Source organism: Pseudomonas sp. CROZ-RG-20F-R04-15 (assembly GCF_022662375.1).
Lineage (GTDB): Bacteria > Pseudomonadota > Gammaproteobacteria > Pseudomonadales > Pseudomonadaceae > Aquipseudomonas.
In genome coordinates, this window is the sequence record NZ_JAKNQL010000012.1 from 172,249 (window position 1) to 224,079 (window position 51,831).

Genomic DNA, 51,831 nt, shown 5'->3' on the forward strand with positions numbered 1-51,831 from the left:
GGATCATGCCCGCGCCTTTGCTGATGCCGGTGACGGTGATGGTCACGCCGTCATGCGCGAACTGGCGGCTGGCGCCCTTCGGCAGGGTGTCGGTGGTCATGATGCCGGTGGCGGCAGCTTCCCAGTTGTTTTCCGACAGGTCATCGAGTGCGGCTTGCAGCGCGCCTTCGATCTTCTCGACCGGCAGTGGCTCGCCAATCACACCGGTGGAGTACGGCAGGATCTGCTCGGCAGCAACGCCGGTCAGCTCGGCCAGTCTGGCGGTGGTGCGCTCAGCGGCGGCCAGGCCTGGCTCGCCGGTGCCGGCATTGGCGTTACCGGTGTTGGTCAGCAGGTAACGCACAGCGTTCTGCACGCGCTTCTTCGCCAGGATTACCGGCGCGGCACAAAAGGCGTTCAACGTGAACACACCGGCCACGGTCGAACCTTCGGCGCAGCGCATCACAACGACATCCTTGCGCCCGGGGCGCTTGATGCCGGCCGAGGCGATACCGAGTTCAAAACCGGCAACCGGGTGCAACGTTGGCAAAGGACCAAGACCAACAGCCATGAATGCGCTCCTTACTCAATGATGTCAGCACCGCCACGCGCAGTGACGGTGGTTTAAATGGCAAAACGCCGCGACGGCAGGAGCCGGTCGCGGCGCGGGTATTTCAGCGATTGAAACGGGTTTTACTGGATCTGCCCGTGGCAATGCTTGAATTTCTTGCCCGAACCGCAGTAGCACAGCTCGTTGCGGCCCAGCTTCTGCTCGTTGCGCACCGGCGCGGTGGCGAGGGCTACATCGACCTCTTCACCCAGTACTTCCGGTTGCTCCAGACCTGGCGCTTCGGCGTGTTCGAACTGCATGCGGGCGGCCAGTGCTTCGGCTTCCTGACGCAGACGTTGCTCTTCGGCTTCCGGATCTTCGCGACGCACCTGAACGTGCGACAGCACACGGATCGAGTCGCGCTTGATCGAATCGAGCAGCTCGGAGAACAGCGTGAACGACTCGCGCTTGTATTCCTGCTTCGGATTCTTCTGGGCGTAGCCACGCAGGTGGATGCCGTGACGCAGGTGATCCATGGTCGACAGGTGGTCTTTCCACAGGTCATCCAGCACGCGCAGTACGATTTGCTTCTCGAACGAGCGCAGTGCGTCGGCACCGGCCTGGTCTTCTTTCTCGTTGTACGCCGCCATCAGCTCGGTCATGAGCTTCTCGCGCAGGGTTTCTTCGTACAGGTGATCGTCTTCGTCGAGCCACTGCTGGATCGGCAGTGTCACGCCGAAGTCGCTGGCAATCGTAGCTTCCAGACCGGCCACGTCCCACTGCTCTGGCAGCGACTGCGGCGGAATGTGCGCGCTGACGGTGGCGTTGAGCACGTCCTGACGGAAGTCGGCGATGGTCTCACCGATGTTGTCAGCGGCCAGCAACGTGTTACGCATGTGATAGATCACTTTACGCTGTTCGTTGTTGACGTCGTCGAACTCGAGCAGTTGCTTGCGAATATCGAAGTTACGGCCTTCAACCTTGCGCTGTGCCTTCTCGATCGCGTTGGTCACCATGCGGTGCTCGATCGCTTCGCCCGGCTGCATGCCCAGGGCTTTCATGAAGTTCTTCACCCGGTCAGAGGCAAAAATGCGCATCAGGCTGTCTTCCAGCGACAGGTAGAAGCGGCTGGAACCAGCGTCACCCTGACGGCCGGCACGGCCACGTAACTGGTTGTCGATACGACGCGATTCGTGACGCTCAGAAGCGATCACCTGCAAACCGCCCGATTCCAGCACTTGCTGGTGACGCTTCTGCCAGTCGGCCTTGATCTGAGCGATCTGCTCAGGGGTCGGGTCTTCCAGCGAGGCGACTTCAACCTCCCAGTTACCGCCCAACAGGATGTCGGTACCACGACCGGCCATGTTGGTGGCGATTGTCAGTGCGCCCGGGCGACCGGCCTGCGCAATGATCTCGGCTTCTTTTTCGTGGAACTTGGCGTTGAGAACCTTGTGCTCGATGCCTTCCTTCACCAGCAATGCGGACATGTGCTCGGAAGTTTCGATGGTGGCAGTACCCACCAGCACCGGACGACCGGCCGCCATGCTTTCCTTGATGTCCGTAACGATCGCCGCGTATTTCTCTTCGGCGGTGAGGAACACCAGGTCGTTGAAGTCTTTACGCGCCAACGGTTTGTTCGGCGGAATGACCATGACTTCCAGACCATAGATCTGGTGGAATTCGAACGCTTCGGTGTCAGCGGTACCGGTCATGCCGGACAGCTTGGTGTAAAGACGGAAGTAGTTCTGGAACGTGGTAGAGGCCAGGGTCTGGCTCTCGGCCTGAATGTTCAGACCTTCCTTGGCTTCGATGGCCTGGTGCAGGCCTTCGGACAGGCGGCGACCCGGCATGGTCCGGCCGGTGTGTTCGTCGACCAGTACGACCTGACCGTCCTGCACGATGTATTCGATGTTGCGGTTGAACAGCTTGTGCGCACGCAGACCGGCATATACGTGGGTCAGCAGGCCCAGGTTATGCGCCGAATACAGGCTCTCGCCTTCAGCCAGCAGGCCGACGCGGGTAAGCATGTCTTCGATGAACTGGTGACCGGCTTCGTTGAGTTCGACCTGACGGGTCTTCTCGTCAACGGTGTAGTGACCAGCCTTGGTGACTTCGCCTTCAACTTCTTCAACGTGCAGTTCCATCTGCGGGATCAGTTTATTGATCTCCATGTACAGCTTGGAGCTGTCCTCGGCCTGACCGGAGATGATCAGCGGGGTGCGCGCTTCGTCGATGAGAATGGAGTCGACTTCGTCGATCACGGCAAAGTTGAGTTCGCGCTGGAATTTTTCTTCCATGCTGAACGCCATGTTGTCGCGCAGGTAGTCGAAACCGAATTCGTTGTTGGTGCCGTAGGTGATGTCGGCGGCGTAGGCCAGACGTTTCTCTTCCGGCGGCTGGAACGGCGTCACGACGCCGACGGTCAGGCCGAGGAATTCATACAGCGGACGCATCCAGTTGGCGTCGCGGCGGGCCAGGTAGTCGTTCACCGTCACAACGTGCACGCCCTTGCCGGACAGTGCGTTGAGGTAAACGCCCAGGGTTGCCACGAGGGTTTTACCCTCACCGGTGCGCATTTCGGCGATCTTGCCTTCGTGCAAGGTCATGCCACCGACGAGTTGCACGTCGAAGTGGCGCATACCCATGATGCGCTTGCCGGCTTCGCGGGCGACCGCAAAGGCTTCTGGCAACAGCTTGTCGAGGGTTTCCCCTTTGGCGATGCGGGCCTTGAACTCATCGGTCTTGGCGCGCAATTGATCGTCCGAAAGGGCCACCATTTGCTCTTCGAAGGCATTGACGAGCTGCACCGTCTTGAGCATGCGTTTGACTTCACGCTCGTTCTTGCTTCCAAAAAGTTTCTTTAACAAAGGCGCAAACATATCGGCAGGATCTTCCACACTAAAGGGATGGAGGGCGGCCCCGTGAGCGTCGCCCGTGCAGCCCTCATGGCCGCATGCGAACGAGCATTCTACCCGGAAACGTAAGTGAGGAAAGTGGCGATGTTCCACGATGCTGGCACTGCGCTTTGACGGGGCTCACTTAAAATAGGGGCGTTTTGCTCAACTTCAAGTCATACAAGGCAGAAGTTAGTCGTTGATTTAATGGGTAAAGCGGGGGCAAAAGCAATGGGCGAGTGATTTCGGCCTTTCTGCTACCATGGCGTTTCTGTTACTTCAGGTGTTCGATCATGGCATTTCGCCCTCTTACGGCCAGAGCACCCGCCGTTCTCCTGCGCGAAGCCAAGCCGCTCAAAGCCATCCTCGGCCATGCCCAACGACTGGGTCATTTGCAGCGCCTGCTCGAAAGCCAACTGCAACCTGCCGCCCGCGAACACTGCCATGTCGCCTCGTGGCGCGAAGGCAGTTTGCTGCTGATCGTCACCGATGGTCACTGGGCCACACGCCTGCGCTACCAGCAAAAACGCCTGCAGCGGCAATTGCAGATGTTCGACGAGTTCGCCAGTTTGACGCGGATTCTGTTCAAAGTGCAGCCGCCGACGGTTCAACGCGGGGCAGCCGGGCACACGATGGATTTGTCCACGGAAGCTGCGGCGACGATTCAGGCCACGGCGGACGGGATCACTGATCCGGGTTTGCGCGCGGCGCTGGAACGTTTAGCGGCACACGCCAAAGACAAGTCCTGACTTCTATTCTGAATCTTCATGCAATACCAATGTGGGAGCGAGCTTGCTCGCGAAGAGGCCGTGTCAGACGACATCTATGTTGAATGACAGGCCGCCTTCGCGAGCAAGCTCGCTCCCACAGGTTTTAACGGCGTTTGCTGCCACCGAGCAATGAGCCCATCAAACCGCGCACCAATTGCTTGCCGAGGTTATTGGCGGCCTGACGCATCGCCGACTTCAGCGCCTGACCCGCGGCGGTACCCAGGAACTCCCCAGCCCTGTCGGCGAGGCTTGGTTCTTCAACCGCAGGCTTGCCGGCGGGTGCCTCGGCTTCAGGCGCCAGGCCTTTACGTCCCATGAGAATTTCATACGCCGACTCACGATCGATCGGCTTGTCATAGCGGCCCTTGAACGGCGATCCGGCAATCAGCACGGTTCGTTCGGTCTCGGTTAGCGGCCCGATTCGCGATTGCGGTGGCGCCACTAGTACGCGCTGAACCATTTCCGGCGTGCCTTTCTCGGTCAGCGTGCCGACCAGCGCCTCACCAATCCCCAACTCGGTCAGCACCGACAGGCTGTCAAATGCCGGATTCGGCCGGAAGCCGTCCGCTACCGCGCGCAGGGATTTCTGCTCTTTGGCGGTAAAGGCGCGCAAGCCATGCTGAATGCGCAGGCCAAGCTGCGCCAGCACGTCATCGGGCAAGTCCGCCGGCGACTGGGTGACGAAATACACGCCCACACCTTTGGATCGAATCAAGCGTACTACTTGCTCCAGCCGCTCCTGCAAGGCCTTGGGCGTATCGCCAAAGAGTAAATGCGCCTCATCGAAAAACAGCGCCAGCAGCGGTTTATCGGCATCGCCGCGCTCGGGCAATTGCTCGAACAGTTCAGCCAGCAGCCACAACAGGAACGTTGCGTAGACCTTCGGCGCCTCGTGCACCAGTCGGCTGGCGTCGAGTAAATGGATGCGCCCACGGCCATCCGCCGCCGGTTGCAGAATGTCTTCGAGTTGCAGTGCCGGTTCGCCAAACAAGGCTTCGGCGCCCTGCTGTTCCAGCGTCGCCAGGCGGCGCAACAACGCCTGACTGGAACCGGTGGTCATCAACGCCGCGTCTTCGCCCAATAGCTGCGGGTTTTCCTTGAGGTGATTGAGCAGCGCTTTCAGATCCTTCAAGTCCAGCAGCAACAGGCCTTCGCGATCGGCGACCTTGAACGCTGCGTAGAGCGCTGACTGCTGGCTGTCGGTCAGCTCCAGCAGACTGCCGATCAGCAGCGGCCCCATTTCGCTCAACGTGGTGCGCAGCGGATGACCGGACTCGCCGTGGATATCCCACAGTGTCACCGGATAAGCCTGCGCTTTGTAGTTGAGCCACGGCATCCCGGCAATGCGCTCGGCTACTTTGCCCTGCGGGTTGCCGGCCGCACCGAGGCCGCACAGATCGCCCTTGATGTCAGCGGCAAATACCGCCACGCCAGCGTCGCTGAACGCCTCGGCCAGACGCTGCAAGGTGACGGTTTTACCAGTACCGGTAGCGCCGGCAACCAGCCCGTGGCGGTTCGCCAGGCGCATGGCCTGAGCAATCTGTTGCCCCGCGAGGTCGGCGCCGATTACGAGTTGCGATGAGTCAGGCATTTTGTCACCCAATGGTTAATCTTTGATTGCGCATGGCCGATACACAAAGGTGAGAGCCCGACCACAAGTCAGGCCGGACATTTCCCTAAGGAGAGACGGAAATATCAGCTTGTTTTCACCGTTGCCCATTTCGCGCGCCTCTATAAAAGCACGCCCTGGACATTAAGACCTTAGCGGAACCCCAAGCCATGAACAAAAATCTGCGCTTCAGCCATAAAATTTTGCTTGCCGCCGCCCTCATCGTCATCGCTGCCTTCGCCTCGTTTACCTTGTACAACGACTGGCTACAGCGCAATGCGATCCGCGATGACCTGAACAACTATCTCAACGAGATGGGCGAAGTCACCGCCGGCAATATTCAGACCTGGCTTAGCGGCCGTATTCTGCTGGTCGAGAACGCTGCCCAGAACATTGCCATCAATCCCGAACCTGCCAACGTCGCGAGCCTGCTGGAACAGAAAACCCTGACCTCGACGTTCATGGCCACCTATCTGGGCGATGCCACCGGGCACTTCACCATCCGCCCGGACACGAAGATGCCGGACGGTTTCGATCCGCGCGTGCGCCCTTGGTATAAAGGTGCCGAGAGCAGCAGCACCTCGACCCTGACCGAACCGTACATCGACGCCGCCACCGGCCAGTTGATCATCTCCATCGCCACCGCGTCGAAAAAGGCCGGCCAGAGCGTCGGTGTGGTGGGCGGTGACCTGAGTCTGCAATCGCTGGTCGACACCCTCGCCGCTCGGGATTTCGACGGCATGGGTTATGTGTTCCTGGTCAGCGCCGACGGCAAGATCCTCGTCCACCCGGACAAGGCTCTGGTGATGAAATCCCTGAAAGAAGCCTATCCGCAGGACACCCCGCGCATCAGCAGCGACTTCAGCGAAGTCACCGTCGACGGCAAGACCCGCATCGTCACCTTCGCGCCGATCAAAGGCCTGCCGTCGGTGAACTGGTACATCGGTCTGTCGGTGGACAAGGACAAGGCCTTTGCGATGCTCAGCCAGTTCCGCACTTCGGCGGTCATCGCCACAGTCATCGCGGTCGCGATCATCCTCGCGCTGCTCGGCATGCTGATCCGCATTCTGATCCAGCCGCTGCACGTCATGACTCGCGCCATGGAAGACATTGCCGACGGCGAAGGCGACCTGACCAAACGCCTGACCATCGTTAACAACGATGAATTCGGCGTGCTGGGCACCGCATTCAACCGCTTCGTCGAGCGTATTCACGGCTCGATCCGCGAAGTGTCGTCGGCCACCGGGCAAGTCAACGAAGTCGCCCTGCGGGTGGTCGCTGCGTCGAACTCGTCGATGTACAACTCCGATCAACAAGCCTCGCGCACCAGCAGCGTTGCCGCCGCGATCAATCAGCTCGGCGCCACCGCGCAGGAAATCGCCCGCAACGCCGCACAGGCCTCGAATCAGGCCAGCGATGCGCGTGGTCTGGCTGAAGACGGCCAGCAAGTGGTGGATCGCAGCATTAAAGCGATGAATCAACTGTCGAGCATGCTCAGCGCATCGAGCAGCAACATCGAGTCGCTGAACAGCAAGACCGTGAACATCGGCCAGATTCTTGAGGTGATCACCAGCATTTCCCAGCAGACCAACCTGCTGGCGCTCAACGCCGCGATTGAAGCGGCACGTGCCGGTGAGGCCGGCCGTGGTTTCGCCGTGGTGGCGGATGAAGTGCGCAACCTGGCGCACCGCACCCAGGAGTCGGCGCAGCAAGTGCAAACCATGATCGAGGAGCTGCAGGTCGGCGCCCGTGAATCGGTGAGCACCATGAGCGACAGCCAGCGCCACAGTCAGGACAGTGTCGAAATTGCCAACCTGGCCGGGGAGCGCTTGAACAGCGTAACGCAGCGCATTGGCGAGATCGACGGGATGAACCAGTCGGTGGCCACGGCGACGGAGGAGCAGACCGCTGTTGTGGAGTCGATCAACGTCGACATCACCGAGATCAATACGCTGAACCAGGAAGGTGTGGAGAACTTGCAGGCGACGCTGCGGGCGTGTTCGGATCTGGAGCAGCAGGCTTCGCGTCTGAAACAGCTTGTGGGTAGTTTCCGGATTTAAGATCAAAAGCCTACCCCCTCACCCCAGCCCTCTCCCCCAGGGGGGCGAGGGGAAAAGGGAGCCGATCTTCATGCTGTTCAAAACCTGAGTTCGACTGAAGACGTTCAGGTCGATGAATCAAGCCCAGACACCTCGGTCAGTCCCCTCTCCCTACGGGCGGTCCGACGTTTCGGGAGGGTTAGGGTGAGGGGCTCTTCCGCTCTGAAGCTCTTCAGCCCCACCGCGCAATCCCGACCGAACATCTATTCCTGATAAAGGTCAACCAAGGGAGAACCACGCAGCGGAGGCTTGATCACCGTGCATATCGCCGACATCACCATGTTCTACGCCCCGGCCAGCGGTGGCGTGCGCACTTATCTGGATGCCAAACATCGCCGGCTGGGAGTCAAACCCGGCATTCGTCACAGCCTGCTGATTCCCGGCGCGCACTTCGGTGAGCACGACGGCGTTTACACGGTCCCCGCCCCCGCCCTGCCCTTCGGCAAAGGTTATCGCTTCCCGCTGCGCCTCGCGCCTTGGCGAAATGTCCTGCAGAATTTGCAGCCCGATCTGATCGAAGTCGGCGACCCTTACCTGACAGCCTGGGCCGCGCTGGATGCGCGGCGACAACTGGATGTGCCGGTGATCGGTTTTTATCATTCGGACCTGCCGCTGCTGGTCGGCAATCGTATGGGCCATTGGGTTACGCCGAATATCGAGGCGTATGTCACCCGGCTCTACGGCAACTTCGACCGAGTCCTGGCGCCAAGCCAGGTGATGGCTGACAAACTCAGCGGACTGGGCGTGCGCAATGTCTTCGTGCAGCCCTTGGGCGTGGACCTGCAAACCTTTCACCCCGATGCCCACGACCGCAATCTGCGTGCTGAACTGGGCATCGCCGAAGACACACGCCTGCTGATTTTCGCTGGACGCGGCTCGAAAGAAAAAAACCTGCCAGTGCTGCTCAAGTGCATGAAACGCCTCGGCCCGCGTTATCACCTGCTGCTGGTCGGCTCATCGATGCCCGCCGTGGTGCCGGATAACGTCAGTGTGATCGATGAATTCTGTCCGGCCGCGCGAGTCGCGCAGTTGATGGCCAGTGCCGATGCGCTGGTGCATGCCGGCGATCAGGAAACCTTCGGACTGGTGATTCTTGAGGCCATGGCCTGCGGCATTCCCGTTGTCGCCGTGGCGGCGGGGGCCTTTGAAGAAATCGTCACGGAGTCCTGCGGCCTGCTCTGTGCGCCGAACAACCCGCAGGCGATGGCCAATGCCGTGCGCGAGCTGTTCAGTCGTGGTTGCGTGAGACTCGGCCAACAGGCGCGCAGGCATGTTGAGCAACATTACGCCTGGGATACGGTGGTCGACAGCCTGCTCAGTCACTATCACGCCGTCCTCGGCCACGCACTGCCACGGGTGGCCAATGGCTGAGTCGGTGAATCACCCTGCCGTGTTGCTGGTGCTGCACGATGTGGCGCCCTCGACATGGGCGGATTACCAGCCGTTTGTCGAGGCCGTCGACGCAATGGGCCATGTGCCGATGACTTGGCTGGTGGTGCCGGACTTCCATCGACGCAACGCCCTGCAGTCTCACCCGACGTTTCGGCGAATGCTCGATGAGCGCATCGCCCGTGGCGATGAACTGGCTCTGCACGGCTATTTTCATGACGACCAGGAGCCCGGCCCGACGACCCCGCGTGACTGGTTCATGCGCCGGATCTACACCCATGAAGGCGAGTTCTACGGTTTGCCCCATGAAACTGCCCTCGCCCGCCTGCGCGCTGGCATCGAGTTGTTTCAGCGCTGCGACTGGCCATTGCACGGCTTCGTCGCTCCGGCGTGGCTGATGAGCGACGGCACCCGGCAAGCCCTGCGCGAGCTTCCACTGAGCTACACCAGCGATCCAAAGCATCTTTATCGCTTACCGGACTTCACCGCCATCGACGCCCCCGGTCTGGTCTGGAGTGCCCGCAGCGCCTGGCGCCGTGGCTTGTCAAAAATAGTCAGTGAACAGCGCGAGCAGCGCTGGCGCCAGGCGCCGGTGATTCGGCTAGGCTTGCATCCGGTGGACATGCGCCATCGTTTCTCCCGTGATTACTGGTTGCACACCCTTGAACGATTGCTGGCGGAAGGACGCGTACCGATGACCAAAATGCACTGGCTCGCTCAACAGCGCGGTCTATTGGAACGCGCCGCATGAGTCGATGCATCCTGCTATTGATCGGCCTGCTCGCGGCCGTGCTGATTCCGGTTGTGCTCGGTGGCAGCGAAACCTGGGTGCGCCTGCAAAGCTTCCCGTTGCAATGTTTACTGGTGATGTTCGGCATGATCCTGCTGTGCTGGGGCATCAATACCCTGCGTTTGCGTTTGTTGCTCGGCGATCAACGTGACCGCGTCACGCCGCTGAAAAGTCTGGGCGTGGTCATGGCCGCCGAATTCGCCTACTGCGCGACACCCGGTGGCAGTGGCGGGCCGCTGACAATCATGGCCCTGCTGGCCCGATCAGGTGTGCGCCCGGCGCGGGGCAGCGCGGTGTTTGCCATGGATCAGCTGAGCGACTTGCTGTTCTTTCTCTGCGCCCTGAGCGGGATTCTGATTTATGCGCTGTTTCAGCATCTGAGCGATCGACTGGAGTGGCTGCTGACCGTCAGCGCCGTGTCGTTGTTTGGCGGTCTGTTCAGTTGCGTGCTGGTCGCGCGCTACCACCGCTCATTGATTCGACTGAGTGGGCGCCTGTTGGCAAGGGCCAGCGTCAAGGTCAGCACCCGGCGGCGCTGGGCGCGCAAGTTGCTGCACTTTCTCGCGGCTTTTACCGACACGCTGAAGTTGCCCTGGCAGACACTGGTCAAGGTTTTCGCCCTGACATGCGTGCATTGGCTGCTGCGCTACAGCGTGTTGTATCTGGCGGTACGCGGTCTGGGCGCAGACTTGCAGTGGGCCTGGAGTTTTCTGGTGCAGATGCTGTCACTGGGTGCCGGGCAATTCAGTCTGCTGCCGGGTGGCGCGGGGGCGGCGGAACTGACATCGGCGGCACTGTTGGCGCCGATGATCGGGAAATCCACCGCAGCGGCGGCGATTCTGATCTGGCGGGTGGTGACTTACTATTTCTATCTATTGGTGGGTGGCCCGGTGTTTCTATTGATGCTCGGGCGACCGTTGCTGAAGAAACTGATGAATGTCAGGCAGGCTTCTTAGGTTCGTCCCGATCCTCTTTGAGTTGTTCCCACAACTCGGCGGCGCCGGGAAACTCAGTGCCATCTTCCGGGCTCATGTCCTCCGGGTCATAACGGCTCAGGCAACCTTCACCGAGGGTTTCTGGGGCTTTGGATGTGGCTTTGTCCAGTGGATCGCTCATGAACTTTTCCTCGGACTTGAATAAAAAAGGCCTGAGCGATTGAACGCCCAGGCCCTGGTTTTTTCAAGCCTGCGTAGTTTGAATCAGAACACCACAGTCTTGTTGCCATGCACCAGCACGCGGTCTTCGAGGTGGTAGCGCAGGCCACGAGCCAGCACCATCTTCTCGACGTCACGGCCGAAACGCACCATGTCTTCGATGCTGTCACTGTGGCTGACGCGGACCACGTCCTGCTCGATGATCGGGCCGGCGTCCAGCTCTTCGGTCACGTAGTGGCAGGTTGCGCCGATCAGCTTCACGCCACGCATGGAAGCCTGGTGATACGGCTTGGCGCCGACGAACGACGGCAGGAAGCTGTGGTGAATATTGATGACTTTGTGTGCGTATTCACGGCACATGTCCGGCGGCAGGATTTGCATGTAGCGCGCCAGCACCACCACTTCAGCATCGTGCTGTTTGACCAGACGCGACACTTCGTCGAAGGCCGGTTGCTTGTCCTGTGGATTGACCGGGACGTGGTAATAAGGAATGCCGTGCCATTCGACCATGCTGCGCAGGTCGTCGTGGTTGGAAATCACGCAGGAAATTTCGCAGTCCAGCTCGTCGCTGTGCCAGCGGTGCAGCAAGTCAGCGAGGCAGTGGGATTCGCGGCTGGCCATCAGCACAACGCGCTTTTTCTGCTCGGTGTCGGTGATGCGCCAGTCCATCGAAAACTCTTCGGCGATCGGCGCAAACTTCTCGCGCAACACTTCGATACCGAAAGGCAGCGAATCGGCACGAATTTCGTGACGCATGAAGAACCAGCCCACTTGATTGTCCGAGTGGTGGCTCGCTTCGGTGATCCAGCCGTTGTGGGCTGCCAGAAAATTACTGACTTTGGCAACAATGCCAACGCGGTCCGGGCAAGAAATCACCAGCCGAAAAGTGCGCATGAGGGGGAAACTCCAGAACTTCGCAAAGGCCGCCATTCTAGCGGCTGCGGGGGAAAACTGCAGTATTGATCAACACGGTTGCACGACAGGCCCGGCGCTACAGGTGCTTGATGGAGTAACCGTCAACCTGGCGCTGATCCTGCGGCATCGCTTGATCAGACAACTGTGAATATCTGTGATGACTGGATCACACTATTTAACTGAATATTCAATAGAACGCAGTTTCTCGTAACTAATTTAAATAAAAACCCCGGTTAAATGTTTACTTGATGAAACAGCCTGACTATTATTGCGGCACTGTCCCCCTGCCATCCCGCACTCTACTAAGGTAGTAATCATGTCCTTGATCAACGAATACCGCGCCACCGAAGAAGCTATCAAAGAGCTGCAAGCCCGTTTGAAGAACCTGTCCCAAGACGACAAACTGCAAACCGAGCTGGAATTCGAAGGCAAACTGCGCACCCTGATGGGCGAATACTCCAAGTCCCTGCGTGACATCATCGCGCTGCTGGACCCAGAGTCGAAAACCAAAGCACCACGCGGCGGCGCAGTAAAAACTACCGGTACCAAGCGTGCCCGCAAAGTTAAACAATACAAAAACCCGCACAACGGCGAAGTCATCGAAACCAAAGGTGGCAACCACAAAACTCTGAAAGAGTGGAAAGCCAAGTGGGGCGGTGACGTGGTGGAAGGCTGGGCTACCCTGCTGGGCTAAGCCGCAACGCCTTCGCAGAGCGATCCGCGAAAAAACAAACGCCAGCGAATGCTGGCGTTTTTTTATGCCCGGCATTTAAGCCCGGTCATGTTCGATTTCAAAGATTCAAACGTTTGCGCAATGCCTGGACATAATTCTGCCATTCATTGAGCACCTCACTCTGCATCGGCGTGGCATTAATCGACCATTGCTCGGCCGCCTCGGTAAAAGATTTCAAGGTATTCGGTGCGCCGAACTCAGGCGTGGACAAACGCTGCTGACAAAATATTCTCCAGCGCTCTTGCTCTTCGAAATTCAACGTCTCGGGAAAGTTACGTGCGCGATATCGAAAGAGTAATTCTGGCAAACGTTCGTCATCGAAAGGCCATTGCTCTTGCGCTAGTTGTGCCGGGTCGGCGCTCCTGACTTGCTCACATAGGCGCCGGTCGCGGTCGCCGATAAATCCGTCGTACAACTGTTGTTCGGGATCCTCGCTCGGCGTGAAATCTTCACTGGCATAAATTGTCGCAACTTTATCTTTCCAGACTTGTTGTGCGTCAGTTAGCCGCAGTGCTCGCTGCTGATACAGCGCCATGTCCAGACCCAGACGCTGCTGATCCTGCTCACGCAAAACTGCAAGCGGCGCCACCACCGGGCAACGGTTGATGTGAATCAGCTTGAGCGGTACCGGCAACTCGCCTTCCAGCAAATCATCACGACGCGTGTACAAACGCTGGCGCAGGGTCTGCGCGTCGAGATCCAGCAAACCCTGCGGGTCGAGGTGCAGGTCACAGACGATCAGCGCATTGCGGTTTTTCGGGTGCCATGCCAGTGGCAGCACCACGCCGACATAACTGCGCGCCGCCGAGAAACGCCCGGAAATATGCACCAGGGGCTGCAACAGGCGAATCTGGTCCATGACTTTCTGCTTGCTGCGCAACTGAAACAGCCAGTCATACAGTTTCGGCTGTTTTTCGCGAATCAACCGCGCCAGCGCAATGGTGGCGCGCACGTCTGACAAGGCTTCGTGGGCGTGGCCATGATCGATATTGTTCGCCGCTGTGAGGCGTTCGAGCTTGAGCGTCACCCGGCCTTCGTCATCGGTCGGCCAGACCAGACCGTCAGGACGCAATGCATAGGCAGCGCGCACCACATCGATCAGATCCCAGCGACTGTTGCCGCCCTGCCACTCCCGGGCGTAAGGGTCGAAGAAGTTGCGATACAGGCTGTAACGGGTCATCTCGTCGTCGAAACGCAGGGTGTTGTAACCCGCGCCGCAGGTGCCGGGGGCGGCCAGCTGAGCGTGAACCCGGGTCATGAAATCCGCCTCGCTCAAGCCCTTTTCGGCGAGCTGGCTTGGAGTAATGCCGGTAATCGCGCAAGCTGCCGGATGCGGCAGGATGTCTTCGCTGGGCTGACAGTAGAGATTCACCGGCTCGTCGATTTCATTGAGCGCATGGTCGGTGCGAATCCCGGCCACCTGCAACGGGCGGTCGTTGCGCGGATTGATGCCAGTGGTTTCGTAGTCGTACCAGAAGATTGAAGTCACGGGCGGTTCCTGAACTGAAGATCGGCGAAGTCTAGGCGCTCGACCGCCGTCGCGGCCAGCCTTGAAACATTCAAACACCTTGCGGCGATCGCTGTGCAATACATAGTTATGTCGTTTTCCCCCGAGAGGCTGCTAGCATCGACCTCACTTGCACCCCGAACAGGCGAACATCAGGTAGCCCATGCTCGAGCCCACAGCACCGCCAAGGAAAGCACCGCTGGCCCCACCGCTGGATACGCGGCATCAGGTTGAAACGCCGGAAGGCATCGATCTGCCGTTGCGGCCGGCCGGGTTGATGGTTCGTGCCGTGGCTTTTGCCATCGATCTGGGTATTCGCGGCCTGATCATGGGCGTGCTGTTCATCGCCCTGGCGTTTCTCGGCAAGCTCGGCATCGGTCTCGGGTCGCTGCTGCTGTTCGCGATCAGTTGGTGGTACATGGTGCTGTTCGAAGTACTGCGTCAGGGCCGCTCGCCGGGCAAACAATGGATGGGGCTGCGCGTGGTGCACGACGACGGCACACCGGTCGGCTGGTCGGCCTCGCTGCTGCGCAACTTGCTGCGCTTTGTCGATCTGCTGCCCTTCGGCTACTTCCTCGGCGCGCTCAGTTGCCTGCAACACCCGACCTTCAAACGCCTCGGCGACATCGCGGCCGGCACCCTGGTGGTCTACAGCGAACGCCCGTTGACCCGACCGCAACTGCCTGATGCACAACCCCGGCGCTCGCCGGTCACCCTGACGCTCGCAGAACAACGCGCCGTGCTTGGCTTTGCCGAGCGCCAAGGTGAATTATCGCCAGCACGGGTCAATGAGCTGGCTGCCTTGCTCGCCCAGCCATTGCATATTTCCGCACCCAAAGCAGTCGTTGAGCTCAACGGCATCGCTCGCGGTTTGTTGGGCCCGACATGAAACAAAGCCTTTTCGAAACGAGCCACAAGGCCGAATGGGAGCGTTTTGCGCTAGCCCTCGAACGCCTTGAGCGCGGCAAGGATACCTCGCAAGTCGCTGGTTTCCCCAAGGCCTATCGCAGGCTTTGCCAGCATCTGGCGTTGGCCCAGGAACGTGGCTATAGCAGTTTCCTCATTGATTCGTTGCAACAACACGTGCTGCGCGGGCATCAGCAGTTGTACCGCCATCGCAGCCGCCTCGGCGCCAACCTGTTGAGTTTCATCCTTGCCGACTTTCCGCGTCTGGTACGCGCCGAATGGCCGTTTGTGCTGGTGGCGAGCTTGCTGTTCTTCGGCAGCCTGATCAGCGTCGGCGTGTTGGTGTTTGTGTTTCCCGAGCTGGTCTACAACCTGATCCCCGCCGATCAGGTTCGTGAGATGCAAGGCATGTACGACCCGGTCGCCGGCCACCTCGGGCGCCCCGCCGAACGCGCGGCCAGCGAAGACTGGGTGATGTTCGGCTATTACGTGATGCACAACATCGGCATCGCTTTTCAGACCTTTGCCAGCGGCTTGCTGATGGGCGTGGGCAGCGCGTTCTTTCTGTTCTACAACGGCATGGTCATCGGCGCAGTGGCCGGGCACCTGAGCGAGATCGGTTTTGGCCAGACCTTCTGGTCATTCGTCATCGCCCACGGTGCCTTTGAACTGACCGCCATCGCCCTCGCCGGGGCGGCCGGTCTGGAGCTCGGCTGGGCGCTGGTTGCCCCCGGACGGCTGACCCGCAGCGAAGCGCTGCAACGGGCGGCGCGCAAAAGCGTGTTGCTGGTGTGCGGCGTGATGTTGTTTCTGTTAATTGCCGCGTTCATCGAAGCCTATTGGTCATCGAAAACCAGTGTCACGCCACTCACCAAATACCTGGTTGGCGCCGGGCTGTGGGCATTGGTCGCGCTCTATCTGCTGTTCGCCGGAAGGACACGCCATGCGCCTGAGTGATGCCACCGTGGTGATCCGCCCGCGCACGACCTGGGAAGCCATGGACCTCGGCGTGCTGATGAGCCAGCAACATCGCCGTCTGCTGATGACCAGTTGGGCGATCGTCACTCTGCCGCTGTTCGCCTTGCTCAGCCTGTTGTTCCGGGATTCACCGTCACTGGCGGTGTTTATATTCTGGTGGCTGAAACCGGCGTACGAACGACTGCCGTTGTACATCCTGTCGAAAGCGCTGTTTGGCGAAACGCCAACACTCAAGCAAGCCCTGCGCGAATGGCCGCGCCTGCTCAAACCGCAACTGCTGGCCAGCCTGACCTGGCGCCGCCTGAGTTTGAGCCGCAGCTTCTTGCTGCCGGTGGTGCAACTCGAAGGCCTCGACGGCAATGCCCGGCAACAACGCCTGCAGGTGCTGCTGCAGCGCAACGCCGGCGCCGCGCAATGGCTGACTATCATCGGCGTGCATCTGGAGACCGCGCTGTGGATTGGCCTGATGGTGCTGTTCTACCTGTTGCTGCCAGAGCAGATCGAGACGGATTGGGACTGGCAATCGCTGATAATCGCCGCGGATCACGATTGGCGCTGGCTCGAACACCTGACCAATGCCTTCTATGCGCTGGTGCTGGTGGTGTGGGAGCCGATTTATGTCGCCTGTGGCTTCAGTCTTTATCTGAACCGCCGCACACAACTGGAAGCGTGGGACATCGAGCTGGTGTTCCGGCGCTTGCGTCAACGTCTCAACAGCGGTGTATTGGCGGTGCTGCTGGCGGTCTTTCTGTTGCTGCCGAATGTACCTTCGGTGTGGGCAGCCGAGCCGGATGACAGTCCACAGGCAGCGCGTTTGTTGAATCAGCCGCTCACCAGTCAGGCATCTCGGGACAGCATCAAGGCGTTGCTCGAACAACCGCCGTTCAAGAACAAGGAATCGGTCACCCGCTATCGCTTTGGCGAAGACCCCGCAGCACCCGCCAAAGCGCAGCAACCCGGCGAAGCACCGCAATGGCTGAAAACCCTGCTGGGCTGGCTCGACGGGCAACACCTCAACCTGCTGGCGAAGATCATTGAAGTGTTGTTGTGGGGCACACTTTTGGCGGCAATCGGCTGGGTGATCTGGCGTTATCGCGAGTTCCTGCAAACCTTCGTCAGCCGCCGCCCGAGACTGCCTGCCAAGCCGCAACGCGCGTTGCCACAGCAGGCGTTCGGTCTGGACTTGAACCGCGACACCTTGCCTGACGACATCGCCAGCAGCGCCGAACAACTCTGGCAAAGCCAGCCCCGTGCAGCGCTGGGCTTGCTGTATCGAGGATTGCTCAGCCATCTGCTCCACGATTTCGATCTGACCCTGAAACCCGCCGACACCGAACTTCAGGTGCTGGCGCACATCGAGAAATTACAGCGTCCCGAACTGCTCGCTTTCAGCCGCAGCCTGACCGCACACTGGCAAAACATGGCTTACGGTCATCGCGTGCCGGCACCGGCTCTGCAACAAGAGTTGTGCGATGGCTGGCGCGGTTTGTTCGGCCAGGGAGCCGCCCGTTGAGTCGCCGCACATTGTCCTGGCTCGCGGCGTTGATCGCCCTGCTGCTGGGCGCGTTAAGCGTTTTCCTCTACCTCAAGGCCGAGCCTTATCAGGAAGAAATCGATCACGGCCCCTCGCCCGCCGCGCAAGCCAATCCTTATCTGGCGGCCGAGCTGTTTTTGCGCGAACGTGGCTTGAATGTCGGTCATGCCGAAAGCCTCGCGGTGCTCCCGGACACTGATCCACGCCGTCATACATTGCTGTTGTTTAACGACCGCTCGCAAATGCCCCCGCGTCAGGTCGATCAGGTGTTGAACTGGGCACGCGCCGGCGGGCGCCTGGTGTTTGTCGCCGAATCACTGTGGGATGAGCAGACCCGACAGAGCAACGACCTGTTGCTCGACAGGGTGCAACTGCATCAATCCCTGAGCAAGGATCTGAAAGACTTACCCACAGACGCTGAACCAGAGCGCTTCCCGCAACTGACCAAACTCTATCTGGAAGACGAAGACGCACCGGCCTACGCCGGCTTCGACACCGACTTCCACCTCGACGACCCGAAGAATCTCGCGCAAGCCTGGGCCAACAGCGCCAAGGCCACGCACATGATGCAACTGCCCTACAGCCTGGGCACGATCACCGTGGTCACCGATGCCGAGTTGTGGAAGAACAAAAGCATCAGCCAATACGACAACGCCTGGCTGCTCTGGTATTTGAGCGCCGACACCGACGTCACCTTGATCTACAACACCGCGCACGATGGCCTGTTGACCTTGCTCTGGCGCTACTTCCCGCAAGCCATCGTTGCCCTGCTCGCGTTGCTCGGTCTGTGGCTGTGGCATGTCGGTGTGCGCCACGGCCCGCTTCAGATGCCGACCCCGAACGGGCGGCGACAGTTGCAGGAACACCTGCGCGCCAGCGCCGATTTCCTGTTGCGCCACAACGGCCAGCAAGCGCTGCTGCAAGCACTGCAACAGGATGTGCTGCGTCGCGCCCGCCGCCGCCATCCCGGCTTTGACCAATTGAACGTTGCCGAACAATGGCTGGCGTTGGCGCGCCTGACCCGGCAACCCACCCGCGCTATCAGCCAGGCCCTGAGCCCGGTGCCGAACCGGCGGCTATCCAGCGCCGATTTCTGCCGCCAGGTCGCCCACCTGCAAACCCTGAGGAACACGCTATGACCGAACAGATCGAGCCCGGCAGCGCCAGCCACGCCGCCCAGCAACGCCAGCGTGCCAGCCAGTTGGCGCAAGCGGTGCGCGGTGAATTGCAGAAGGCCTTGATCGGCCAGAATCAGGTGATCGACGACGTGCTGACAGCGCTTATCGCGGGTGGCCACGTACTGCTCGAAGGCGTCCCGGGGCTGGGCAAGACCCTGCTGGTACGTGCCCTGGCCCGCTGCTTCGGTGGCGAATTCGCGCGGATTCAATTCACTCCGGATCTGATGCCCAGCGACGTCACCGGCCACGCCGTTTACGACTTGCAAACCGAGCAGTTCAAACTGCGCAAAGGTCCGCTGTTCACCAACCTGTTGCTAGCCGACGAGATCAACCGCGCACCGGCGAAAACCCAGGCTGCCCTGCTCGAAGCGATGCAGGAGCGTCAGGTCACGCTCGAAGGTCGCGCCCTGCCGATCGCACAACCGTTCATGGTGCTGGCCACGCAAAACCCGATTGAGCAGGAAGGCACCTATCCCCTGCCGGAAGCCGAACTCGATCGCTTCATGCTCAAGGTGCGCATGGACTATCCCGATGCCGATCAGGAGCTGAACATGGTGCGTCAGGTGTGTCGCTCGACCCGTGCCGACATGCTCGATGTGCAACCGCTGCGCACCGTATTGCAAGCCAAGGATGTGCAAGCCTTGCAACGCATCGCCAGTGATTTGCCGCTGGACGACCAGGTCCTCGACTACGCTGTGCGCCTGGCGCGCAGCACCCGCACCTGGCCGGGTCTGACCCTTGGTGCCGGGCCGCGCGCCTCGATTGCGTTGGTGCGTTGCGCCCGCGCCCGTGCGTTGTTGCGCGGCGGTGAGTTCGTGATTCCCGACGACGTCAAGGGTTGCGCGCTGGCCGTGCTGCGCCATCGCGTACGCATCGCCGCGGAGCTGGACATCGAAGGTTTGCAGGTCGATCAGGTATTGCAGCAATTACTTGATCAGATCCCGGCGCCGCGTCTGTGAAACCCTCGCGCCTGCTGTTGATCTGGCTGGCCGTGCTGCTGGTCATCGGCATTGTGCTGGGGACATTGCGGGCACTGCAGATCGATATCCCGGCCAGTCTGATTTCGATCAACTGGGGGTTGCTGCTGGCACTGTTGGCCTTGGCGGTGCTGGATGCGCTGCGCCTCAAACGTCTGCCGACGCCGCGCATCACACGTCAGATGCCCGGCAGTCTCGCCCTCGGACGTTGGGGCGAGGTGCGCCTGGAAGTCGAACATGACTTTACTGCGCCGATGCACATCGAACTGTTCGACCACCCACCGGAAGGCTTGAGCTTCGAACACCTGCCGCTCTCGATTGAATTGCAACCGGGCCAGCGCAGCCTGCTCGGCTATCGCCTGCGCCCGCTCAAACGCGGTCATTTCAGTTTCGTCCACTGCGAAATCAACCTGCCCAGCCCCTTGGGATTATGGTCAGGCAAACGCCTGCTCAGCGTCAGCGACCAGACCCGCGTCTATCCCGACTTCGCCCGGCTCTACGGTGGTGAACTGTTAGCGGTGGACAACTGGCTCAGCCAGCTCGGCGTACGCCAACGGCAACGTCGCGGTCAGGGTCTGGAATTCCATCAACTGCGCGAATTCCGCGAAGGCGACAGCCTGCGCCAGATCGACTGGAAAGCCACCGCGCGCCAACGCACGCCGATTGCCCGCGAGTATCAGGACGAGCGCGATCAGCAGATCATTTTCATGCTCGACTGCGGCCGGCGCATGCGCAGCCAGGACGATGAACTGTCGCACTTCGATCACGCACTCAATGCCTGCCTGCTGCTCAGTTATGTCGCCCTGCGTCAGGGGGATGCGGTGGGGTTGAGTACGTTTGCCGGCGACTTACCCCGCCATCTCGCACCCGTCAAAGGCACGCAGCAATTGAACGTGCTGCTCAACGCGGTTTATGACCTGGACAGTACGCAACGCCCTGCCGACTACCAGGCCGCCGTCAACCAACTATTGGCCCGGCAAAAACGCCGGGCGCTGGTGGTGCTGGTGACCAATTTGCGTGATGAGGATGATGAAGAATTGCTGAATGCGGTTAAACGCCTGAGCGCGCAACACCGGGTGCTGGTGGCGAGCCTGCGCGAAGACATGCTCGAAAGACTACGTATCGCACCGGTGCAAACACTGCCCGAAGCCCTGGATTATTGCGGGACGGTGAATTACTTGAATGAGCGGGCAGAACTCCATGAGCGCTTGAGTGCTCATGGGGTTCCGGTGCTGGATGTTCAACCTATTGAGTTGGGGGCTGGATTGGTAGCGCAATATTTAAGCTGGAAAAAGGCCGGTAGCTTTTGATAGAAATACGCCCTTTTCGTTTAAAAGGGCGCTAATTCCTGTAAGTGGCGGAGCTTATGGAACAACGCTTCCATCATAAGGATTTTGGATTGTCAGAACGAGCGACGCGCCGGAGTTAAAAATAACGAACTCCCCCGCTTCATTCGTTTTAGCAGGGTAAGGCGTTTCCCCCACTTCGCTGACCATAACCACAACATTTGGAGCGGGGGTTTTCGAGAACGGAGAGGTTGCGCGAATTCCCCACTCAAACCTTGTCTCACCGTGCCTCGTCATCCACCTCTCAGCTGTTACCAAGTTGTGTCCCAGTGACATCGCGAATGGCAAGGATACCCAATCGCCGCGTGTAGTTTTAAGCTTCAACGAAATTGTTCCGCTCTCCGTGATGCCACGACAGATCAGCGTCCAAGACAACCATTCGAGATCAACTTGTTGCTCCTCATCAAGCGCGGGCATTACTTGAACACCAAGACTTTCTCCTTCCCACTCCAACTTGACAAAGCCACCCAACAAAGAACTGTCAGGTTTGGCCCGCAGTTTGAAGACGTGTAACGCTCCAAGGCAGGGGTACGAAGTGCCGTGACCAAAAAATTTCGGGAAGCTGTCGAACTGTACGTCGAATTCATCAAACAACTGACCGGGCAACAATCGATCAGGTATATCGGGGCTGCACAATTTCAACGTAAATTCGCCATTCGGCCCGCTAGTGGCAGCAGATACGGACCAATGAACAGGTTTGCCATCCACCGGATACAGGGTTTCCAGTTCAGGATCAAACTTCAACCCCAGCGCCTCTGCTCCGGTGAATTCTTCCAGAGCCACACTCGCCCAACCAATCAACCAGCTATGCTTCCTGACCCTTAATTCCAGGTCATAGGCCAAGGCGCGTGACAGAACCAACTTTCCATCAACAAGATCCACCTCTTCGTCATTGAGCCAAAGGGTGAACTCCTGCAACCAGGTATCCGAGTTTGGAATCGCGGTGAACATCATCGATTTGACCTCCCATCCGGTATAACCACCTTTAACAGTGGCGAGCAACCAACCCTCCCTGATCGGGGGAAGCTTGAAGGTGACCTCGGATTTGCCGGTAGCATCCGTTTTCGTCGGAGCAATCTTGATGCCGGGATACTCCCATTCCACCTCGACATCAGCCAACGCTTCACCCGTCTGCGCGGAAATCACAATTACCTGTGCTGAAACCTCCTGGCCCGGATGCCCGCTGGGTTCCTCACTTTGCAGCGACTGGAGTTCCCGTGGCTGATGCAGGAAATAAGGCAACGCAATCGACTCTGAATACAGGCTGTCACCCACTGTGGCCGTCAGTTGCACTGCCCCGGGCGTCGTCGGTACAAACCGCACGCGCGCCACACCGTAGTGATTGGTGATGGCTTTCAACTCGCCAAGATCGGTGCTGAACCATGTCACGGGCACCCCGGCCATCGGTCTGCCGCTGATCACCGAGATCACTTCGACCTGCTCCGACACCTCGGCGCCCCAAAGCAATGTCTGGTTGACACGCTGGCGTTCAGCGATTTTCAGCACACGTTCACCCGGCCCCAGCGACATCGCAATGATGGGAGACAAGCAGGCCAGCCGAGTGGATGAAAAGCGCAATCCAAAACTTCCATCCGTGGAGCCATTCGCCTTGAACTCATAGGTCATTCCAACATCTGAAAGCAATCGGGGCTCACCCAACAGAGGCTCCTCAAACTTTATGCCCAGTGCTGCCGGTCCGGTGCCCGTCATACCCAACGTCAGGTGCCTGTTCACCAAAGCACTGTCGCGCGGTGCTTTCACGTACAACTTATGTTGGAGATTGCGCCGGGGAAAGAACGTTTGCTCACCCACTGGCTGGCAATCCTGAAGGTCAGGAGGGTCGAGACCCGCCACCAGCTCAGCCCAGGGATTGCTATCCAGCGATAGCACCGTCATTGGACGGCGATCTTCAAAGCCGTCGAAGCGACTGAGCACGGTCGCAATCACCGACTGCTCGCCGGCTTTATGCGGCTTGAATTCGAAGCCGCTCCAGCCATCCACCGTGGTGTGGATTTCTCGCGGTACGGCATCGACTGTCCAGTTCACTGGCGCCTGATCCACGGGCTTTTCAGTGTAGCGGGAGTAAACCTGCACCCACATCCACGCCGCGTCCTGGTTGATGACCGGATCCACCGCCGACTCACGCCACGCTTCAATCCTGAGTTTGTTGTGATCCAGCACCATCGGTTTGGCGACCGCTTCGAATTGCAACTGCGGCAAGACCAGCGCGAGGGCAAATTCGCCCGGCTTCGCGCTCTGTTCAAAATCCAGCACCCAGGTCGCACCGCCGTCGCCCAGTGTCTGAGGCTCATCCAGGCTCGGCTGAACCTTTGCCCCTAACGATTCAGCGGATGCGCCCGTCCAGATCAACGATGCCTCGAGCCCGACCAAAGGACTCAGCGCATGGGGTAAAACCTTGAAGCGGTGAACCGCCTCGATACAGGGATACAGACTGCATTCATCCAGCGAGGACTGCACCTGATCGAGCATCAGCGCTACTTCCGTCCTTACATCTTCGGCGAGCAGACGTCCCGGCAATTCACGTACGTCCGGCAGACCCTGAAGGCGCAGTTCAAGCTCAAACAAACTGCTTTGGCTGTCGGTTTCATCTGAAACAAGTTCCCACTGCACCCCGCCCTCTATCAACTCTCTGGGCACATTCAGGTCTGCAGGTGTCAATCCGATTCCAGGGTCCTTGTCACCGCGCCAGTGCAGGCTGATGTTTCGGCCGACCCACGTACTGTCGTCAGCGGGCACGACTTTCAGTGTGTGGGTCTTTCCGCGCAGACAGCGCACGCCAAGCGGATTGCCTGGAACATCAATCTCGTCAAGCCAGATGCTGACCTCGCGTTTCCAAGGGCTCGTGGCGATGGCTTTGACGCTGAAGTCGTGTTCACTCGACACCGCATCTTTATGCGCCCTGAGAACAGCTTTGACAGTCAGTTCTCCGACGGTCTCTGGTGTATACAGCAGACTCGCCCAACCTCCGGATCCGGTGACACTGTGTACAGGTTCACCCTCCGGAATGATCCACTCGACCAACGCGTTGCTGACCGGATCACCGTCACCGCTGACCGTCTCATGCACGGCCTGCAACCGCAGCAACACGCTTTCGGCTTCATCCACGATCGGGGATTTATTGGCTTCACGCACCTCGCCGACCCTGACCCGATTACGCGCCAGCGACATCGGTTTGGCGGGCGACGGCAACAACAGTTTCGTACAGACCAGCGATAGCTCGAAGGCGCCGTCGCGTCTGTCTTCACTGCTCAGTGTCCAGACTATATCGGCCTCGATGCCTTCTACCGGGACCTCAAGCGCAGGACTGACCTCAACCCCCAGCTGCTCAGGGCTTTCGCCACTCCAGCGCAAAGAAAACCCGGCGTCCAATAATGGACTGCCAGGCGGTAGCGGCAGGCGTACCTGCAGATCATGGGTGCTTCCACGATTCGGATAACCTTGCGCGTCCCAGGCTGTCTCGCCACCGTCGACCACGGCCCGCAGGTCTTTCCAGGGGTCGTCGTCCAATACCGGCACTTCGAATTCTTCAGCCCATATTCCACTGGCGTAATAAAGGCTTTCGACCGAGGCTTCGATAACAGCTTTCCCCGCCTTCTTCGGCACGAAGGTGTAGTAAGCCCAGCCGAATTCATCGGCATCGGATGAATCTATCATCTCCTCGTCGGCCACCGACCATTTCACCGTGCAACCTGCTATGGACTGGGAGGTGTAGGCAGAAATAACTTGCACGCCCAGTTTCACCGTTTGTTTGCCCAGCACCGGGTAATACGCCGCTTCAAGTCTCTCCCTGAATCTCAGACGGTGATGCCCCAGTGATATGCAGATCGGGAAGGCATCGGCGCGGTACTGGTTTTGCAAACTCAGCGAAAACTCGTAGGGCAGTGACTCATTGATCATCGGAACATCGAACGACCAAGCGGAAGTCAAAAGTTGATCGACGCCCCAATCGGGTTTGATCACGACCGCATCCTGCGGATTGCCTGTGCTGATCAAGGCAGCCTTGGTGCCGAGCCATGCGTTGCCTGACTCGGGCTCGAATGACAACTGGTGAGGCATGTACATCGGCGATTGGTTTTGGTCCCCGCCCAGCGACGATGCTCCCACACACAGATACACCTTCTGCTCTGACGTCAGGCGCTCCTGATCCAGATGCACCGCTTGCAGCTTCAAATCATCCAGTTGCAGTTGGATGTCGAGGCGGGTAATGCAGATTTTTGAATAACGATCACCCGGGTTATTCAGCGGGCTGTGAATCTCGATACGCAGCGTGTCATCGCGAGCGAACGATCCCCCCAAAGGCAAATTGTATTCTTTCAGGTCCAGCGCCAATGGTTGACCGGCTTCGCGATGGGCCTGGTCTTGTGCGAGAGCAAGCGGGCTGTGCGGTTTGAGCTCGATCTCGTGCAATTGCTCCTCACCCTTGAAGATGAACACCCAGCCCGATTTTTCGTGTCTCGTTTCGCACAAGAAACTCAACGTATAACGCGCGTCTTCACCGGGAGTCTGCGGTATCCAAAAGTCCTGACTTGCCCGGCCACCATTCTGGATGGCCAAATAGGGCGTCTGGAACCCTTGCCACTGGTCTGCCTCTTTCCCGACCGCCCCCGATTTATCCCAATGCTCCAGTCCTTGAAGAAACTCACCATTGCGAATCAGACTTTCGTTGGCGTAAACCCCTGGTTTACTCATGGCGGCTCGCTCCTTGACGTTGACGCTTTGCGCCTGCTTTTTTAGCGGTGGTGACCAAGTCTTCAACGTGTCGCCCGAACGCTGGATCACCCGCCCTGGCCACGTAGTAGACGCGCATCACGACATCCGACAGAGAGCACAGCATTGCCGCCTGCGAAGCTTGCGCGGCCCAAGGGAAATCCAATCTCCAGCTGGAGACCGCACCGGTATTTTCGAACGGATTGAGAAAGCCCTCATCAGGTTTCATTGCCGTCAGACCATTGTCGGCAATGCCCTTGGAAAGGACGATCTGTTGACCACTGCGCAGGTTGAATTGGACCTCGACTGGAGCCCCCCCACCCACAACGTCATGCAAGTACTTCACCGACTGCGACGTTGCCTTGGTGGCCGTCATGCTACCGAGCTGAACCAGAGAGGCGCGCACATCCTCGTGAGGCCCGGTGAGAACCGGCAGATCAATCTCCACCGCGCTGATCTGTCGGCAGTAATGCCCAGGATGATCGCGGTCGAACAGCAACTGTGTGAGTTTGAATTCCAGCGAGCCATTGCCTTGCAGATCGGTCAACGCTTCCGTCCAGCTACCCATACCCGGCTGAGGGTCAAACTCATCATCGAACAATTGGCGCAACGAAACGGTCTTGACAAGTTCGAGTCGCCGCTCGTTGCGTTGCAGGTACTCCCTTTCCATACGCAGGAGGTGCGCACGCAAATGCTCGCCGGCCGTTAAACCATGACGCTGATCCAGCCAGAACTGCTGCAACGGCCACTGAGCGTCGTAATCGCCGGTTTCGGCACTCAGCGACGCCTGGGCACTGAAACACAAACTGAGCACTGCATCGTAGGCCTGGTAATGCAACGCTTTGAGCTGACCGATCATCCAGCCGTAGAGCTCAGCATTGGTTGCACGCTTTTGCAGATAGTTGTACACCGCCAATGCCTGGCCGTTGGCCCGCAGTGTTTGCGCCAGGTTGGAACGAGCAGCGGTCACCGCATGCCGTTGCGCCTCGATTTGTGCATTGATCGCACCGACCTCCGCCAGCGCCTGATCACGTTGCAGCCCCCATTCATTGCGGCGGCGGCGATAACCTTCGGTGGTGGACTGTTTATCGGCATCGATTTGCAACAGCGACGAGGCGACTTCCAGCCCGAAACACACGGCGTCGGTCACCTTTTCAACACGATGGCCGCCGTTGGCCAGGCCAAAAACGTTTGGAAACGACGCCAGAATTGCCCCGACGGGCTTGATGACCTTGGCGGTCAACGCGAATACCTTCGACTGATTCAGGCTGTCTATGACCTGATATTCGACTGCCGATACGTTTTCGTCATAGCGCTGTGCATAGGCATCAGCGCGCTGCTGTGCCACCGTACGACTCTGCTCGAGAGCCGTAACACTCGCCTCCAGCTGGGCGATGGATTGCTCCTGGACTGTCTGTGCGTAGCTGCCCAGTTCCACCAGATGGTTTTGCTGCAGTTCTTCCTGCTCGGCGCGGTCGCGACGCTCAAGCAGATTGAGCACCTGACTGCCGTAATCCTGCAGCGCTTGTACGGCCCGCAGTGCGACCTCGAATGTCACGCGCCAACGGAAGGCGTTGACCACCAGCCGCCCACCCAAAGGCCTCGGCCCGGCGGCACCGGCCGCCGCGAGATCGCGCAGCAATTGATTCGGATCCGTCGGAGGGCTGAACAAGGGAATGTCCAGAGGTTTGCCGTCCAGCGTGAGGTTGTTACGCAGGTTGTAAATGCGCTGCTGCGGCGCGGCAAACAGGTCGAGCAACGCTTGATTGATAGGAACCCTGAATGGCCCGCAGGCCAATAGCCCAAGCATGGGCGCCGTATCGGAGCCGGACGGGACATCGGCCAGACTGAAATCGAATGTCTGTTCGAATGCTTCCAGCGCCGGGCGCGTGCCACACTGCGACAGCAGATCGTCGACCGTAGCAGTTTGCCAATGGCTCACCGTCTGGGCAGTAGGCGCCTTGCCCATCAGAAAGCCTGCCTGCACGTAACACAGTTTGGCCGCCACCAGACTGTCTCGTGTCAGTTGGCGGTAATACCAATCCCCCCACGCCATCAGGTTTTTCACGTATTCGGTGAACATCAGCTTTTTGAAGTGCACTGGCTTCGAATAGCCGATTGCATCCGGGTCGGCCGGAGCCAGCGCTTCACAGCCGGCATTGCCTTCGTTCATTCCCAGGGGCCGGCTGCGCCAATAAAGCGGTTTGGGATGCAGCGAGGCGGGTTCTTCAATAGCCTGCGGGTCAAAAATGTAATGCAGCCACTGTTGCGCCTCGAGATAACGTTCCTCATCGCGCAGGCGTACCGCCACAAGGTGCGCCAAATGAACAAACAATTCCCAGAAAAACAGCCCGTTGGCACCATCAAAAGCACCGTTTGGTTCGACGAAAGAACAGCCTGTCGGCGGCGGCTCATGCATGAACTGGGTGTCCCAGTGCAACACCGCCTCCACTGAAATATTGGCGCGCCAGACCAGCTGCGGACCAAACAGCGAATTCAGGCGGGTGTATTGCAGATTTAGCGAGGATTGGTTGAATGAAAGAAACTGGGCGGCATCGGTGGTGTTCTTCACCAGAGTGGGCGGGGTGAAATCCCGCCACTCGCGAACGTCCAGCGTGAAATGCTTGATGCCGTACTCACCAGCATCAAGAGAGAAGGTGGTTTCCTTCGACCACATTCCTTTCGCTCGCCTGAAGTCCCCCGCGGCGTTCATGTACCAGTTGCCTGCGATCGACTGTTGCGCAGAGACGTCCACTGGGTCATCAATTGTTCGCATCAACAAATTCAATGCAATGCTCGGCTCAACGTTACCCGGTTGGCCTGTGGGCTTACAAAATCCCTGCACCATCAGTTCATCGACTTCAGCCTCTTCTACCTCTATACGTCGTGCCGTGACTCGCAACCCCAGAAACGGGGCCATCGTACCGCCTGCTTCTACCTCGCTGACAATCTCAACCTGACTGGGCAGCCGATGCTGAACGGTCTCGGGGGTCGTGAAGCGCGTCTCCCATGCCTTTTTCAGCCACGCGCCATCGTCATACGTCACGGGGCGCATCAGTACGTCGTGAATCGTAAGTGCTGACACTTTCTTATCGTCATATAACCCTTCGAACAGGATGCCCAGCGTCCCTCTGGGTTCCGCAGAATCGGTGCGCACCGCCACCACCATGGCGGTCAAGGAAAATTTTGCACCAACAGTGATACTCATCGGGTACGCGGCACTGTGCACAATCAACGGCGCCGACCATTGTCCGTTCTGCGTCATGAAAGCCAGATTGATATCCAGCCTGGCGTCTATGGACTGGACGTTATCTTTACTGGCGACCGGGTCGCGCCACTCCGCCCAGACCAGACACAATCGGCCGTTCCAGAACACCGGGCGTATGTCCACAACCTGATTGGCTGGCTGAACGTCCACGGCTTGCCACTCACTCCAAGCCGCCGGGTTGACCGCCGTACAGGTCGGCGTCAGCTCGATCTGTGCCCTGCGCCAGAAATACTGGCACGGTTGCACGCGCTGGCGCCCGATGAAGTAGTAATCGGCACGTTCAGGTGTATCCCCGTCCATGTAGCAACTGAGGACATCCAGATCGCAGGTCTGCTCGAACGTTTGCAGATATGCACGCATCGCTGCCTGAACCGAATCGACGCTCAAACGCGTCTGATTGAGATCGTTTTCCAGGTTTTTGAACAGGCTGGTCTTGCGCAAGCGAACAAACGGATTGATGTAGTTTTCCGGATAGAGGCTGATCAGTTGTACTGCTGCCCAGTCCGAATAGTTGTTGTAGAGGTCCCACTGCGCCAGATGCTCTGCAGGCACTTGATATTTGGTGAAACCCGGTTCCAGTTTGCGATGCACCGAATTTATGTACTGCTGCACGCAACTGATCGCCTCAGCGACCCATGAGCTTTGCCTGGCATAAGTGTCCAGCGGATCCATGCGCAGCAATTCAAACAGATCTTCCGGCGTTTTCAGGAACCAGTATTCTTCCCTGTTGATCTTTCCAACGCAGTAATCAAGCAAAGCCGAACGACGTTTTTCCAGCAAACCACCAGTGGTATTCAAATCCATGATCCGTGCTCCCTGGGACAAAATCCTGAGTCAAATGGCCGTCAGGCCACGCCGCTCATTGCTCGGCCTCGTCGCCGGCAAAAGTGATGGGGTCGAAATAAGCCTGTACTCCGCTACCATCGGTACGCACGCTGAATTCGAACCTCCCGCCGGTGCGGCTGGAAACGACCACACGCGTCACCCCATCCTGACTGGTGAATCCATCCGCGGGCCGAATGGTCGCTTCACTGATTTTCGATGGCGGCACGCTTTCCACGAACCACTTCACGAGTACGCCTTTCCCGAGATTGCCGTATTGATCTTCCGTCGTGGCGTAAAGCTCGACTTCCTGCCCTCGTGGAACAATCCCCAGGGGGATCGGGGATTTGAACTCACTCGGAAACTCCATGCTGCTGGTATCAAAGTCGATAAAAACGGAGGCGACAGGCTCCGGCTCGAACAAGTCCAGCGAGTACATGACCTGGTCTGTTCCCATGACCTCGCCAGGCCTGTATTCCACCTCGACCAGACCGTTGATATCGGTTGCTTTGTTTTTCATGGTGCCTAATGTGGTGTGCCAGTAAACGTTGACACCCGAAAGGGGCTTGTCTGCTGCATCTGTGACAGTCAATTTGAAGGTAACTTTTTCACCAGATTTTTTAGCGATCAAATGGTTGCTACCGATCATTACAGACCTGATTTTGACCAATGCCTTGAGGTCTCCCGGTGCATACACCGGTGGTACCTGCGGTCGGGACTCGTTCAGCAAGGCGAGCTCGGCTGCCTTGGCGTAGGCCTCCTTGTCCACCGTCTCGGGCAGATTGCCGATCTGGAAAATCGTCGATGCGTCCATCCCGGTTTTGCCCGACAGCACGCGTACACGCATCAACAGATCGAGCTCGATGAGACCTGCGAGCACCAGATTTCCAGACTTGTCGATGTGTGTCAGACAGTCGCGTACATCCTGCGCGCTCCAGCCGAAAAACTCGGCCAGTCTGATGGCTGAAGCCTGCTGCGCCAGCCACAGTGCATTCCCTGTGACCTCAGGCAGAGCATTGACCTGGCGCAGGTAATCCAACAGTTTTTGTGGTGGTTGCCGGCCAAGATCGAAAGCGCGCGCCAGCGTGCTCAAGTAGTACAGAGTGCGCACCGAGAGTTCAGGCTGGGCGTTCGGTTTTTTGTCAAACCAGACCTTGTGGCCGTAATCCACGTAGTCCTGCAACAACTCGACACTGAGGTTCAGTGTCATGGCCACTTCACTGCGCCGCCGCACTTCAGCCAATAAATCAAACAACGGACCGCCAGCGTCACGACGTCCCTGCGCAATATGTGCAACCACCTGTTCCAGAAAAGCGTGAGTGGTTGAGTTCGCCCAACTCAATATCGGTATCGCGTACTCGGCCGGAATCCCGGCATAGACGGCCAACGTCTCCTTCAACAGTGATACCTGAGCATTCCGGGCCTGCAAAAGCACTGCGAGCATTGTGTTAACGATGGAGTCATGCACTGAGTCATCGAGCCCGCCAAAAGCATTTTCCACAACCCACAGGAGTTTCGTGCGCGCGACAGCCTCGTATGCCTCTGGCCTTCCGGCGTATGGCAACACCAGTCCGTTAGGATCGACGAGAGGATCTCCCCCCCTGGGGGTCGACAGGAAGTCCAGCCAGTCGACCGCGCCAACAGGAGGAACGCCTGCCGCCGAAAACACATTATTGGACAGCAGCGCAGCTGACAGGAGGTTAGTGATCTGATCGAAAAATTGCAGGTCCGACTCGCTCGCGATGCCGACACGTTGCGGTACGGCAATGTGTTGCAACATCCAGAGCACCGAAACATTACATTGCTCGCACCATTGCACGCAGGTGTCCATGGCTTCGACCAGACTCAGCACATCCGGTTTGCCGCTCGCCGAGGCGTTGATCACCGGCTCGCCCGCCAAGCCATCCAGCCATTGCTCCCCGCCCAACAACGTCAGCATCAAGACACCTTCGACCGGTGTCATGTTAAACAGCCGCGGCAGTATGACCAGGCGACATAAACTGGAAACGATCGCCGGGGTGAGTAACAAGGTGTCTTTACGCTTGTATGCGCCGGCGACCGCCAGCGCCAGATAATGATAGGTCTGCAGATCGATACCCAAGCCATTGCACAGCTGGCTGATGGTCAGATCGGCCTCACCGGGTACCGGCGTCACCGGGAACAATCCATCACCGAGCCTCAAGGGTTCGCGATATGTCCCCTGGCCATTGAAGATCTGATCGAATTGCGAAAGGGTTTCGCCACGACCATAGAGCGAAAACTGGTCAACAATGACCGCGAAATCTGCCGCTGTGCAGTGATAGCGTTCGCGCAGATGCTGGAACAACCCCAAGGCATGCACGACGTTGGCCGATATTTCCCATGTCGGCTCACTCTCAGTGCTACGAGCCTCAGCTCTGATTGCCGCCGTCAACAGGGCATCCACCTGGTCGCTCGGCAATTCAAGCCAGTTGTCCAGGCGCAGTTTGCGGTTCATCCGGTCGATTGCAGTCAAACCTGCCTGGCTGTTGGGGTTAACCGTCAGCCTGTTGAGAAACTCCAGCTCTGCGTAGTTGATCCGGATACCGGGGTGCACATTGGCGTTGATATAAACGGAGCCGGAACGCGCACTTTCCGCAGGTGAGTCCAGTTCGTCGGCAGGCTCCTCGACATAGTCGATATTCGCCGAGCGCACCGGTGCAAAATCCCCCACCGATAACAACTGTTCGATCTGCACGGCCCCGAGTTTGGTTGCTTCACCAAAATAACTGACCTGATTGAGATCCCCCCGAATGACAGTATCGAAATTGTCTCGATAAAAGTCCCCAGCTTGTGAAAGAAGGTACATAGGCTCAGTCAGCAGATTTCGCTGATACGGGCCCAGCCGCGAGGCATGCGCCAGCGCCCGAGTGTTACGGGAAGCACTGACAACCGACGGCAGAAAATAGGGGTAGGAAAGATCGATGGTGCGGTCGAAATCCCCCACCGACAACCCTTTGGAGCGTGCCACGCCGTCAATCGTGACCCAATGCTGATAGTAAGGCAGGCCATTGGGATAGCGCGCGTTGATCAAGGCATCTTCGATCGACTCTGGTTGATGTGCCGTGATGAATTTCTCCAGCACCGCGATAATAATGTCGACCGACGACACCGCCTGATACACCGCAGGCCCGTCGACAGACAGCAACTTCAAGTCGGTACGTCGGTCATGCAGCAGGAGCTTTTCTGTCGCGTCACCAAAAGGTTCGATACGCAGGAGAACCCAGCGCAACAGATCGATCAGGTATGCCACGGGCGAGATGCATGATTCCAACGCCTCGGGGGGGCACAGGCTACCGAATTCGGTAGGGAAGATGATCTCGTATTTCGGGCCTTTGACCATCGACAGCAACCCGCCTGACCGATCAACCTGCGTGGTTTTATTGCCCTTCAAGGTGTGTTCGATGAACTCACGCCGGATATACGTGACGTAGCTGTTGGACCGCCGCATGAACTCCCGGGCTTCGTCCACGCTGAGTTGATGCTCACTGACCAAGGCTTGAGCGCCTTTTTCGACTAACTGAAAAATCGAACCACCCTGCTCAAGATAAGACCTCAGCTTTCCCAGCCCGGCGTTTTCAGCAATTTGTACTTCGCCAAATATTTGGTCGAACATCTGCACCAAGGGGCGGGACGCAACAGTCATGATCAATATCCTTGAGACGATAGCGGGTCCCGACAATCTGACGTCACCATCAGATTGCCGGTCGATGTGTAAGGATTTAGCGCTTTTGACCGAGATTCGCCTACTGTCAGATCTGACAGTATTTACGACCACTCATCGGAATATGGGCTTTACGAAGGTTTCGCAGAAACGGGTTCGACCTCATAGCGAGCGCTATCGACCCAGTCAGATCCTTTCTCACTATCATTGAGGCTCTGCCTGAATAGAGACCATTGCCCGCCTGTCATCAGTGACGGTCCGGCCTGCGCTTGCCAGCCAGCCACGGGATCGACGGAAATGTTCGCGGTCAATACCAGATCAGGATTGAACCAGCTCACAACTGTTCCGACGCCTTCGCGACCGTTGCCCGCCAGGGACACCGGGTTAGTCACCCAGGTACCCGCTGCGGGTATCTCAATGGTGGGTTCATAGGTCCTCAGCACAATCGGGCGCGTTGCCGGGTCCGATTCGAATTCGCCCAGCGCCGAGACCACCTCCAGCAGAGAGTCTCCACCAGGCTGGTCGAGTTCCAGCTTTACCCACCAAGTGCGATCGGCCTTCACAAGTGCGCTTTTATTCGAACTGCCCACCTTGACCGTGACTGTGTCGCCCGACACACCGAAACCGGACACAACCAATACCCGCCCGGCATGATCGTCTTGCGTCGGGGATTCGATATCAGGCGCTTTCGGGACGACCTGATAGGTCACCGGATCGCTATCCTTCGACGTTTGAGGGTCGCCGTTGTTGTGGAAAACCTGCAGGGCCCAGATGGTTTTATCGCCCACCGGCAAGGTCACCTCGGCACGCCAGTTGCCCTCGCCATCGACATCCGCTTCGGTGAGTGGCGCAGAAGTATCGCCGAGCATCCACACCTCGACCCGCGCGTGCGGCATCCCCTTCCCGGAGAGCTCCGAAGTGCGTGACAACTTTTCTCCGCCATCCGGTCGGGTAATCTCCGGAGGCAGTACAACGGCCTTGAAGTTGCATCGCTCACTTCGCTTGGGAGGTAGCGCATAGATCGTTTGCTCCGCCCGAATGACATGCTCATCAAAAGCCAGTCCCTTGAGATCGATTGACCATTCGCCGTTAGTGAGCACGGGTTGTGCTGGAGTCAGATACTTCTGGAATCGATCGTCCCACAATTGCATCGTGGCGCCTGCCATGCCGCCCAAACCCGTGACGATCAGGTCACGGTGTACTTCGCTGTCATCAAGCGGATACGTGATGACCGGTTGTTCTATCACCGGATAAACCGTGAAAGTCCTTTTCGCTTTCGGTGATTCCAACTCCTCGGCAACCTGATGCACTTCGATCGTGTGAGGGGTATTACTGCTAAAGGGTGTGGGTCGCTGGAACGTCCAGACGTCTGCAACGACGGTCACTTTATACGTCTGTAAATCACCGCTGAAGTTGATGTACACCTCCGCCCCCGACCAACCGGTACCGCTGAATACCGGGGAAAGCCCCTCTTCGGAAGGTATGTTGAGTCCGGGCGCCAAGGGGAAAATTGTGACTTTGAGGACCTCCCAAGTGGGTGACCACTGATTATTCAAAATTTGTTTGACATGGACTTCCCGATTGTTTGAGGGTCCCCACACTACCGATGCTGTGGTTGACCATTCATTACCGACAACATCTTTCGTTGGCGCGGCCAGGTTGGGGCTGCTGGGATGACGAACGTGCACCGTGGCGCCATTGAAACCTTTGCCGCTGAAGGTCGGCCGGTATTCCGGGGTGTGCTTCAAATCGCTGACATCAGGCAGCGCGTTGTTGAGGGTGAATTCCAGTGGCAGCGATTCGATCCAGCCGTCGGAACCAATGGGAAATTTTTGAACAATTTTCAGCTTGTATGTACCAACCGGCCAGTTTGTTGCGATGGTTTCCCATATGCCATTCGCCACTTCAACAGAGGGCGGGAGTGTTGCACCCGGGCCACTGTCGATAGTGATATGCACTGTGGCGCGGTTATGGCCCGATCCAGAGAATTTGATTGTGTTCTCTGTGGGATATTCGACGACAGGGTTGCTCAACATTGGGGGGCGGATATTGAAGGAGCGGAGAGTGCTAGGCGTGGATGCAATGCCATCCACTTCCTGCACCGCAACGAGTGACAGCACTCCGGGTTCCAGGCCTGCCAGTGGGACGCTCCAGTCTCCGGACGCCACGCCGGGAATACTGATCAACGGCGGAGAGTTGACCAGATCCTTGAAAATCTTGAGGGTCGCGTTCGCCACCGCGCCTTTCCCTGTGAGGGTGAACGATGTGTTTTGTTCGCTTTGTGCAGGAGGACCGGCGATCAGAAGCACGGGAGGCCGGATTTGCAGCGACAACGTTTGGCTAGGGTCGGAGCGGTCGTTATTAAAAATCTGTACAACCACAAGGCTGATCTTGCCGAACGCTACGTCTTTGAACTCAATTTCCCACTCACCATTTGCTTTGGTCACGCTTCCGAAGCCATAAGGCTTGCCCCCGCTGGCCGGCAACACTTCAAGCTGCGCCCTTAAAATGCCGGAAACGCCCTTCAATAAAAAAGACGAATCAAGTAAAGAGCCCGACAATGGACTCGTGATCCTGGGGGCGCCGAAGAGGGCCATTTCGAAGGGAGCCGAAATCTCGGAGGTGGCACCGTCGTAAATCTGGACAGCGGATAACTTATAAGTTTGCCCCAGATTCAACGAGATTTTACTGGTCCCAGACCAATTCCCGTCCGAGCTAATAGGCGACTCGATTAGCGCACCGGCCACTCCCTCGGCGTAAACGACTGCCGTCGCCCCTGACATGCCCCCTGTGCCCGAAATTATGGGCTTTATTAAATCACTAACACTGGGACGGGTGATCGTTAAAGGATTGAGAACGAAAAATTTCTTGGTCGCTGAATGTCGATTCAGTGCGCCTGCAAAGCCCTCGCGGATGTAGATTTCATACGGCCCTTGAGGCAAAGACCTTTCCAACTTGACGTTCCAGATCTCGTTTGCCTCTACCGTAACCGTTTCGCTCAATACCTTGTCGGGAGTGTAACTTTTAAGCGTTATGACACTGCCCTTTCTAGCCCAACCTGACACATGCGTGCTCACCACACTGGCACTATCAAATCTGGCAGCCTTTCTGATCACCACCGGCTGACGTGCCCAACTCGACCATTTACCCTCGTAATCCCATTGGCCGTCGATCCAGGCAATGTGTCCAGAAGGCGTTTCTTCATGCCTGAAAGCCGCAGCCGTTCGCCAAATACCACCTGAAAACATCGCTCGTGTGAGCTCCTGAAAATCTCCGTTTTGCGAGTGAAAGTCCATCCTGACATTATGAATACGCCCATCGTTCGCCGTGGGTAGCTTGAACTCCCACCCCATGACTGGGTCAAGCTGGATCGTAGAATTCGGGTAACGAAACTCCAAAGGAGCGACCAGCGCCCCCGCGTCATCTTTTTCCATACCTGTCACTGGAAGAGAAGATTCTTCATCAGGTTGTGGGTTGTCGGGAATTTCGGTGCCTGTTCTCGGATCATCGGACATGATGGGCTTCCTTTTCGCTACCAACAGGGAGGGCGCTCCATTTAAAGTCCGGGAAGGCGTGTGTGACACCTGTCAACTCTGACAGTCCCGATGAACGGTAACTTACCCCACACCGTAATCCGTGAAGTTCTGCGACCGTAGATCGCAACTGCAGCGGCTTGCGCCGTTGCATTGAGTGAGACGGGCTTGTTGCTGGTGGAGAGGCGCTGGATCAGGAGCGAGCGATCGCGGTGGGTTGACCCTGGAAATGAGTTGCCTGGACTGGTGCTTTCGCGAGAAGGCTCGCTCCTGCATTTGTCCGGATTCCTTCAGTTGGAATCCAAATCAATGTGAGGGCGAAGCCGCTCGCAAAGCTTTTCGCGCTATCGAATCAAGCCGAAGCCGGCAACGGCTGAAAACTGAAATACTGCCGCAACGCCTGCACCAACTGGCCGAACTCCACCGGCGGCTGCAGGAGAATGAACCCGGCGTCGTAATGCAGTGGTGTGGCGTCTTCATGGCACCAGACGCAACACGCGGTGAAGTCGATGACCTGCTGGCAGCCATCGCTGGTGGGGATTTTCAGGCGTAGCTGGAAGTCGACGCCCACCATCATCGGCAACTGGCTGATCAGCATCAGCCCGTCGTCGGAGACGTTGCCCAGAAAGCCGATCGGTTTGTCGGTGACGGTATTGAACACTCTGAGGAAGTACGGCAGTTGATGCCGTTCGATCCGGCGGTCGGTAAACATGCGCAGTTCGCCATGCAAGGCTCCATCACAGAGCCGCACCTTTGCTTCGGAACGTGCCTGTGTCGCAGGCCCGCTCTCCCCGCTTCCGGTGCGACGGTCGCTACGTCGCCGTCACTTTACAACTGCCAGTCGCAGGTGTTGCTCCGGATTCAGCAACGTGGCGCCAGACCCGGGTTCTTCGACTATAGCTCAGCTTGTACACACGGCCAGATTTTGTATGACAACTGTCATCAGAAACGGGTCGGGCGCACCACGGCAGCAGCGCTGCGCGTCGGGTAATGGCCCAGGCTCTGCAAGGTTTCCAGACGGGCGCGGGCGCGGAAGGCGTATTCGCTGTTCGGGTACGAGGCGATGATGAACTGATAGGTCTGCGCCGCGTCGACGAACATTTTCTGCCGCTCGAGGCACTGGCCGCGCATCATCGACACTTCCGGCCACACGTACGGGCGGGCACGGCTGGCGCGTTCGACCTTGGACAGTTCGAGCATGACCTGCTCGCAATTGCCGCGATCATAGGCGCTGTAGGCGTTGTTCAAATGATGGTTCATCGACCAACGGGTGCAGCCCGTGACGGCGAGGACGCTGAGGGCAAGGGCGGCAATGGGTACGAATCGCATGAGGGTTCTCCTGTCTTGAGCAATGTATCGACCCATGGTCGGAAATCTTCAGGCGCGTTTGTCCCAAAGTTACCGTGTTCAATAAAGAAACCATTAAGTAGTGCAAACGAACAATGACTACACCCCAAGAGCATAGTAGCCTTCGCTAGCGCTTGAACTCAGGAGTCTTTGCATGTCCGTCCGTCGTACCAAAATCGTCGCTACCCTTGGCCCGGCCAGTAACTCGCCGGAAGTTCTCGAACAGCTGATTCTGGCTGGTCTGGACGTTGCCCGTCTGAACTTCTCCCACGGCACCCCCGACGAGCACAAGGCTCGCGCGAAGCTGGTGCGTGACCTGGCGGCCAAGCACGGTCGCTTCGTCGCCCTGCTGGGTGACCTGCAAGGCCCGAAAATCCGTATCGCCAAATTCGCCAACAAGAAGATCGAGCTGAAGATCGGTGACCAGTTCACCTTCTCCACCAGCCATCCGTTGACCGAAGGCAACCAGCAAGTGGTCGGCATCGACTACCCGGATCTGGTCAAGGACTGCGGCGTGGGCGACGAGCTGCTGCTCGACGACGGCCGCGTGGTGATGCGCGTTGATACCCAAACTGACGATGCATTGCATTGCACCGTGACCATCGGCGGCCCGCTGTCCGACCACAAAGGCATCAACCGTCGCGGTGGCGGCCTGACTGCACCAGCCCTGACTGAAAAAGACAAGGCCGACATCAAGCTCGCCGCCGAAATGGAAGTCGACTACCTCGCGGTGTCCTTCCCGCGTGACGCCGCCGACATGGAATACGCCCGTCAACTGCGCGACGAAGCCGGCGGTACTGCCTGGCTGGTAGCGAAGATCGAACGCGCTGAAGCCGTGGCCGATGACGAAACCCTCGACGGTCTGATCAAGGCCTCCGACGCGGTGATGGTTGCCCGTGGTGACCTCGGTGTGGAAATCGGCGACGCCGAGCTGGTGGGCATTCAGAAGAAAATCATTCTGCACGCACGCCGCCACAACAAGGCTGTGATCGTTGCGACCCAGATGATGGAGTCGATGATCCAGAACCCGATGCCGACCCGCGCCGAAGTGTCCGACGTGGCCAACGCCGTGCTCGACTACACCGACGCCGTGATGCTGTCTGCTGAATCTGCTGCCGGCCTGTACCCGCTGGAAGCCGTGCAGGCCATGGCGCGCATCTGCGTCGGCGCCGAAAAGCACCCTACCGGCAAGACTTCCAGCCACCGTATCGGCAAGGAATTCACCCGTTGCGACGAAAGCATCGCACTGGCGACCATGTACACCGCCAACCACTTCCCGGGCGTCAAAGCGATCATCGCGCTGACCGAAAGTGGCTATACCCCGCTGATCATGTCGCGTATCCGCTCCTCGGTGCCGATCTACGCGTTCTCGCCGCACCGCGAAACGCAGGCGCGTGCAGCGATGTTCCGTGGCGTGTACACCATTCCGTTCGATCCGGCTTCGCTGGAACCGCACGAAGTCAGCCAGAAAGCCATTGATGAGCTGACCAAACGCGGCGTTGTGGAAAAAGGCGACTGGGTCATCCTGACCAAGGGCGACAGCTATCACACCACCGGCGGCACCAACGGTATGAAGATCCTGCACGTGGGCGATCCACAGGTCTGAGTGATGCGCTGAAAAACAAGAGCCCCGCCATGTGAATGGCGGGGCTTTTTGTTGTCTGCGTGTTGATGACGCCGGCTTTCAGCGAGATGTCAACTGTCAGGTTTGACAGTTGACGCCTCACCCGCTCGCCACCTAAATGGATATCTACGCGGCATCCACAAATGCCGCATTGCTTCATCCAACGAAAGTGCGCAGGGCTATCATGAACATGCAGACCTTGAGAAACGCAGGTACGCCCGATCTGGCATTCGGCGTAAATGGCAGAGTGATCCTGACCATCCCCGATCTCCCGTTTGCGCGGATATCCGCAGTGGCTATAGGCCCGGACAGGAAGATCTACTGCGTTGGCAAGAGTGATGATTTCACTGATCCGAACCCGACATATTTTCTGGGTCGGTTCAATGACGATGGCACTGAAGACAGGGAATTTGGCGATGCGGGTTTCACTCGCGACGCTTATCCAGACGCCCGGCTGCAGCAGGTCGAGTCCTTCACCTTTCAGCCTGACGGAAAAATACTCATTTTCGCCACTGTCTACAATAAAAGGGGCGGGCTGGTCCCCGCTTTTTCCCGGTATGACACCAAGGGGCGGCTGGACACGACATTTGGCTCTCTAGGTCAAACAGTATTGAACATCGAACTGGCGCCACCCGGCAGAGCGGCTTTCGCCGTTGATCGACGCAACGTTGACGGTAACGCCGCACGCCCCAAAGGGGTGGAAGTGCTGCCTGACGGGAAGATCCTCGCCTCACATCACTATCTTTTCGATTTCCACCAGTCACACGGCCTGATTATCCGGCTCAATGCTGATGGAAAGCTGGATACGGACTTTAACCAGATCGGTTACATCACGGTGATTCATCCCGATTACAAACTCAACGCCACCATTCTGAGAGATGTGATCGTGCAGGAGGATGGCAAGTATCTGGGCTGCGGCAATGTGTATAACGACTCCGACAACCCCAGTTCGGGCATGTTCGTGCGGTACGATACTGACGGCGCGCTGGACAAGAACTTTGGCACGGGCGGATTTGTCACAATCACCGATGCCGTGCGCGCCAACCTGATCGAGGGCATGGTGCTGCAACCCAACCGACGCATTCTGGGATTCGGTGGCACGCTCAACAACGTTGGAGTGATGGTCAGCATTGAACCTGATGGCGCCCCCAATATTCAATTCAACGGCGGCAAACCTCTCTATACAGGGTTGGAACCCGATTCGATTACCACATGGACCAGCGCAACGATTCAAAAAAACGGCAGGATAGTGGTCGCTGGAGGTTTGGGTGTACCGGGACGGGCCGACATCGTCGTGGCGAGATTTATCGACGCGCAATTCGATCGGGAATTCAATGAACAAGGCTGGCTAAGGACGCATCTGGAAAACGGGGTGCAAATGGCAACCGGTCTGACCCTGCAAGAGGATGGCAAAATTCTGATTTGCGCCAACTTGCCCGGCTTGCAGGTTGCGCTGCTGCGCTATCACGCCTGAGAGCCAGAAAGCCCCCGTCACGTGAATGGCGGGGCTTTTTGTTTTGATCCTGAAGATGTGTTGACTGCCCGCGATGGCGGCTCTCCAGTCAGCGAAATCTCAATGCCGTTTAATGAATCCCGTCAACGCCGCCAACGCTTCCGGCGACTTCAGGCGCTGGGTGAACAACACACCCTCCTCCTCGATCACCTTACGGATCAACTGGCGATCCGGCGCTTTCATCAATTGCTTGCTGATACGCACCGCCTCAGCCGGCAGTTCGTCGAAACGCAACGCCACCTCCCGCGCCTTGCGCAACGCCGCATCACCACTGCTCAACGCCTCGGTGGCAATGCCCCAAGCCGCTGCTTGTTCACCGGTAAAACCCTCACCCAATAATAAAAGCTCCGCCGCTTTCGCTTGCCCGAGCAAACGCGGCAGGATCAGGCTCGAGCCGAATTCCGGGCACAACCCAAGGTTAACGAACGGCATGCGCAACCGCGCATCGCGACTGACGTAGACCAGATCGCAGTGCAGCAACATCGTCGTGCCAATGCCCACCGCCGCGCCAGCTACAGCGGCGATCACCGGTTTGCGGCATTCGAGCAGGTTGAGCATGAAGTGAAACACCGGGCTGTCGAGGTCGCTCGGCGGTTGCTGGATGAAGTCGGCTATGTCGTTGCCGGCAGTGAAGCATTCAGCGCTGCCGGTAATCAGCACGGCGTTGATCTCAGGATCGCCATCGGCCTGTTTCAGCGCTTCGGCGAGGTGGCTGTACATGGCGCGGGTCAGGGCGTTTTTCTTGTCCGGGCGATTGAGCCGCAGGGTCAGTAAACCGCGTTCGCGTTCCAGCAGAATGGCTTCGGTCATGGCGTGTCTCGCGTCTGGGATTCAGCGCTCAACCACGGCTCAAAAATACGTCAGCCAGCAGTTGGTTGCGCGGCAGTCCGGCCAGGTACAGACGCCTTGCAAAGGCGTCGACACTGGTCGTCGAGCCGCAGACTAAGGCCAGGGTTTGCCGGGAAACAAGGCGCAGTTGCGCCAAAGCGGCGGCTGACTCGGCCGCCGTCCACAACTCGACGCTGAGGTTTTCGCGCTGCGCGGCCAGTGCGGCAAGGGGCTTGGCCAGATAGTGCCCGTGATCGTCATGGGCCAGGTGAATGACACGAATGGCGCCTTGGTGATCCTGGCGCAAGGCTTCGCGCAGCACACCGAACAACGGGCCTAACCCCGTACCAGCGGCGAGCAGCCATAAAGGTCGAGTGTGCCAGTCCGGATCGTAATGCAAGGCGCCGCCGCGCAGTTCACCGAGGCGGATCGGGTCGCCGATCTGCAAGCGCCGCGCCGCATCGCTGAACTCGCCGGGCTGACGGCAATCGAGGTGAAATTCGAGAAAACGGTCTTCTTCCGGCAGGCTTGCCAGCGAATACGGCCGGGCAATGTGATTGATCCACAACACCAGATGTTGCCCGGCGCTGTAGCGCAACGGCCGCTGCGGAGTCAGGCGCAGGCGCAGGACGTTGTCGCTGAGCCAGTCCAGCGCTTCGACCACCGCCGGGCGACCGTCGGTGATCGGGTCGAAGGTGTGTACCTGCAAGTCTTCGACAACCTGACACTGACAGGCCAGGCGCCAGCCTTGCTGACGCTGTTCGGCGCTCAAGGCGTCCGGGCGATTGTCGGCAGGCAGGCCTTGCACGCATTGCACCAGACAGGCATGGCAACTGCCGGCGCGGCAGCTGTAAGGCACCGCCACACCGTTCTGATTAAGGGCATCGAGCAGATTGCTGCCCGTGGTCACTGCCCACTGTCGTTCACCGACGCGAAGTTCAGGCATCGACGTTCTCCCATGCGGCCGCACAACGATTGCGCCCGTCACGCTTGGCCCGATACAAGGCCTGATCGGCGCGCTGCAAGGCGTCGTCCAGATCATCGCCCAACGCCAGCAGCGTCATGCCCGCCGACAGGCTCAGGTTGCGCACATTCAGGCCGACCAGTTCGACGTCGGTGAAGGCGATGCGCAGACGCTCGCAGCAAGCGGTCAGCCGTTCGGCGTCGCAATCGGGCAACAGCACGACGAATTCCTCACCACCATAACGCGCCAGCACATCGCCGTCGCGCAGGCATGCCTGTGCGACGCCGGCGAAGGCCTGCAGCACCTGATCGCCCGCCGCATGGCCGTGCAGATCATTGATACGTTTGAAGTGGTCGAGGTCGATCAGCGCCAGACCGTGCACGATATCGTCGTCCATTTCATTCAGCTCTCGCGTGGCCAGACGCAGAAAATGCCGACGATTGAACAACCCGGTCAATTCATCGGTGGCGACCAGATCTTCGAGCTGCCGCATCATCCCGCGCAGGGTGTCCTGATGCGCCTGCAAGGCAAACCGGCGTTGACGCTGACGTTGTCGCGAAACCTGGACGAAGCGCGCGTAAAGCACCAGCCACGCCAGCACCATCGCAAGAATGCACACCTGCAAGGCCGCGAGCGCCGGCTCGCGCAAGCGGAAGTAGTAGCCGTCCCACAGCGTGATCGCACAGAAACTGAAGAACACCAGCAGTGCACAGCGAATGAACGCCCGCCGACTGAGATGGAACAGGCCGAACAGCAGGATCAACACGTAGAACACCAGAAAGGCGCCGCGAGCTTCATCCAGATGGGCGATCAGCCAGGTCTGCCAGCCGAGGCCCAGAAGTACCTGCACTTCGGTCAGGCTGGGATCGGCGAAGCGCAGGTTGCGCCCGCTCCAGAACAGCGCGAACAGCGCCGACTGAGTGATGACGACCAGCGCACTGCCAACAGCGACAGAAGTCAGGGACTGCTCGTAATGCCCCGTGAAAAACGCCAGCCACAGCAGCAGCAAAGCCAATCCATAGGTGGCCGCAGCGAGGGCAAAGCGTTTGAGCAAAAGACGTTGAATGGCGTTATGGGTCAATCGTTGACTCACCGTGCGATAAGAGGCTGACCGAGTGTCCTACTCTACAGACCGGCTGCCACTTTAGAGGCCCGGTCGATAAATGACCACCGATTTTCGGGCTCGAAAATTGACGTCAAAAGTGTGGCCTGCGTATACCGTCAAAAGCCCCTCACCCTAGCCCTCTCCCAGAGGGAGAGGGGACTGACCGAGTTGTTTGTTGGCAATCCGCCGACCTGAAATACCGAGCCGAACTCAAGCTTGAACAACATAAGATTCGCTCCCGCTCCTGAGCCGAACTCAGGCCTGAACAGCACGAAGATCGGCTCCCTTTCCCTGAGCCGAACTCAGCTCTGAACAGCACGAAGATCGGCTCCCTTTCCCCCTCGCCCCCCTTGGGGGAGAGGGCTGGGGTGAGGGGGTAGATCCTGACGTGCAAACCCGCTGGCCGATATTCGCCCATCCATGCGACCAACGAATGACTGCCGGCGCGTGTATGCCCCACCGAGGCGCGGTATACTGCCGCGCCTTTTTAGCGTCGCGCCAGCAGCCCCGGCGTGCCTTGAAAGGTGTCTGCGACCGACCGAAGCACCCAAGCCGCAGGCACCTTATTGAATGTTCCCGTCTTTTAGAGGAGCGCGACTCATGACCGTGATCAAGCAAGACGACCTGATTCAGAGCGTTGCCGACGCCCTGCAGTTCATTTCCTATTACCACCCCGTGGATTTCATCCAGGCGATGCACGAAGCCTACCTGCGCGAAGAATCGCCAGCGGCCCGTGACTCGATGGCGCAGATCCTGATCAACTCGCGCATGTGCGCCACCGGCCACCGCCCGATCTGCCAGGACACCGGTATCGTTACCGTGTTCGTGCGCGTCGGCATGGACGTACGTTGGGATGGCGCCACCATGGGCCTGGACGACATGATCAACGAAGGCGTACGTCGCGCCTACAACCTGCCGGAAAACGTCCTGCGTGCCTCGATCCTCGCCGACCCGGCGGGTGCTCGGAAAAACACCAAGGACAACACCCCTGCGGTGATTCACTACTCCATCGTCCCGGGCAACACCGTGGAAGTGGACGTGGCGGCCAAGGGCGGCGGCTCCGAGAACAAGTCGAAAATGGCCATGCTCAACCCGTCCGACTCGATCGTCGACTGGGTACTGAAGACCGTTCCGACCATGGGCGCCGGCTGGTGCCCACCGGGCATGCTCGGCATCGGCATCGGCGGCACCGCCGAGAAAGCTGCGGTCATGGCCAAGGAAGTGTTGATGGAATCCATCGACATTCACGAGCTGAAGGCCCGTGGCCCACAGAACCGCATCGAAGAAATGCGTCTGGAGCTGTTCGAGAAGGTCAACCAGTTGGGCATCGGCGCCCAGGGCCTCGGTGGCCTGACCACCGTGCTCGACGTGAAAATCATGGACTACCCGACTCACGCCGCCTCGCTGCCGGTGTGCATGATTCCGAACTGCGCCGCCACCCGTCACGCACACTTCGTGCTCGACGGTACAGGCCCGGCCTCGCTGGAAGCGCCACCGCTGGACGCCTACCCGGAAATCGTCTGGGAAGCCGGCCCTTCGGCCCGTCGCGTCAACCTCGACACCCTGACCCCGGAAGACGTGCAGAGCTGGAAGCCGGGCGAAACCGTCCTGCTCAACGGCAAAATGCTCACCGGTCGCGACGCCGCGCACAAGCGCATGGTCGAGATGCTGAACAAGGGTGAAACCCTGCCGGTGGATCTGAAAGGTCGCTTCATCTACTACGTCGGCCCGGTTGATCCGGTCGGTGACGAAGTGGTTGGCCCGGCGGGCCCGACCACCGCGACGCGGATGGACAAGTTCACTCGTCAGATCCTTGAGCAAACCGGCCTGTTGGGCATGATCGGCAAATCCGAGCGTGGCCCGACCGCGATCGAAGCGATCAAGGACAACAAAGCCGTGTACCTGATGGCCGTTGGCGGTGCTGCCTACCTGGTTGCTCAGGCGATCAAGAAGTCGAAAGTGCTGGCATTCGCCGAACTGGGCATGGAAGCGATCTACGAGTTCGAGGTCAAGGACATGCCGGTCACCGTTGCGGTGGACAGCAAAGGTGAGTCGGTGCACATCACCGGTCCTGCGATCTGGCAACAGAAGATCAGCGAAAGCCTGGCGGTAGAAGTGCAGTAAGCGCTTACCCCCCATAAAAACGGCCGGTTCATCCCATGGATGATCCGGCCGTTTTTGTTTGTGCAAACCGAACGCGATAAAAACGTCGTCAATGCACACAAAATGATCTTGCGCACCTGTCAGATCTGACAGGTTCATTTACTCGCGGTTCTTGTTAGCGTCAGTCCATTCACGCCTACCCTGTGCGCAATGGATTCGACCATGGCCGAGCAACAAGAACTGAGCATCACCACGCCTTCCATCGCCAAAAGCGCATCGATCGCCACCATCGGCAAAAGTTGGGGCGCTGTGGGCCCGACCGGAGCGGCAGCGTTCGAACTGCCGATTCCAGCGTCCGCCGGGCGGGGCTGGGACCCGCAGTTTTCCTTGAGCTACAGCAGTCAGAGCGGCAACGGTCCGTTCGGTCTTTCATGGAATCTGGGTGGTGTGGGTCAGATCAGCCGCCGCACCAACAACGGCGTGCCGCGTTATACCGAGCACGACGAAATCATCGGCGTAGATGGCGAAGTATGGATGCCGGAGCTGGACGAGAATGGCGAACTGAAATCCCGTGATGCCAACAGCTACAACGGCGTCGACATCGGTCCGCACAAAGTGGTGCGTTACTGGCCGCGAGTCGAAGGTGACTTTGCTTTGCGTGAGCGCTGGCAGCGCCAGACCCGAGAAGCAGATCCACCGGTGTTCTGGCTGATACATGGCGCCGATGGTTCATTGCACATTTACGGCAAAACCGCAGCGACAAGGCTCGCCGATCCCGATGCACCTGGACGCGTCGCCGCATGGCTGATCGGCGAAAGCATGAACGCCCGTGGCGAACATATCTGCTTTGAGTACAAGGCCGATGATCAGGATCCTGACCCGGTACATGACTACCGCGCCCAGCGTTATCTGCGCCGCGTGTGCTACGGCAACGGCACGGCCAGCGCCGATCTGTACAGCTGGACAACCGATACGCCCACTGACCTGGACTGGCACTTTCATTTGCTGTTCGACTACGGCGAGCGCAGCACGTCGCTGACCGATATCCCGGCCTATGACGGTGACACCCTGAAACCCTGGACAGTCCGCCCCGACCGTTTTTCAACCCATGGTCGGGGCTTTGAACTGGGCACGCGCAGACTGTGCCAACAAGCGTTGCTGTTTCATCAGTTCTCCAAGGAACAGACCGAACAACCGAAACTGGTCCGCCGCCTGCTGCTGGAATATCACCAACCGCAAAATATCGCGCAATGGACCTACAGCCAGATCAGCGCGGCGCACTATCAGGCGTTCGATGCCAACGGCGTTGTCGAGAACACACCGCCGATCGAGTTCGACTACGCCGCCTTCGATATCAATAAAACACCGCTTCAACTCTTCGAGTCCGATGTGCAGCCGGGCATCGAAGACAATAACTTCTATCAGTGCGTCGATCTCTTTGGCGAAGGCGTGCCGGGGTTTCTCTGCCGTTATGACCAGAGTTGGTATTACCGCGAACCGCTGCGCGCGACGAAGGGCGGCGATGAAATCGGTTATGGACCCTGGACCGCATTGCAAAAGATTCCGGTCGCCGATCGCAACCGTCCGGTACAGCAACTGTTGACTGATCTTACCGGTGACGGCCGACTCGACTGGGTCAGCGCGCAACCAGGCAGCAGCGGCTTTCGCACATTCACCGCGGAGCGTCAGTTTGACGATTTTGTTGCCTTCGGCCATTTCCCACCGGAGTTCTTCTCCGCCCTCTCGACACTTGGCGACCTGAGCGGTGACGGCTTGAGCAGCCTGGCCTTGATCGGGCCGAATTCGGTACGGCTGTATGCCAACCAGCGCGAACAAGGTTTCGCCGCGCCTGAGGAGGTGCCGCACAAACCCGACGACGACCGCTTGCCGCTATTCAGCAATTCTCCGACAGAACTGGTGCTGCTGGGCAATCTTCTCGGCAGCGACATGCCCGAGCTGTGCCGGATACGCCACGATGAAATCCGCTGCTGGCCGAACCTCGGTCACGGCTGCTTTGGCCAAGGTCGCAAGATCAGCGAATTGCCTTTCAACTACGAACAATTCGATTCGGCACGCGTACGCCTTGCCGACCTCGATGGCTCCGGTGCCGCATCGCTGATTTATCTGAACTCAGATACTTTCGATATTTACCTGAACCATGGTGGCAACGGCCTGGAGCAGACGCCGATCAGCGTGCCGTGGCCCGACGGCGTCCGTTACGACCGTCTCAGCCAGGTGAGTTTTGCCGATCTGCAGGGCCTCGGTTGCGCCAGCCTGATCCTGACGCTTACGCACATGCAGCCGCAGCACTGGCGCTACGATTTTGTCTCGGCCAAACCGTATCTGTTGACCGGCAGTAACAACAACATGGGCTGCAGTACCAGCGTGATCTACCGCAGTTCGGCGCAGGAATGGCTGGATGAAAAACATCGTTTGCTCACCCTCAAATGTTTGCCGGTTTGCCACTTGCCGTTTCCGGTGTCGGTGGTGAAGAAACAGCAACAGCTGGATGAAATCACCGGCAATTGCCTGACGCAGACGTTCACCTGGCGGCAAGGTTTCTACGACAGCCGTGAGCGCGAGTTCCGCGGTTTCGGCCTGTTGCAGCAAACAGACAGCGAGAGCGCCAGCGGCGCTGATGACGTCGGCTTCAGCGAACCGGTGCGGGTGTATACCTGGTTTCACACCGGGCAATCGATGAACCGGCCGCGCAGCGACTACTTCCATCAGGACACAGAAGCGGTCCCGCTCGGCGACACGCTGTTCAGCCGGCATCATCCGGACGACGACCTCGATGAGATCATTCCTGCGCACGATTACGATACCCAGTACCAGATTTCCCGGGCGCTGGCCGGCGCGGTAATCCGCAGTGAAACCTATGCCGATGCAGAGGTGGACGGCCCCGGGATCGCCACGCCTTATGTGGTCGAAGAATGGCGATATCAGGTGCGCGAAGTACGCCCGCAAGGTGCTTTTGCCGCTGCCGTTCTACTGCCGCTGGTGGTGGAAAAAATCAGCTGTCAGTACGACCGCTTTGTCGATGACCCTCTGTGTCGCAAAGAGCTGAATCTGCGCTGGAACGCCTACGGTCAGCCAACTCACGCAATCACGGTCAGCTACGCCCGGCGGCTTACCGAAAAGGCTCCGCCGCCATTTGACGACCCCGATGAGAAGCAATGGTGGTGCGACGCACATGACCCGGCGCAGCAATCGTTTTACCTGAACGAAAGCCGTTCCGCGTTCATCGATCTGGACAAGGACCTGCAGCATTGGCGTCTGGGTTTGCCCTATCAACAACGCGATAACGCGCTGGTCTTGCCAAAAGGTATGTTGCCGACGGGGCTCGACGTCGAGCAGGTGTCTTATGAATGCCTGATGGCGCATGAGGATTCGGCGCACTGGAATGTCGAGCGCGTGCTGACCACCCAGTCCGTGCAGCGTTACCTGGGTACCGATGGCAAGCAACTGGAAGATGGTGTTGCCGGGTTCGAAGCCCTGATCGGGCCACTGGAAATGGCACAACTGGACAAGACCGCGCTGGATGCTTACAGCGTACTGCCCCCGCCATTCAATGTGCGGGACGAACTGCAAAAGATCGGTTATCTGCCGATGCCGTTTCTGTTCTGGGCAGATCCATCGGGCAGTGCGGATCACGACCTGTGGTCAGCCAATTTCGGTTATGCCGAATACGCTGGCCTCGACGGGTTCTACAAAGTACAGCGTTATCGCGAAACCCTCAGCCATGGCTACACCCGCGCCGAATACGACGCTCACGCACTGGCCGTGACGCGCGTGGTGCTGCCGGACGGCTGCACCACGCGCATCGAGTACGACTACCACGCGCTGCAACCGCTGAAGATCTTTGATGCCAATGACAACGTTCAGGAAGCGATCTACGAGCCATCCGGCCAGCCAATCACCAGCAGCTTTTACGGCACAGAAAACGGCCAGCCTGCCGGTTTTTTCCCGCTGGACGAGTACAGCGTTCCAGAAGACCGGCGCCCGGAGACGGCCATCGCCGACCCGGGAAATGCCGTGCAAAAAGCCGCCAGTACCTTGCGCAAGGATCTGTTCAGCTGGATGGGACAGATGGCCAATGACAGCCAGACAACCGGCGAATGGATCGCCCGAAGGGATCTCTTGCCCAGCGGCCACATCAGGGCCAGCGCACGGCGGCGACTCGCACAACGCAGCAGCGCCCTGACACCTGCTGAGCAAACCCTGTACGCGGCCATCAGCGCGGTGCATCGCGAACCGGTGCACAGCGTCATCCTCAACGCCGACCGCTACCCCGACGATCCGGCGCAGGCGCAGATCCAGATCATCAAAGCCTGCGTCGATGGCTTTGGCCGGCCTCTGCAAACCCAGCAACTGGTCGATCCGGGCATGGCCTACGCAGTGGGCGACGATGGCGCGCTGATCGTCGAGGATGGCCAATACAAACAGGTCGAGGCCAATCCGCGCTGGCGCATCAGCGAGCGTGTCGAATACAACAACAAAGGCTTGGCGGTGCGTCAGTTCCGGCCGTTTTTTGCCGATACCCACCGCTACGTCGACGACCAGTCACTGCGCGAGCTGGGCCACTTCGATCAGGTTTTCTACGATGCGCTGGGTCGCCAGATCAGGCTGATCAACGCCAAGGGTGAATTGTCTCGCGAGGCTTACCACCCGTGGTATCACACCAGCGAAGATTTCAACGACACGGCCGAACCGCCAGCGCCGCCGAAGGCGCAACGGTCATGAGCAGCAATCTGCATCGGCGTACGCCAGCACTTGCCGTCAGCGATGCGCGCGGGATGCCGGTGCGACAGGTGGCGTATCTGCGTACTGTGGCCGAGGACACCGCGACGGCCCTGATTACCCGGCAACATCACGACCACGCAGGACGACTACTTGAACAATGGGATCCGCGTCTTTCGGTGCCTTGTCTGATCTCGGTGCACAGCCTGGTCGGGGTGCTGCTGAAGTCTGCCAGTGTCGACGCTGGCTGGCGCCTCAATTTGCCG

At 58.7% G+C, this 51,831-nt stretch carries 32 protein-coding genes (1 of these 32 only partly in view); 17 read left to right on the plus strand and 15 right to left on the minus strand.

Translation table 11 applies throughout. The annotated features are described in order from the left end of the window. A protein-coding gene (gene argJ / locus L8H52_RS19090; protein ID WP_242208164.1) for a bifunctional glutamate N-acetyltransferase/amino-acid acetyltransferase ArgJ crosses the window boundary here: on the minus strand, window positions 1-550 show its beginning. The gene continues 668 nt to the left of window position 1, outside the view; 550 of the gene's 1,218 nt are visible here — the first part of the coding sequence; it begins with the start codon at window positions 548-550; its stop codon lies beyond the left edge, outside the window. Between the two features lie 122 nt (window positions 551-672). After that, the gene (secA, locus tag L8H52_RS19095; RefSeq protein WP_242208163.1) at window positions 673-3,408 is read right to left on the minus strand and encodes a preprotein translocase subunit SecA; all 2,736 of its coding nucleotides are present in this window, start codon (window positions 3,406-3,408) and stop codon (window positions 673-675) included. Between the two features lie 308 nt (window positions 3,409-3,716). Here secA and L8H52_RS19100 point away from each other — a divergent pair, with 308 nt between their 5' ends. Then, the gene (locus L8H52_RS19100; protein ID WP_077574296.1) at window positions 3,717-4,172 is read left to right on the plus strand and encodes a DciA family protein; all 456 of its coding nucleotides are present in this window, start codon (window positions 3,717-3,719) and stop codon (window positions 4,170-4,172) included. 124 nt (window positions 4,173-4,296) lie between these two features. Here the strand turns inward: L8H52_RS19100 and L8H52_RS19105 are convergent, their stop codons facing one another. Further along, a complete protein-coding gene (locus tag L8H52_RS19105; RefSeq protein ID WP_242208162.1) occupies window positions 4,297-5,784 on the minus strand; it encodes a helicase HerA-like domain-containing protein in 1,488 nt (495 codons plus the stop codon). A gap of 188 nt (window positions 5,785-5,972) precedes the next feature. Between L8H52_RS19105 and L8H52_RS19110 the strand changes: the two genes are divergently transcribed. From L8H52_RS19110 to L8H52_RS19125, 4 genes are all read left to right on the plus strand, one after another. Then, window positions 5,973-7,862, plus strand: coding sequence for a methyl-accepting chemotaxis protein (locus tag L8H52_RS19110; protein WP_242208161.1), 1,890 nt, complete (start codon window positions 5,973-5,975; stop codon window positions 7,860-7,862). Window positions 7,863-8,159: 297 nt separating this feature from the next. Continuing rightward, complete coding sequence (locus L8H52_RS19115; RefSeq protein WP_242208272.1) at window positions 8,160-9,272, plus strand: glycosyltransferase family 1 protein; 1,113 nt, start codon at window positions 8,160-8,162, stop codon at window positions 9,270-9,272. Next, window positions 9,265-10,041: a DUF2334 domain-containing protein gene (locus L8H52_RS19120; RefSeq protein ID WP_242208160.1), complete on the plus strand. Its 777-nt coding sequence runs from the start codon at window positions 9,265-9,267 to the stop codon at window positions 10,039-10,041. Before L8H52_RS19115 ends, L8H52_RS19120 begins: the two co-directional genes overlap by 8 nt. Then, on the plus strand, window positions 10,038-11,036 hold the full coding sequence (locus tag L8H52_RS19125) for a lysylphosphatidylglycerol synthase transmembrane domain-containing protein (protein WP_242208159.1): 999 nt from the start codon (window positions 10,038-10,040) through the stop codon (window positions 11,034-11,036). The genes L8H52_RS19120 and L8H52_RS19125 overlap by 4 nt, the downstream gene beginning before the upstream one ends. Here the strand turns inward: L8H52_RS19125 and L8H52_RS19130 are convergent. Further along, window positions 11,020-11,196, minus strand: coding sequence for a hypothetical protein (locus L8H52_RS19130; protein WP_242208158.1), 177 nt, complete (start codon window positions 11,194-11,196; stop codon window positions 11,020-11,022). The two genes, L8H52_RS19125 and L8H52_RS19130, sit on opposite strands and share 17 nt — an antisense overlap. 83 nt (window positions 11,197-11,279) lie before the next feature. Further along, the gene (gene purU / locus L8H52_RS19135; protein WP_011335666.1) at window positions 11,280-12,128 is read right to left on the minus strand and encodes a formyltetrahydrofolate deformylase; all 849 of its coding nucleotides are present in this window, start codon (window positions 12,126-12,128) and stop codon (window positions 11,280-11,282) included. Window positions 12,129-12,465: 337 nt separating this feature from the next. On the opposite strand from purU, the gene mvaT reads away from it, so the two are divergent. Then, window positions 12,466-12,843 (plus strand): histone-like nucleoid-structuring protein MvaT, encoded by a 378-nt coding sequence (gene mvaT / locus L8H52_RS19140; protein ID WP_007933316.1) that lies wholly within the window; start codon window positions 12,466-12,468, stop codon window positions 12,841-12,843. A 97-nt stretch (window positions 12,844-12,940) separates the two neighbouring features. On the opposite strand, the gene sbcB is transcribed toward mvaT, so the two are convergent. After that, window positions 12,941-14,371 carry an exodeoxyribonuclease I gene (sbcB, locus tag L8H52_RS19145; RefSeq protein ID WP_242208157.1) on the minus strand — a complete coding sequence of 477 codons (1,431 nt, stop codon included), beginning with the start codon at window positions 14,369-14,371 and terminating at the stop codon, window positions 12,941-12,943. A 181-nt stretch (window positions 14,372-14,552) separates the two neighbouring features. On the opposite strand from sbcB, the gene L8H52_RS19150 reads away from it, so the two are divergent. Genes L8H52_RS19150 through L8H52_RS19175 form a run of 6 tightly spaced genes read left to right on the plus strand, consistent with a single transcriptional unit; the run spans window position 14,553 to window position 21,272 of the window. Beyond that, complete coding sequence (locus tag L8H52_RS19150; RefSeq protein WP_242208156.1) at window positions 14,553-15,278, plus strand: RDD family protein; 726 nt, start codon at window positions 14,553-14,555, stop codon at window positions 15,276-15,278. After that, complete coding sequence (locus tag L8H52_RS19155) at window positions 15,275-16,252, plus strand: stage II sporulation protein M (RefSeq protein WP_242208155.1); 978 nt, start codon at window positions 15,275-15,277, stop codon at window positions 16,250-16,252. The genes L8H52_RS19150 and L8H52_RS19155 overlap by 4 nt, the downstream gene beginning before the upstream one ends. Further along, complete coding sequence (locus L8H52_RS19160; protein WP_242208154.1) at window positions 16,239-17,786, plus strand: DUF4129 domain-containing protein; 1,548 nt, start codon at window positions 16,239-16,241, stop codon at window positions 17,784-17,786. The genes L8H52_RS19155 and L8H52_RS19160 overlap by 14 nt, the downstream gene beginning before the upstream one ends. Beyond that, entirely contained in the window at window positions 17,783-18,946 is a 1,164-nt protein-coding gene (locus L8H52_RS19165; protein WP_242208153.1) for a DUF4350 domain-containing protein, read from the plus strand. Before L8H52_RS19160 ends, L8H52_RS19165 begins: the two co-directional genes overlap by 4 nt. After that, window positions 18,943-19,944 (plus strand): MoxR family ATPase, encoded by a 1,002-nt coding sequence (locus L8H52_RS19170; protein ID WP_242208152.1) that lies wholly within the window; start codon window positions 18,943-18,945, stop codon window positions 19,942-19,944. Before L8H52_RS19165 ends, L8H52_RS19170 begins: the two co-directional genes overlap by 4 nt. Then, window positions 19,941-21,272 (plus strand): DUF58 domain-containing protein, encoded by a 1,332-nt coding sequence (locus tag L8H52_RS19175; RefSeq protein ID WP_242208151.1) that lies wholly within the window; start codon window positions 19,941-19,943, stop codon window positions 21,270-21,272. The genes L8H52_RS19170 and L8H52_RS19175 overlap by 4 nt, the downstream gene beginning before the upstream one ends. Before the next feature lie 54 nt (window positions 21,273-21,326). Here the strand turns inward: L8H52_RS19175 and L8H52_RS19180 are convergent, their stop codons facing one another. From L8H52_RS19180 to L8H52_RS19205, 6 genes are all read right to left on the minus strand, one after another. Continuing rightward, window positions 21,327-26,018, minus strand: coding sequence for a hypothetical protein (locus L8H52_RS19180; RefSeq protein WP_242208150.1), 4,692 nt, complete (start codon window positions 26,016-26,018; stop codon window positions 21,327-21,329). Further along, a complete protein-coding gene (locus tag L8H52_RS19185) occupies window positions 26,011-30,108 on the minus strand; it encodes a neuraminidase-like domain-containing protein (RefSeq protein WP_242208149.1) in 4,098 nt (1,365 codons plus the stop codon). Before L8H52_RS19185 ends, L8H52_RS19180 begins: the two co-directional genes overlap by 8 nt. 55 nt (window positions 30,109-30,163) lie before the next feature. Next, the gene (locus L8H52_RS19190; protein ID WP_242208148.1) at window positions 30,164-33,790 is read right to left on the minus strand and encodes a Tc toxin subunit A; all 3,627 of its coding nucleotides are present in this window, start codon (window positions 33,788-33,790) and stop codon (window positions 30,164-30,166) included. Window positions 33,791-33,939: 149 nt separating this feature from the next. Next, complete coding sequence (locus tag L8H52_RS19195) at window positions 33,940-37,323, minus strand: hypothetical protein (protein WP_242208147.1); 3,384 nt, start codon at window positions 37,321-37,323, stop codon at window positions 33,940-33,942. Between the two features lie 370 nt (window positions 37,324-37,693). Continuing rightward, a complete protein-coding gene (locus L8H52_RS19200; RefSeq protein WP_242208146.1) occupies window positions 37,694-38,053 on the minus strand; it encodes a PilZ domain-containing protein in 360 nt (119 codons plus the stop codon). 230 nt (window positions 38,054-38,283) lie between these two features. Continuing rightward, window positions 38,284-38,670 (minus strand): tetratricopeptide repeat protein, encoded by a 387-nt coding sequence (locus tag L8H52_RS19205; RefSeq protein WP_242208145.1) that lies wholly within the window; start codon window positions 38,668-38,670, stop codon window positions 38,284-38,286. A 172-nt stretch (window positions 38,671-38,842) separates the two neighbouring features. Here L8H52_RS19205 and pyk point away from each other — a divergent pair, with 172 nt between their 5' ends. Beyond that, entirely contained in the window at window positions 38,843-40,294 is a 1,452-nt protein-coding gene (gene pyk, locus L8H52_RS19210; RefSeq protein ID WP_242208144.1) for a pyruvate kinase, read from the plus strand. Between the two features lie 202 nt (window positions 40,295-40,496). Beyond that, window positions 40,497-41,786, plus strand: coding sequence for a hypothetical protein (locus L8H52_RS19215; protein WP_242208143.1), 1,290 nt, complete (start codon window positions 40,497-40,499; stop codon window positions 41,784-41,786). A 99-nt stretch (window positions 41,787-41,885) separates the two neighbouring features. Here the strand turns inward: L8H52_RS19215 and L8H52_RS19220 are convergent, their stop codons facing one another. The 3 genes from L8H52_RS19220 to L8H52_RS19230 are packed head-to-tail and all read right to left on the minus strand — an operon-like array spanning window position 41,886 to window position 44,698. Continuing rightward, complete coding sequence (locus L8H52_RS19220; RefSeq protein WP_242208142.1) at window positions 41,886-42,635, minus strand: enoyl-CoA hydratase-related protein; 750 nt, start codon at window positions 42,633-42,635, stop codon at window positions 41,886-41,888. 28 nt (window positions 42,636-42,663) lie between these two features. After that, window positions 42,664-43,599, minus strand: a complete 936-nt coding sequence (locus tag L8H52_RS19225) for an iron-sulfur-binding ferredoxin reductase (RefSeq protein ID WP_242208141.1) — start codon at window positions 43,597-43,599, stop codon at window positions 42,664-42,666. Beyond that, on the minus strand, window positions 43,592-44,698 hold the full coding sequence (locus L8H52_RS19230) for a GGDEF domain-containing protein (RefSeq protein ID WP_242208140.1): 1,107 nt from the start codon (window positions 44,696-44,698) through the stop codon (window positions 43,592-43,594). The genes L8H52_RS19225 and L8H52_RS19230 overlap by 8 nt, the downstream gene beginning before the upstream one ends. Window positions 44,699-45,322: 624 nt before the next feature. On the opposite strand from L8H52_RS19230, the gene L8H52_RS19235 reads away from it, so the two are divergent. The 3 genes from L8H52_RS19235 to L8H52_RS19245 form a co-directional block, all read left to right on the plus strand. After that, window positions 45,323-46,846, plus strand: a complete 1,524-nt coding sequence (locus L8H52_RS19235; RefSeq protein WP_122589657.1) for a fumarate hydratase — start codon at window positions 45,323-45,325, stop codon at window positions 46,844-46,846. Window positions 46,847-47,047: 201 nt separating this feature from the next. Then, a complete protein-coding gene (locus L8H52_RS19240) occupies window positions 47,048-51,568 on the plus strand; it encodes a SpvB/TcaC N-terminal domain-containing protein (protein ID WP_242208139.1) in 4,521 nt (1,506 codons plus the stop codon). Beyond that, window positions 51,565-51,831: hypothetical protein (locus L8H52_RS19245; protein ID WP_242208138.1), on the plus strand; the 267-nt coding region annotated here is incomplete at its 3' end. The genes L8H52_RS19240 and L8H52_RS19245, both read left to right, overlap by 4 nt.

What these genes read in the sequence shown, in the direction of transcription:
- secA (WP_242208163.1), bottom strand. Translation starts at nt 3,408, where the DNA reads ATGTTTGCGCCTTTGTTAAAGAAACTTTTTGGAAGCAAGAACGAGCGT.
- L8H52_RS19160 (WP_242208154.1), top strand. Translation starts at nt 16,239, where the DNA reads ATGCGCCTGAGTGATGCCACCGTGGTGATCCGCCCGCGCACGACCTGG.
- mvaT (WP_007933316.1), top strand. Translation starts at nt 12,466, where the DNA reads ATGTCCTTGATCAACGAATACCGCGCCACCGAAGAAGCTATCAAAGAG.
- L8H52_RS19200 (WP_242208146.1), bottom strand. Translation starts at nt 38,053, where the DNA reads ATGTTTACCGACCGCCGGATCGAACGGCATCAACTGCCGTACTTCCTC.
- L8H52_RS19180 (WP_242208150.1), bottom strand. Translation starts at nt 26,018, where the DNA reads ATGAGTAAACCAGGGGTTTACGCCAACGAAAGTCTGATTCGCAATGGT.
- L8H52_RS19220 (WP_242208142.1), bottom strand. Translation starts at nt 42,635, where the DNA reads ATGACCGAAGCCATTCTGCTGGAACGCGAACGCGGTTTACTGACCCTG.
- L8H52_RS19225 (WP_242208141.1), bottom strand. Translation starts at nt 43,599, where the DNA reads ATGCCTGAACTTCGCGTCGGTGAACGACAGTGGGCAGTGACCACGGGC.
- L8H52_RS19240 (WP_242208139.1), top strand. Translation starts at nt 47,048, where the DNA reads ATGGCCGAGCAACAAGAACTGAGCATCACCACGCCTTCCATCGCCAAA.
- pyk (WP_242208144.1), top strand. Translation starts at nt 38,843, where the DNA reads ATGTCCGTCCGTCGTACCAAAATCGTCGCTACCCTTGGCCCGGCCAGT.
- L8H52_RS19120 (WP_242208160.1), top strand. Translation starts at nt 9,265, where the DNA reads ATGGCTGAGTCGGTGAATCACCCTGCCGTGTTGCTGGTGCTGCACGAT.
- L8H52_RS19190 (WP_242208148.1), bottom strand. Translation starts at nt 33,790, where the DNA reads ATGACTGTTGCGTCCCGCCCCTTGGTGCAGATGTTCGACCAAATATTT.
- L8H52_RS19205 (WP_242208145.1), bottom strand. Translation starts at nt 38,670, where the DNA reads ATGCGATTCGTACCCATTGCCGCCCTTGCCCTCAGCGTCCTCGCCGTC.
- L8H52_RS19185 (WP_242208149.1), bottom strand. Translation starts at nt 30,108, where the DNA reads ATGGATTTGAATACCACTGGTGGTTTGCTGGAAAAACGTCGTTCGGCT.
- L8H52_RS19235 (WP_122589657.1), top strand. Translation starts at nt 45,323, where the DNA reads ATGACCGTGATCAAGCAAGACGACCTGATTCAGAGCGTTGCCGACGCC.
- L8H52_RS19125 (WP_242208159.1), top strand. Translation starts at nt 10,038, where the DNA reads ATGAGTCGATGCATCCTGCTATTGATCGGCCTGCTCGCGGCCGTGCTG.
- L8H52_RS19155 (WP_242208155.1), top strand. Translation starts at nt 15,275, where the DNA reads ATGAAACAAAGCCTTTTCGAAACGAGCCACAAGGCCGAATGGGAGCGT.
- L8H52_RS19130 (WP_242208158.1), bottom strand. Translation starts at nt 11,196, where the DNA reads ATGAGCGATCCACTGGACAAAGCCACATCCAAAGCCCCAGAAACCCTC.
- L8H52_RS19195 (WP_242208147.1), bottom strand. Translation starts at nt 37,323, where the DNA reads ATGTCCGATGATCCGAGAACAGGCACCGAAATTCCCGACAACCCACAA.
- L8H52_RS19105 (WP_242208162.1), bottom strand. Translation starts at nt 5,784, where the DNA reads ATGCCTGACTCATCGCAACTCGTAATCGGCGCCGACCTCGCGGGGCAA.
- L8H52_RS19150 (WP_242208156.1), top strand. Translation starts at nt 14,553, where the DNA reads ATGCTCGAGCCCACAGCACCGCCAAGGAAAGCACCGCTGGCCCCACCG.
- purU (WP_011335666.1), bottom strand. Translation starts at nt 12,128, where the DNA reads ATGCGCACTTTTCGGCTGGTGATTTCTTGCCCGGACCGCGTTGGCATT.
- L8H52_RS19110 (WP_242208161.1), top strand. Translation starts at nt 5,973, where the DNA reads ATGAACAAAAATCTGCGCTTCAGCCATAAAATTTTGCTTGCCGCCGCC.
- L8H52_RS19100 (WP_077574296.1), top strand. Translation starts at nt 3,717, where the DNA reads ATGGCATTTCGCCCTCTTACGGCCAGAGCACCCGCCGTTCTCCTGCGC.
- L8H52_RS19170 (WP_242208152.1), top strand. Translation starts at nt 18,943, where the DNA reads ATGACCGAACAGATCGAGCCCGGCAGCGCCAGCCACGCCGCCCAGCAA.
- L8H52_RS19215 (WP_242208143.1), top strand. Translation starts at nt 40,497, where the DNA reads ATGAACATGCAGACCTTGAGAAACGCAGGTACGCCCGATCTGGCATTC.